The organism is Phyllobacterium sp. LjRoot231 (genome assembly GCF_964253365.1).
Taxonomy (GTDB): Bacteria; Pseudomonadota; Alphaproteobacteria; order Rhizobiales; family Rhizobiaceae; genus Phyllobacterium.
In genome coordinates this window covers 513,459-569,928 of record NZ_CAXUQT020000001.1, presented here as the reverse complement: position 1 = coordinate 569,928, position 56,470 = coordinate 513,459, and the positions used below count along the sequence as shown (strand labels likewise).

Genomic DNA, 56,470 nt, shown 5'->3' with positions numbered 1-56,470 from the left:
GGTCTCGATCTGGCGCGTGATTTCTTCCGTACCGGTCTCATGCACAAGGATCTTGATGCGCGCCTTGTATTTATTGTCGCGGCGTCCATTGAGATTGTAAACGCGGACGATCGCGGTCGTGTAGGTCAGCAGATCTTCGACGGGCAGGAAATCGCGGATTTTCTTGGCAACCATCGGCGTGCGCCCCTGGCCACCGCCGACATAGACGCCAAAGCCGAGTTCACCCGCTTCGTTTTTCTTCAGGTGCAGGCCGATATCGTGAACCTGGATAGCTGCGCGATCGCGGTCAGCGCCGGTCACGGCAATCTTGAACTTGCGCGGCAGATAAGAGAATTCCGGATGCATCGACGACCACTGGCGCAGGATTTCCGCATAGGGGCGCGGATCGGCAACCTCGTCGGCAGCAGCGCCGGCGAAATGATCTGCGGTCACGTTGCGAATGCAATTGCCCGAGGTTTGCAGCGCATGCATCTCCACCGATGCAAGCTCATCGAGAACCGCAGGCATATCCTTGAGCGCAGGCCAATTGTACTGGATGTTCTGGCGCGTGGTGAAGTGGCCATAGCCACGGTCATAGCGGCGGGCGATATGGGCAAGTTTGTGCATCTGCCGGCTGGACAGGGTACCGTAGGGAATGGCCACACGCAGCATATAGGCATGCAATTGCAGATAGACGCCGTTCATCAGCCGCAACGGACGGAACTGGTCTTCCGTCAGTTCGCCGGCAAGACGGCGCTCGACCTGATCCTTGAACTGTTCAACACGAGCGGAGACGAACGCGTGATCAAACTCATCGTAACGATACATTCTGCGGTCTTTCGATTTTCAGTCAGGCGGCTTTAGGCTTTTCAGCCTGTTTGCCGAGATCAAGACGAATGGTGGGGCCAAGCTGACGGATGCGCTCGCGCAAGCGAACCGGATAAAGATTTGTGCCGCGCTCTTCAACGTCAATTACGTTCACATCGATGACGAGATTGGACTTGATGGCGTATTTGCCGGCTTCCTCAAGTGCGCTGACAGCTTCCGCATGACGCGCGATCAGCGCCCCATCGATGTGTTCCAGCCACTCGCCATTGGCGCCGAGCCATACGACCTCGCCATCGGTCAGGCGGTTTGCAGTCAACACTTTAACGCTCATGATCATCATCCCTTCGCAGTTACGCAACATTGGGTTCAAGGTGGTGCTGCCCCACGGAATTCTTTGCATTGGCGGAAAGCGGCTCGGCCTTGTCGATGGCAGCACCTGCAACCGCGTCGCCAATGATAACCATGACCGGACCGTCAAGATCGTCGCGCTGCTCCAGTGCCGGCAAATCGTTGAGCGTGCCATGAAACATGCGCCGTTCGGCACGTCCGGCATTTTCAATGACGGCAACGCCGGTATCGGCATGAAGCCCCGCCTGCATCAGCCGCTCGGCGACGGAAGCGGCAACGCTGCGGCCCATATAGACGGCGATCGTTGCGCCGGAGATGGCGAGGCGCGCCCAGTCAGGCAACACTTCGCCTGCCATGTCATGACCCGTGGTGAACACCAGGGAGGATGCGACACCGCGCAGGGTCAGAGGCAGTTGCATATCCGCGGCAGCGGCAAAAGCGGAGGTGATGCCGGGCACGATCTCGAAGGCAATACCAGCATCGCGCAGGGCGGCCATTTCTTCACCGGCGCGGCCATAGACCAGTGGATCACCCGACTTCAGGCGAACGACGCGCTTGCCCTCATGGCCGAGCGAAACGAGCAAAGCATTGATCTCGCTCTGGCTCTTGGTGTGGCAACCCTTGCGCTTGCCGACGGAAAGCCGGGTCGCATCGCGGCGGCCCATGGCGACCACGGCTTCCGGTACCAGCGCATCATAGACGATGACGTCGGCTTCCATGAGGACGCGGTGCGCGCGCAATGTCAAAAGGTCTTCCGCACCGGGACCAGCACCAACCAGCCAGACATAGCCCTTTGGTGCCTTCTGATCATCGAGGAGACCGGCAGCAGCCTGGTGCGCGCCAGTCAGATCATTGTTGTAGATTTTGCTGGCGACATCGCCGGAAAAGAACGAGCGCCAGAACAGGCGGCGCGGCAGACCTTTTTTAACCAGCTTCTCGACGACCGGACGATAGGCGTTGGCGAGACGCGCCAGATCGCCCAGCCGCGGTGAAAAGGCAGCATCGATCCGGGCGCGGATCATCTGTGTCAACACAGGGCCAGTGCCTTCGGAGCCAATGGCAATGGCGAGCGGCGCGCGATTGACGATCGCGGGCGTGAAGAAATCGCAAAGGTCGGGTCGATCGACGACGTTGACTGGAATGTGCTGGTGGCGCGCTTCCTCCGCGATTGCATGGTCCTGGTCTTCGTCGCCCGTGGCGACGAAGACCAGTTTTGCGCCGGTCAGGTGCTTGGGAGTAAATTTTTCTGCGATGTGTTCGTAGTCGCCATCACGAAGGAACGCCGCGAGTTCCGGTTCGGGTTCTGCGGCGATGACGCGAATGGTTGCATTGGTCTGCGCCAGAAGCCGGGCCTTGTTGAGGGCTTCCTCGCCATTGCCAACGACCACAAGCACTTCATTCCGCACGCGGAAGAAGGCTGGAAAGACAGAAAGCTGGCTCGAACGGATGGACATAGTCAAGGGTATCCCGATGGTTCCGGGGATTATCCATGATCCGTCCCAGTTTTATAAGGAACAGAAGTGCGCCGATTGTCGCGGGTGAGCATGGAATTTCTTAAAATGCCGGAACAAGCGGATTTGCATTCTACGTGTACAATGAGACGCACGCCCTGCCATCGCCTCTTGAAGGCAAAGCAAGACATGCTCGATCATCCGCGTCTGGCCGAACAAGCCAGTCCAATACACGACTAGGTTTATCGTGTTAACGAACAAATGCAAGTTATTTTTTCGTGTTACTAATGTCGGATCGCGGAACCCTCGCTCGTCCTCTATAGGAAACCCGTTAAATGAAGAGGAGATTATTTCATGCGCATGATTTTTGTGAATCTGCCAGTCAAGAAGATAGAGGCTACGAGGGCCTTCTTTGCCGCTCTAGGGTTCAGTTTCAATCCGGATCTTTCCGACGACAAGACCGCTTGCATGATCATTGAGGAGAACATCTTCGCGATGCTGATGGAGGAGGATCGCTTCCGGGATTTCATCAATAACGATATCAGCGACGCCACCAAGGCACAGGAAGTGCTGATCGCACTTTCCGCCGGAAGCCGCGAGGAAGTGGACGACATTCTGGCCAAGGCTCTTGCTGCCGGCGGCAAGGCGTGGAAGCCAATTCAGGACCTCGGTTTCATGTATGGCTGCAGCTTCCAAGACATTGATGGCCATGTCTGGGAAGTCGTGCACATGGACCAGCCCGCACAGTAAAATTTTGGAATCAATTGGTCGTCCTCATGCAACTGCGAGGGCGGCCGATTCCATTTTACCAGATACCGGGAATGAGGTGCGACTTCACCTTCTGGCAATAGGCATCGTATCCGGGAAGATTCGTTTTCAAATAACGCTCCTCATCAAGCAGGCGTATGCCAATGACGATGCACAGGGCGATTGCAGCCGGCACCGCCCACAGCGAGCCAAGCGCCAAAGGCGTTGCGAGAAAGAGCACGACAGCGCCCGAATACATCGGATGCCGGACCCAGGCGTAAGGGCCGGTGGAAATAACGTTCTGGCCGGATTTGACCTCGATGATACTCGACGCGTGGCCGTTTTCGCGGAAGGCCAGAAACATCCAGAAGCCGACGAGAGCAAGGATATCGGCCAATATGACGAGCCACAGTGGTAAGGGCAGTCCGGTGAAATGCCGCTCTATTCCCGGCACGACGAACATCAAACAGACCACCACACCGGCGATCGCCTGAATCCACTTCTGCGACTTCTCGCGTTCGGCAGCTGGTCCGGCCTTGAGCCGACTTGCAATAAGTGCGGGATCATATTTGAGGAAGTAGAGGGTCATCACGAGCGCGCAGATCCCGAAGATCACCAGATAGAGCCAGCCCTGCCAAAAATACAGCGTCCACGCAGGAACGTGAATCAGCAGACCAAGTATCAGCAGCGTTTTCGCATTTCCCTCGATCGCTGTTTTCCGTAATTTTTCGATGTCGATTTCTTGCGCACTCACAGTTGGTCCTCCTCAGGCTGTAAATACCGCCGGCACATGCACAGGCCAGCGCCACGGCAGGATAGCAACAAGATCGAAACGAAGGGAGAGGCGGGAATGGTCGGGCTGGCGCGCGAGCCATAGATCGGCCGCCGCCTCGATACGGCGCATGGTCAGGACATTGACCGAATCCATCGCCTGCTCGAGTGTTGCCCGCGCCTTGACCTCGACGATAAGCACGACATCTCTACGCCTTGCGATCAGGTCGATCTCGCCAAGTTTTGTGCGGTAGCGTCGGCCAACAATGCGATAGCCTTTCAGCATCAGTGCCAGGGCAGCAAGACGTTCGGCGGAATGGCCGCGACGGTAGGCCTTATGGCGCTTGCCGGGTTCAGTCATTTCATGGCCAGTAGCCGCTGATAAAGCTCGCCCTTGGGCCGTCCGGTCATACGCGAGGCTTCGCCAGCGGCCCTGGAAGGAGACATTTCAAGGCTAAGTGCGCGCAACAGCGCATCGATATCGTCATCGCTGCGTGGCACGTGCTCGTCTTCCTGCGGAGGGCTGATCACCAGCACCACTTCGCCCCGGATCCGATCTTCGCCGTCAAATTCCTCCGCCAGTTTTTTGAGCGGAAGCGTAGTCACGGTCTCATAGGTCTTGGTCAGTTCGCGGCAGAGCGAAGCCTGCCGTTCGGGTCCGAACACTTCGACCATATCTGCCAGCGTTGTTGCCGCACGATTGGGGGATTCAAAGAAAACGAGCGCGGCGTCCAGAGACTTTAGCGATTCGAGTTTCGCGCGTCGCTGACCCTGTTTCGATGATAGAAAGCCGGCAAAGTAAAATGCATCCTTGAACAGGCCCGACGCCGTAAGCGCGGCCAGAACCGACGATGCGCCGGGGATCGGCACGACCCTTATGCCTGCAGCCTTGGCTTCCGGAACCAGACGTCCGCCTGGATCGGAGACCAGCGGCGTACCCGCATCTGAGATCAGCGCAACGCTTTTGCCCGCCAGCAGCGCTTCAATCAGCTTTGGACCGGCCATATCGGCATTGTGCTCGTGATAGGCATAGGGACGCCGCGAGATGCCGTAGCGCTCGAGCAAGACGCGGCTGACCCGTGTATCCTCGCAGGCGATAATATCCACCGCTGCAAGCGTCTCGATGCCGCGGATGGTCATGTCGCCGAGATTGCCGATCGGTGTCGCCACGATATAAAGCGCAGGCTCCAGCGGACGGGCGCGATATGAAGCGCTGCCAATCTGGTAGTTCCGCTCCCTAACATCGCCGTCAGACATCGTAATCCCTCATGCTGCGAGATCGGCGATGACCGCGTTGAGCACAATTGCGCCCTCTGGCGTTGTGCGAATACGGCTATTGCCGATATATTCGATAAGGCCCTGTTCGGCCAAGGAAACGACACGGCTCTCCTTGACGCTGTGTCCGGTCAGCCGTTCGTAACGTGCCAGATCGATACCTTCAACCAACCGCAAACCCATAAGCAGGAATTCATCGCCTTCCTGCTCGCCGGTCAGGAACTCTTCCTCAACCACGCCGTGACCAGCAGTCTCGACCCTTTCCACCCAGGTTTCTGGATGACGCTCGGTGATCGTCACGGCGCGCGTGCCGTTTTCGATGAAGCGGCCATGCGCTCCCGGGCCGACGCCGACATATTCGCCGTAGCGCCAATAGACGAGGTTATGCTGCGACTCCGCGCCCGGCGCGGCGTGATTGGAAATCTCATAGGCAGGCAAGCCATGCTGTGCCGTAACCTCTTGCGTCTCCTGATAAAGCGCCGCCGCATGATCGCCATCGGGCGTCACCAGCTTGCCGGCTTTCCAGAGATTGTAGAAAGGCGTGCCTTCCTCGATCGTCAGCTGGTACAGCGACAGATGATCGGCGGCATAGGAGATGGCTTTGGCAAGTTCGTCGCGCCATGCCGCAATCGTCTGGTCGGGGCGCGCGTAGATCAGGTCGAAGGAGAGCCGCGGAAAGATCTCACGCGCCAGTTTTATCGCGGACAGCGCTTCATCGACATTATGCATGCGGCCAAGCCGGCGCAGATCGGAATCGTTAAGTGCCTGCACGCCAAGCGAAACGCGGTTCACACCGGCAGCACGGTAGCCACGGAACCGATCCGCTTCGACGCTGGTCGGGTTGGCTTCCAGCGTGATCTCGATGTTATCCGGCACCTGCCAGTTGCGGGCAATTTCATTGAGAACAGACGCCACCGTTTCCGGCTGCATCAGCGATGGCGTGCCGCCGCCAAGAAAGATGCTTGATACAGTCCGCGCGCCGGTGCGTTCGCGCATCGTTGCCATTTCGCGCGCAAAAGCAGCGGCAAAGCGCGGCTGGTCCACAGCTTGATGCCGGACGTGGGAATTGAAGTCGCAATAGGGGCATTTGGCCATGCAGAACGGCCAATGGACATAGACACCGAAACCGGACTCGGCTTTGTCCAGGCCATGGTCGGGGTGATTCATCCGGCGTCCAGACAATCTTTGGCAAAATGTTGGAAGGCGCGGGCGCGATGCGACAGCGCCGTAGCATTGCCAGGCTTCCAGCCATGCTTTTGTTCTGCTGTCATTTCGCCAAAGGTCGCGTCGTAACCTAGCGGCTTGAAAACCGGATCGAAGCCGAAACCGGCGGTGCCGCGCGGCGGCCACACAAGTTCGCCTTCCACCTCGCCACGATAATAATTGGCTTCGCCATCCGGCCATGCAAGGCAAATGACCGAAACGAAACGGCCGCTGCGATCATGCGGAGCGCTCGCGCCCTTTTCCTGTAGCGCGGTCTCGACCTTTTGCATGCCATGGGCAAAGTCGCGCTTGCCATCGGGCAGTTCCGCCCAGTTGGCCGTGTAGACACCCGGTTTGCCGCCCAGCGCGTCGACGCAAAGGCCGGAATCATCGGAAAGTGCCACAAGACCGGTCGCCTTGGCTGCGGCAAACGCCTTGATATACGCATTTTCCTCGAAGGTCGCGCCCGTTTCGTCCGGTTCGGGCAGGCCCAGATCGCCGGCCGATACCACCTCAAAGCCGAATGGCCCAAGCAGGTCGATCATTTCCTTGATCTTGCCCTGGTTGTGACTGGCGACGAGCAGCTTGCCTTTTTCGAGTGTTCTCATTTCAGATTCCATAATTGCGGCTCCGCAAATTCAATCGAGTTTCCTGATGGATCGCGGAAATACAGCGAATGCGCGCCATTCGGCCAGTCAAATTCGCTTTCGATGGCAATGCCATGCGCCTCAAGATGGGATTTCCATCCGGCGATTTCATCCCGGGTTGCGCGAAAACACACATGACCCGGACCGGTGGCACCATGCGAGGGTATCGGCAAACCACCTTTCGGGCGTTCTTTCAACTTTTCCGCGTCAAACAGGATCAGCACGCCGGCACCGCAGCGGAAGAACACGGATTCGTCGCCCGCGCGCAGGATGCATTCAAGCCCGAGCACATCGCCGTAGAATCGTGCAGCCGCCTCGACATCGGACACATAAAGCGCTGTTTCCAGAATACCCGATGGCTGCATGGTTCTTGATCTCTAGCTGACGGCCATTTTCTGCAAGGAAACCAACCGGGTGATGCCGTTGCGGGCAAGGCCCATCAGCGACAGCAGTTCCTCTTCGGAGAAGGGTTCGCCTTCGGCGGTTCCCTGCACTTCGACGATACCACCCTTGCCGGTCATGACGAAATTGGCATCGGTCTGTGCGGTGGAGTCCTCGAGATAATCGAGATCGATCACAGGCGTGCCGTTGGAAATGCCGCAGGAAATGGCGGCGACATGATCCTTGAGGACTTTCTCAACCTTCAGCATCTGGCGCGTTTCCATCCAGCGCAGGCATTCATGCAAGGCGACCCAGCCGCCGGTAATCGCTGCGGTGCGCGTTCCGCCGTCCGCCTGGATGACATCGCAATCGACTGTGATCTGGACTTCGCCCAGCGCCTGCAGGTCGACAACCGCACGCAGCGAACGTGCGATCAGCCGCTGGATTTCCAGTGTGCGTCCGCCCTGCTTGCCGGAAGAGGCTTCGCGGCGCATGCGGTCGCCGGTCGAGCGTGGCAGCATGCCGTACTCCGCCGTCACCCAGCCCTTGCCGGTATTGCGCATCCAGCCCGGCACTTTTTCTTCAAGGCTGGCTGTACACAGCACATGGGTATCGCCGAATTTGACCAGGCACGAGCCCTCGGCATGTTTGGAAACGCCGCGCTCAAAGGAAATGGCGCGCATTTCGTCAGGGGCTCGCTTGGAGTGACGCATTGGTAGACCTCTTGTTGATGTGTTCTGGGCCTTTTAACTGTGATGCGGTGATGAAGCAAAGGCTTTGATGATTGCGTAGAGAATGCTTATATCGGGGATGTAGCAAACAAAAGCACGAGGCAGAATGAACAAGACTGTGGTTCCGGAAACATTGCAATCGCTTGACCAGCGATCGCGCGATATTTTCCGGCGGATTGTCGAAAGCTATCTTGGCGATGGCGAGCCGGTAGGTTCGCGCAATCTGTCGCGAATCCTGCCCGTGTCGCTATCGCCTGCAACAATCCGTAATGTGATGAGCGATCTCGAACATCTCGGCCTCGTCTATGCGCCGCATATTTCCGCCGGCCGCCTGCCGACACAGCTCGGCCTCCGCTTCTTCGTCGATGCCTTCATGGAAGTCGGTGACCTTTCCAAGTCCGAGCGTAATTCCATCGAGGCGCAGGTCAGGGCTGGCGAAACGCAATCGGCTGAAAACGTGCTGACGCAGGCGAGCCAGATCCTTTCCGGCATGTCACGCGGGGCAGGGCTCGTGCTCGCGGCCAAGGCGGAGGGCGCGCTCAAGCACATCGAGTTCGTCCGGCTCGAACCGACGAGAGCCCTCGCGGTGCTGGTCACCCAGAGCGGTGATGTCGAGAACCGCGTCATCGATCTGCCGGTCGGCGTCACGCCGTCGCAATTGATCGAAGCCTCGAATTTCCTCAACGCGCATATTCAAGGCCGTACCATCACCGAGGCGCGGCAGGAAATCGCCCGGCTGAAGGAAGAAACCCAGCAGGCGCTCGACGCCCTGTCGCAACATCTGGTCGAGCAGGGGCTTGCCATCTGGGGCGGCGATGGTGGCGGTCAGCCAGCGCGGCTGATCGTACGCGGGCGTGGCAATCTGCTCGAATCGGTGAGCGCGGAGGCGGATCTTGATCGTTTGCGCCATCTCTTCGATGATCTCGAGACCAAAGAGGGCACGCTGCAGCTGCTTGATCTGGCGGAAGCCGGGCCGGGCGTGCGCATTTTCATCGGCTCGGAGAACAAGCTGTTTTCGCTTTCCGGCTCATCGCTGGTCATTGCTCCCTACCGTGATTCCGAACAGCGGATCATCGGCGCGCTCGGCGTCATCGGTCCGACCCGGCTCAATTATGCGCGCATCGTGCCGATGGTGGATTACACGGCACAACTTGTATCGCGTCTGCTGCGTTAGTCATTTGCACTTGATTTTTATGGCCTAAACCTCGATATCCAGCGCAACTTACGATAATGAATGGACAGGATACATGGCTGAAGACAAGAAAAATCACGATGCACCCGATCTCGACCAGCGCGACCTGAAGAACCCGCGCGATCGCGATGCGCTGAAACGCGCTGCCGATGATTTTCTGAAATCACGCAAGGCCGAGGAATATGCCCTCGCCCAGGACGAGGAAGTCGAGGCAAATGCCAACAACTGGGCCGAACTCGATAGACTGCGCGCTGAGAACGGTGACCTGAAGGACCAGCTGCTGCGGCTAGCTGCTGATATGGAAAACCTGCGCAAGCGCACCGCCCGCGACGTACACGATGCGCGTGCCTATTCGGTGGCGAATTTTGCTCGCGACGTTCTTTCGGTTTCCGACAATCTGAAGCGTGCGCTGGAAGCAATTCCCGCCGATGCGCTGGCCAAAGGCGATGCAGGCTTCAAGACCCTCGCTGAAGGCGTCGAGATAACCGAGCGTTCGCTGATGTCGGCAATGGAACGCCACGGCGTCAAAAAGCTGGACCCGCTGGGCCAGAAATTCGATCCCAATTTTCACCAGGCGATGTTCGAAATTCCGAATGCCGATGTGCCGCACAACACGGTGCTGCAGGTCGCGCAGAGCGGTTTTGTCATTGGCGACCGCATGCTGCGGCCGGCGCTTGTCGGTGTGTCCAAGGGTGGTCCCAAGCAGACCGGCGCCGAAGGTCAGCCTGAACCTGGCCCGATCAATCCACAGGCGGAAAAAGACGCCTGATCCGATCCTTGGATCGATTTGAAGAGCCGCATTTCCTTCCCGGAATGTGGCTCTTTTCATTTTGCCTGGCCATGTTCTATCGTGAAATAAAATTGCGGCGCAGGGGGAATAGCCTATGACCATGATCCAGCTCTTCAACTATGCCGGAATATTCGTCTTTGCCGCGACAGGCGCTTTGGCGGCATCGCGGCGCCAGCTCGATATCATCGCCTTCATCTTCCTTGCGGCTGTCACCGGCATTGGCGGCGGTACCTTGCGCGATCTGATCCTTGGCGTGCCGGTATTCTGGGTCAAGGATCCGGGCAATCTTCTGGTCTGCGCCGCCGCCGCCATTCTCGTCTACTTCTCCGCCAATCTGCTTGAATCGCGCTACCGCGTGCTGCTTTGGCTCGATGCGCTCGGCCTTGCCGCTTATAGTGTTATCGGCGCGGCCAAAAGCCTGGCACTGGGTTTCGATTCGACGATTGCCGTTGTCACCGGCATCATGACCGCAACTTTCGGCGGCATCCTGCGCGATATTATTTCTGGAGAACCATCCGTACTCATGCGGCGCGAGATTTATGTGACCGCCGCTCTCGCTGGATCGGTTGTCTACATATTGCTGCACGGTCTCGCGGTCGGACCAGAGATTTCGGCCCTCGTCGCAGCGCTCACCGCCTTTATCGTAAGGGGCGGGGCGCTTTATTTCGGCTGGGCACTGCCGACCTACCACAAGCCCGGCCGGACACCCGAGGAGCTCAAGCGCGAGGGTTACATCAAATCAAAGTAGACCAGCTTGCTCGGCTGCGGCTTTCAGGTTCTGCTGGGGGCGCGGACCGATCTGCTGAATAACCAGACCTGCGGTCAGCGAACCGAGCTTGGCGCAATCCGTTAACGAGCGGCCGCTGGTATAGCCAAACAGGAAGCCGGCCGCATAAAGGTCACCTGCGCCGGTCGTGTCGACCAGTTCGGCAATCTCGATCGCCGGCACGGCAACCGTTTCATCCTTCGATACCACAACCGAGCCCTTTTCCGAGCGGGTAACCGCCGCAAGCTTGCAATCCTTGCGGATGAGTTCCAGGCCTTTCTCGAAATCATGGGTCTGGTAGAGCGATTTCAGTTCCGCTTCATTGGCAAAGACGATATCGACGGTGCCAGAGCGCATCAGTTCAAGGAACTCTTCCCGATATCGGTCGACGCAGAAAGGGTCCGACAGTGTCATCGACACTTCGCGCCTGTGTTCATGCGCAATCTTGGCGGAAAGGCGGATTGCTTCCTTGGCCCGTGGTGGATCCCAGAGATAGCCTTCGAAATAAATCACCTTGGCTTCGGAAACCTTGGAACTTTCCACATCTTCCGGTCCAAGCTCGACACAGGCGCCGAGATAGGTGTTCATAGAACGTTCGCCATCCGGGGTGACGAAGATCATCGAACGTGCAGTGGGTGGAGGCGAAGCAAGAACGCGCGTGTCGAAGGCAACACCCTGCGAACGAATGTCATGGGTGAAAACATGGCCAAGCTGATCGTCGGCTACCTTGCCGAAATAAGCGGCCCGACCGCCAAGGCTGGCGACGCCCGCCGCGGTATTGCCGGCACTTCCGCCAGAGGCTTCGATCGCTGGACCCATGCGCTCATAGAGAAACTCCGCACGATCGGCATCGATCAGGTTCATGGCGTTCTTGATGATGCCGTTCTTGATGATGAAATCGTCATCGGTGCGGGCAATGATATCGACAATGGCGTTGCCGATGCAAAGCACGTCAAAGCTGGACATGAAAACTCCGAGATTGGACTGTTCGGTACCTGTTGGCGGTTGTTTTGGCGCCTGTCCTAGCGCGTCGGCAGCCGGTTGACTACCCCTTCTTTGGTGTGTTGCCTTGTCTCACTGGTGAACTGCCCCTATGTCCGCACCCCGGAAACCTTGGAAAGCGACCCTAAATGATCGTTGAAAGCGCCCGCGCTGCGGCCAATCATCTGTTTCGCCCGGAGTTTCGTGTCGTCCTGTGGAAATCGCTCGGACTGACGGTTTTGATGCTCATTGGCATATGGTTCGGCCTGCGGGAACTTTTCGAGGCGCTAGCCTGGCCCTTTTTCGACCAGATGCTACCGGCCCTGCCCGCATGGGCTGGCTGGCTCGGCTTCATTGCCGGCCTTTTTGCCAGTATCGGCCTTGCTCTTGGACTGGCACTTCTCATAGCGCCCGTCACGGCGATCGTTGCAGGACTGTTCCTCGATGATGTGGCGGACGTGGTGGAAAGGGAGGACTATCCACTCGATCCGAAGGGACGGCCATTGCCCGCTGTCCGATCGCTGGTTCTGTCCGTGAAATTCCTTGGCGTTGTCATTCTCGGCAATATCGTCGCACTGCTGATGCTGCTGATCCCCGGTATCAACATCATCGCCTTCTTCGTCGTGAACGGCTATCTGCTCGGGCGCGAGTTCTTCGAATTCGCCGCCATGCGCTTTCGTCCGGAAATGGAGGCCAAGGCACTGCGTTCCAAACACGCGACGACAGTGTTCCTCGCCGGGCTGGTCATCGCCGCCTTCATGGCAATCCCTATCCTCAACCTTTTGACCCCGCTCTTTGCCGCCGCGATGATGGTGCACCTGCACAAGGCGGTCGCGCAATCCGAGCCGCCAGCCGCGGTGATCAGATAATTTGTGGCGGTAACGGCACCAGCGGCGCCGGTATTTCCGAGGTCTTTTCCGCTGCCTTGCAAATATCCGCGATGACGCAGGAAGGACATTCCGGTTTGCGCGCCTTGCAAATATAGCGGCCGTGCAGGATCAGCCAGTGGTGCGCGTGGTAGAGATATTCAGCCGGGATGACCTTCATCAGCCGCGCTTCTACCTCCCCGGGGGTTTTGCCCGGTGCAAGGCCGAGCCGGTTGCCAATACGGAAGATGTGGGTGTCCACTGCCATGGTCGATTGGCCGAACGCCATGTTAAGCACGACATTTGCCGTCTTGCGGCCAACGCCCGGCAGTTTGATCAGCTCGTCGCGGTTATCCGGAACCACGCTGCCATATTGCTTGATCAGCGCCTCGGACAAGGCGATGACATTCTTCGCCTTGTTGCGCCAGAGCCCGATGATGCGGATATAGTCGCCGATCCTGGCTTCACCCAGAGCCAGCATCTTTTCCGGCGTATCCGCCACTTTGAACAGAGCTCGCGTCGCCTTGTTGACACCAGCGTCGGTCGCCTGAGCCGAAAGCACCACGGCGACCAGCAGGGTGAAGGGATTGATATGTTCAAGCTCGCCCCTGGGCTCAGGGCGCTGGATCGAAAACCGCCGGAAGATTTCATGGATTTCCGCGGCCGTATAACGCGTGCCGGCAATTTTTCGCGTTTTTGCGGGCTTACCTTCGCTCATGCTTTGGTTTTCCGCAATTCCGGACGGAAAACCAGCTCCCACTTTTCCTGGAATTGCTTTGATCTGATCAATTTTACGCTTGGGATTTTCCATGCTCCCTCTATACTTAAAGCCCATGAGCCAAACAATGAACCCATTTGACGCTGCGGGGCCAAACGAGGAAGAAATTTTTCGCGCGCTTCTGGTGCCGCATCGTTCGCTGGGTCAAACGGGTTTTCTCATTCTGATGGGCACAATGGGCGTCAGCAGCTTCCTGACCGGCCTGTTCTTCCTGTCGCTCGGTGCCTGGCCGGTTTTCGGCTTTTTCGGTCTCGATGTTCTGCTCGTCTACATCGCTTTCAGGATGAATTATACCTCGGCAAAAGCGCATGAAGAGGTGAGCGTATCGCGCATTGCCTTGCAAATCCGCCAGGTTGCCCCCTCTGGCCGAGCCAAGCTGCATGAATTCAACCCGTTCTGGACGCGGTTCAGTGTCGCCCGTCATGCGGAAATCGGCATCACGTCGATGCTGGTCGAAGGACAGGGCAAGGCGGTGGCGATCGGCTCTTTTCTCAATCCCGACGATCGTGAAAGCTTCGCTTCGGCATTCCAGATGGCACTTGCTACGGCCAAGGCACGGTAATTGTCATTGCTGCAAGAATCGGGTGGCGACGAAGGGGGGAGAGTGGTCATATACCCTCAATAGAGAGGTAAAGCTCATGAAACCACATGCCATACTTCAGAAAGACGTCACCCCGACAGGCGACGATTACGCGATCGTCAGCCATATCATTGAACGTATCAGCAAGGACTATCGCGATCAGCCATCGCTTGAGACGCTCGCCCGCGATACCGGACTGTCGCCAACTGCGCTGCAAAAGCTCTTCACCCGCTGGGCCGGCCTCTCTCCCAAAGGCTTCCTGCAGGCGGTGACCATAGACCACGCACGGCGTCTGCTGGACGAGGGAATGCCGTTGCTCGAAACTGCTTATGAGACCGGCCTTTCAGGTCCAAGCCGGTTGCATGACTTGTTTGTCACGCACGAAGGCATGTCCCCAGGCGATTACAAGACCCGCGGCGCAGGCCTTACCATCCGCTACAGCTTTCTGATTTCGCCGTTCGGACAGGCGCTGGTGATGGTGACGGACCGCGGGCTGGCGGGCCTTGCCTTCGCCGATCCCGGCAAGGAGAGGGAAGCGCTGGCCGACATGTCGTCGCGCTGGCCCAATGCCACCTATGTCGAAGATCTTGCCGCAACCGCTCCCTATGCGGCCCGAATCTTCAATCCGGCAGAATGGCGCGCGGACAAGCCGCTCAAGGTCGTTACGATTGGTACGGATTTCCAGCTTCGTGTCTGGGAGGCCTTGCTGAAGATCCCGATGGGCAAATGCGTTGCCTACTCGGACATAGCGGCGGATATCGGCTCACCCAAAGCCTCGCGCGCCGTCGGTGCCGCCATCGGCGCCAATCCGGTCAGTTTCGTTGTGCCGTGCCATCGCGCGGTTGGCAAGTCTGGAGCGTTGACCGGCTACCACTGGGGCCTGACCCGCAAACGCGCCATCCTCGGCTGGGAAGCTGGTCAACTCGCCGCTGATGCGGGAGTCAGCAAGGCAGGCTGATCGGTTCAGCATCCATTCCAAAGCCCGGCAGCCTGCCGGGTTTTTTGCATTTGCAAGATGTTTAGGGCAAGCTCTTGACCTTCCAGTTACTGGAAAGATTATGTTTGGTGCACTATCTGGTTCATAACCGAAAGTTCGCATCATGAAACATGACCATCACGCCGCCCACCATAACCATGATCATTCCTGTTGCAGCGGGGAGAAGTCCGCAGAAGCCGTGGTCGTGCGCGATCCGGTATGCGGGATGACGGTGGACCCGGAGGCGGGCAAGCCGACGGCCGAACATGGCGGGCGGCTGTTTCATTTCTGCTCGTCTGGCTGTCAGAGCAAATTCACCAATGACCCCGTAGCCTATCTCGAGGCGATCGATCCTGTCTGCGGCATGAAAGTAGACCGGGCGAGCGCCAGACATTTCCTGCGCCATGAGGGCGAGAAGTACTATTTCTGCTCGGCAGGCTGCCTGGCCAAGTTTGAGAACGCGCCGCAGGATTATCTCGGCGACCGCCCTGCGCCCAAACCCATGCCCGCCGGGACGCAATATACCTGTCCGATGCATCCGGAAATCGTCAGGGACGGTCCCGGCTCCTGCCCGATCTGCGGCATGGCGCTGGAGCCGATGGGCATTCCGACCGGTGATGAAGGACCGAACCCCGAGCTTGTCGATTTCACCCGCCGTTTTTGGATCAGCGCTGTGTGTTCGGTTCCTCTGCTGCTGATTACCATGGGTCCGATGCTCGGCTTGCTGTTGCGTGCCTGGATTGGCGAGAGCTTGGCTACGTGGCTGGAATTCGTGCTGGCAACGCCAGTCGTCGTCTGGGCGGCCATTCCCTTCTTCGAGCGGGCTTGGGCGTCCTTCGTCAATCGAAGCCCCAACATGTGGACGCTGATCGCCATCGGCGTCGGCGCCGCCTACGCTTTCAGTGTGGTCGCAACGTTCCTGCCTGATATTTTCCCGCATTCCTTCCGCATGCATGGTGGCTCGGTGCCAGTTTATTTCGAAGCAGCGGCGGTGATCGTAACGCTTGTCTTCCTTGGCCAGATATTGGAGCTCAAGGCGCGTGAACGCACCGGCTCCGCCATCCGCGCCCTTTTGGATCTTGCGCCCAAGACAGCCCGCCGTGTTGCCGCAGACGGTACCGAAACGGATGTGCCGCTCGATGAGGTGGTTACCGGAGACCGGCTGCGTGTGCGCCCCGGGGAAAGCGTGCCAGTGGACGGTATCGTGCTTGAGGGCCATTCCTCCATCGACGAATCCATGCTTACCGGGGAGGCGCTGCCGGTCGAAAAGACCGAAAATGACATCGTGACCGGCGGCACACTCAACCGCAACGGCACGCTGTTGATGAAAGCGGAAAAGGTCGGCGCTGATACGGTGCTGTCGCAGATCGTCGGCATGGTCGCCTCGGCCCAGCGTTCGCGCGCGCCGATCCAGGGCCTGGCTGATCGCGTCGCCGCCTGGTTCGTTCCGACCGTGGTGCTGGTTGCGATCGTCGCCTTCATCGTCTGGTCGCTGATCGGACCAGAACCAAGCATGATCTATGGCCTCGTCGCGGCCGTTTCCGTGCTGATCATCGCCTGTCCCTGTGCACTCGGCCTTGCAACGCCGATGTCGATCATGACGGCCACGGGGCGCGGAGCGCAAGCGGGCGTCCTGATCAAGGATGCGGAAGCTCTTGAACGTTTTGCTGCCGTCGATACGTTGATCGTCGACAAGACCGGGACGCTGACAGAAGGTAAGCCAAAACTTACTGATCTTGTGGCGCAACCGGGCTTCGCTGAAGACGAATTGCTGACGCTCGCTGCAAGCCTTGAGAAGGGCTCCGAACACCCGCTGGCCGAAGCGATTGTCGAGGGGGCAAAGGCGCGCAATCTCACCTTGCCGGATGCAACCGGTTTCGGAGCAGTTACCGGCAAGGGCGTATCAGGAACGGTCAGGGATAAGTCTGTGGCACTCGGCAACAAAGCGATGATGCAGGATATCGGTGCTGACGTTTCACAATTGGTCGAGCAAGCCGACCAATTGCGTGCACTGGGCAAGAGCGCGCTCTTCATCGCAGTGGATGGCAGGGCGGCAGGGATCGTAGCGGTTGCCGACCCTGTCAAGGCGACGACTGTCGAGGCGATCCGCTTGCTGCACAAGGCGGGGCTGAAGATCATCATGGCAACCGGCGACAATGCCGTGACGGCGTACGCGGTTGCGCGCACGCTCGGTATCGATGAGGTGCGCGCCGACTTGGCTCCTGAGGGCAAGAAGCAGCTCATCGATGAGCTGCGGGCCAAAGGCGCGAAGGTCGCCATGGCCGGTGACGGCGTCAATGATGCGCCTGCACTCGCCGCAGCCGATGTAGGCATCGCTATGGGTACCGGCGCCGACGTGGCTATGCAGAGCGCCGGGATAACGCTGGTCAAGGGTGATCTCAACGGCATCGTCCGTGCCCGCCATCTTGCCGACGCCACGATCCGCAATATCAAACAGAACCTGTTCTTCGCCTTCGTCTATAATGTGCTCGGTGTGCCGGTGGCGGCAGGCGTGCTGTATCCGATATTCGGTCTATTGCTTTCGCCAATGCTGGCTGCGGCGGCCATGAGCCTTTCGTCCGTGTCGGTCATCGCCAATGCACTCAGACTGCGAACGGTCAAATTGTGAGGTTCCGATGAATATCGGTAACGCGTCCGACAAATCAGGATTGCCTGCCAAGACGATCCGCTATTATGAGGATATCGGGCTCTTGAAGCCCGATCGGGCGGAAAATGGCTATCGCGATTATTCCATGCCGGACGTGCATAAGCTGCGCTTCCTGCAGCGCTCGCGCGGGCTGGGTTTCTCGGTGGAGGAATGCCGCCAGCTGCTGGCGCTTTATGAGGACAAGGAGCGGGCGAGTGCCGACGTCAAGTCTATCGCACAGTCAAAGCTTCAGGAAATCGCGCGTAAGATCATCGAACTGCGCGAATTGCAACACACGCTGAAACATCTGGTTGCCCATTGCCATGGCGACCAGCGGCCAGACTGCCCGATCCTCGAAACCATCTCGGGCGAGAACTAGCTGAGCGTCGACACCACATCGGCGGAAATGCGCAGTTCGCGCAACGGCCGAACGACGGCTGTCGTTTCGTCATAAATCGGGTGCGCTTTATAAGCGGCCAGTGCCGCGGCATCCTTGAATTCGCCATAGACGACCACGTCGATCTCGCCGGAAATCGGATCGGTCTTGGTATTCTGTATCACTTCGAAAACGGTCGAGTGAGGAATTTCGCCAAGGCGTTTCAGGCCTTTGACGATTGTCTCGACGTCTTCCTTGTTACGGGCGCTGAAGAATACAATATGGCGGATCACGTTCTTGCTTCCTGCTGCATTTGACTGCGCCGGACTTTTCATATTCCGCCCCCATCAGTCAATAGATGCGCTGTCGCAGCCTCGCTTCCTGAAGGTAGCGGGGCACAACACTTACCCAGACAGATAAAATCACTCAGCCGCCACCTTTGCCATGGGATTGTTTGGATGCGTGGTCCAGTTGGCATAGTCCGGCTGAATCGGCATTTTAGTGCGCGGATCGACGCCTGAGACCATCGGCACCATGCTGATGCAATTGTCGACGGGGCAGACACTGACGCAGAGGTTGCAGCCGACGCATTCCTCATCGATGACCTCGAAATGGCGCGCTCCATCGACCATCGATGTAATCGCCTGATGGGATGTGTCCTCGCAGACGATGTGGCACCGGCCGCATTTGATGCAAAGCTCCTGATCGATCTCAGCCTTGGTGATGTAGTTCAGGTTGAGGTATTGCCAGTCGGTGACATTCGGTACGGCGAGACCCTGGAAATCGTCGATTGTGCGGAACCCGCGCGAATCCATCCAGTCGGAAAGGCCAGAGATCATTTCCTGGACGATCTTGAAACCATAGGTCATCGCTGCGGTGCAGACCTGCACATTACCGCAACCGAGTGCGATGAATTCCGCTGCGTCGCGCCATGTGGTAATACCGCCGATGCCTGAGATCGGCAGGCCGCGCGTCTCGGCATCGCGGGCGATTTCCGCTACCATGTTCAGCGCGATCGGCTTTACGGCCGGGCCGCAATAACCGCCATGCGAGCCGCGTCCGTCAATCGTCGGATTCGGTGCGAAATTATCGAGATCAACTGAAACAATAGAGTTGATGGTGTTGATGAGCGAGACGGCATCGGTCCCGCCGGATTTCGCCGCCCGTGCGGGCTTGCGGATATCCGTGATGTTCGGGGTCAACTTGGTGATGACAGGCATGCGGGTATATTGCTTGCACCAGCGCACCACCATTTCGATATATTCCGGCACCTGGCCGACGGCAGCGCCCATACCGCGCTCGGACATGCCGTGCGGGCAGCCGAAATTCAACTCGATACCATCAGAACCGGTGGCCTCGACCAGCGGCAGGATGGCCTTCCAGGCTTCCTCCTCGCAGGGCACCATGATCGAAGCGATCAGGGCACGATCCGGCCATTTCTTCTTCACCTCGGTCATTTCCCGCAGGTTCACTTCGAGCGGACGGTCGGTGATGAGCTCGATATTATTGAAGCCGAGCAGGCGCCGATCGGGCCCGTGGATAGCACCGTAGCGCGGTCCGTTGACATTGACGACGGGCGGGCCTTCTTCGCCAAGGGTTTTCCAGACAACGCCGCCCCAGCCTGCCTTGAAGGCGCGCTCGACATTATAGGCCTTGTCCGTCGGTGGCGCCGAGGCCAGCCAAAAAGGGTTGGGAGATTTGATGCCGAGGAAATTCGTTGAAAGATCAGCCATGGCAGTTTCCTTTAGCCGACTAAATGGCTCGGATGATTGGATTTCTGTTCCGGAACCGATGGACCGTCTGAGCTTGTCGTCATCACGGCCTCGACAAAGCCGCTGACCTTTTCCGGTTGTTGCATCAGCGTGCGGTGGATCGATTCGGCGGCAATCTTGCCATCCTGCACCGCTGCAACTGTCAGGTCCTCGCCACCTGCGATACAATCGCCACCGGCCCAGATGCCCGGAATCGAGGTTCGGCCTTCATCGTCAACGCTGATGCGGCCCCTGGAGAGTGCGATACCTGCTTCGGTCAGCACGGCTTCGGCCGGTGTCTGGCCGATCGCCTTGAACACCTGGTCGCTGGCGAGCGTGATGCTCTCGCCCGAAACGCCAAGACGCCCATCGGTCATGACCGTGTAGTCCAGCGTGATACCGCAAACCTCGCCATGCTCGTTGCGGGTCAGGGCACGCGGCTGGAGCCAATGCCGGATGATCACGCCGTTTTTCAGCGCCAATTCCTGTTCGAAATCGCTGGCATTCATGTTTTCCGGGCCACGGCGATAGGCAATAATGACATTTTCAGCGCCGAGCAGTTTCGTCTGCACAGCGACATCGATCGCGGTCATACCGCCGCCAATGACGACGACATCGCGGCCGACGGCAATCTCCGAAAGATCATCGCTCTGGCGAAGGACCGAGATAAAATCGACCGCATCAATGCAACCGGCAGCGTCTTCGCCCTCGAGGCCGAGTTCATTGACGCCCGGCAGACCCATGCCGAGGAAAACCGCATCGAAACCTGCCTTCAGTGCGTCGAGGCTGATATCGCGGCCGAGCGCCTTGTCGTTCTGAACAGTGATGCCGCCGATCTCGAGAATGAAATCGAGTTCCTTCTGGGCGAAATCGTCGACGCTCTTATAGGCGGCGATGCCATATTCGTTAAGGCCGCCAGCTTTTGGACGCGCCTCGAAAACCGTCACATCATGGCCATGCATGGCCAGGCGATGCGCGGAAGACAGACCAGCTGGACCGGCGCCGACGACGGCAATCGACTTGCCCGTAGGCTCGGCGCGTTTGAAGGGATGCTGGCCATTCGCCATCAGATGGTCGGTGGCATAACGCTGCAAAAGGCCGATCTTGACCGGCTTGCCTTCAGCGACCTCGCGCACACAAGCCTGCTCGCAAAGAGTTTCAGTCGGGCAGACGCGCGCGCACATGCCGCCAAGAATGTTCTCGGAAAGGATGGTCTTGGCCGAACCGGTGGGATTGTCCGCGTTGATCTCACGAATGAACAGCGGAATGTCGATACCCGTCGGGCAGGCATTCATGCACGGCGCGTCGTAGCAGAAATAACACCGGTCCGATTCGACAAAGGCTTCGTGCCGGGTAAGCGGCGGGTGAAGATCAGCAAACACTTCCGCGTAGGCGCCCGACGCAAGCCGGCCAGCCTTGACGTCACGGATTCCAGAATCCATCGATCCCATGAAATCTCATCTCCTCGTTTTGACAGCGTCCGGTTCCCTTGGTTCGCAGTCTTGTCGATGGCCGGTTCGACCGGCGTCTTTCACGGAAGAATGGCAGATTTTCACGGAAGGTCAAATTTTTTATCAAACGGTCAAGAAAAAATGGCCCGGAGATATCGGGCCCATATTTTCATTTGTTTGGTAGAGCGGGCGTGATCGTATCGGACTGGCGTCTCAACGTGATGCCGCTGATGTTTGCACGGTTGAGGATTTCCTTCCCGCCATCGCCATTGAGGTCCGCATTGGTGGAGAGATAGGACATATTATAGTAATCACTGATCTTCAGTTTGTATTTCGTGCCTCCAGTTAGGCCTACATGAATTGGGGTGGATTCGCCCCAATCGTTCCAATTGGTCCGTTGCGGCATTACTAGCACGCTTGTTGCGATCAACGACGTCCCGGTGGCCACATCGACCTTCTTGACAGCGGCTGTTACGCCCGTTTCAATGCTATTTCCACCGCCGGTGTTGCCGCCAAAGCCATTACCGTACCTCAACAAAATATCGTAATCGCCGGTTGCCGGCGCATCAATCTCGAACGTCAGTTCGTCGCCGGGCACACCCCAATCCGACCACGAATCGCGGCCATGGTCGAATCTACGTTGCGTTTGGGAACCTTCACCGCGTTTTTCCAAGTTCCCCTTGTCAGCGGGCACCAATTTGAGCCTGTCACCAAACGTATCGTTGTCTTTGTCCTCACCCCAATAACATGCCGGACTCGTACGCTGCGACACGTTCTTCAATCCCTCTGTATATTGCCGTTCCAGCGAATAGCACAATGCCTGATCGGAAGTGGTATTGCTGTCTGTCCATTTGTTATCTGCGCCGTTGACGCCCGTCTTAACACTCTTGCCATTGCGATAAACGTTTATGGTGGTTTTGTCCGGATTGTCATCTTTCCAAGCCATGCTGACCTCACCCTTATCCATTCTTAAGGACCAGGTGGGCGGCAGATCGAGATCGACCGGCGGCGGACCGTACAAATCGTTCTCGGCACTAGCCACTTGGGCTAATCCGACTTCAGCAACGTTATTGATGAGGCCGATCTCAAAGACATTGGTGGTCCCGCCGCTCTTCAGTTCCGATGCGGGCGTGTACTTTTTCAGATCGATCTGGGCGCCGTTGAGCGATGCGGTATTCGCCGTATAGTATCCATTCTTATTCAGACCCTCATCGGGCAAATTCACTTTGGCCGAGGTCAACTGCATAGGCGGTATCGCGGGTCCACACATAGGTCCAGGAATCTCCGGTCTGGAAACAGCCCACAGTGCCGCCACAAGGTATGGCAGCGCCCTGCTTATACTTGCCATCACTGATCGATGTCTTGGTCAGATCCCTCGATTCCTGGACCGCCATGGCAAAAAGCCCATCAAACATTTGACTGCCGGTGCGGATTGTTGGTGCGTCGGCCAGTTCTTTGATTTCCAGCTGTTTGCTTTTGCCGGACTTCCGCTGTTCCTGAGTGGTCGTTAGTTGGTAGTTGCGCAGAACAGACACTGAATCGGCAGTCGTGATCTTCGCTTCATTACCGTTCCAGGTGAGGCTTTTCATGCCGTCATCCCGATTGACACGATCAGTAGCGGGGGGAACCCTGATGTCGATGCATTCGCCGTCAACGAGAATGCCCCTCTCGCACTTGATGACTACAGCGCGGGTTGCGACGCATTGGCTGCCATCTAGGGTGCTGCCGGTCGGGCATTCCCCGGGAACCACATTCCGCGTCACCACGCATTCGCCGCCAACGAGGAGGCTGCCGGCAGGGCATTCCTTGGTAGTGACAGTTGGCGTGATGACGCATTTGCCATCGACGAGAGTGCCTGTCTGGCACTCAGCAAATGTTCCTGATGTATCGCCAGTATCCGCTGTGTTGTCTGATCCGTTACAGCCGGCCAGCAGGAGACAGCCCAGTAATGCGGCCAACAGCGTTCGATACGAAGCCATGAAATTCCTCCCAAGTATAAATAAAAAATGCTGTTCTCTAAAAAGTCGTTCGCGTGCATCAATCATCGACCGATGACTCACCTGATTATTCTGGCGATATCACGCGATTGTACAAAATGTGGCGGGGTTCCTCCCAAGGCAACCTCAGGATTTTGGCTAACAGGTCCGACGGAACGTCGTCAATAATACGAAAGTCTACGAGACCTGGGAATCAAGAGGATTGAGTCAATCTATTGCAACCTGATAGCCGAAAAATCCCGGATGGTTGCTATTCAGCCGCCAGCGGCGGCTGGGAAACAACTTCGAGCAACTCGCGATTGAGCCGTGCTTCTTCCTCGGCCTTCGGCTTGGAGAAGCCCGCCAGCAACAGATAGGCGACGGGCGTCAGGAAGAGGGTCGAGGCGGTTGCCATACCGAGACCGCCGACGATGACCCAGCCAAGCGCGATACGCGCCTCGGCACCCGCGCCGCTGGCAAGCACGAGGGGAACACCGCCAAGGATGGCGCATAGCATGGTCATCACGACCGGGCGCAGACGGATATTCGATGCTTCTTCGATGGCCTGGCGTACACTCCTGCCCTGATCACGCAGATGGTTGGCAAACTCGACGATGAGAATGCCGTTCTTCGCCATGATGCCGACAAGCAGCACCAGCCCGATCTGGCTGTAGACGTTCATGCTGGTGCCTGTCATGAGCATGGCAAATACCGCGCAGGCAAGGCCAAGAGGGACCGTGGCCATGACGATGATCGCGCTGATGAAGCTTTCAAATTGGGCTGCCAGAACCAGCAGGATAATCAGGATGGCGAAGCCAAATGTGGTGACCATGCTGGATGAGTTTTCGCCCAGTGTCGCGGCTTCGGCCAGCGGAATGATGCGATAGCCGGTGGGCAGCAGCGGCGCGGCGACCTCCTGTACATCCTTGTAGGCGTCACCGAGCGCAAAATCCGGCCTGAGACCCGAAGTGATGGCGACCGAACGCATCTGCTGTTCGCGCGTCAGCGCGGGTGGAACGGCAACCTCTGTGAGTCTGGCGATAGTCGACATCGGCACGAACCGGCCGTCGCCAGTGCGCAGGAAAACGTTCTCCAGATCAGTCGGATCATTGATCGGAGTTGTGGTCGATACGAGTTTCACATCGAAGGAACGATCTTCGATATAGACCGAACCGACCTTGTAGCCGTCGAGCACCGATTGCAGCGCTTCGGCGAGACCGGTGATGTTGATATTGAGATCCGAAGCGCGCTCGCGGTCGATCGACACGGCCAGTTGCGGCTGGGTCGGCTCATTGGTCAGACGCGGGCGGTCGAAGCGGCTGTCTTTTTCAAGCTCGGCCACGATCTTGGCAGCGGTCGTGCCAAGCTCGGCATAGCTGGTGCCAACGACGGCGAATTGCAGGCCATTACCCGCGCCGCGGATGCCCAGAGAATTCGGCTGCGCGGCAAAAACCTGGATGCCGGGAATGTTGCGGACGCGTTTTGAGATGTCGGCGAGAATCGCCTGCTGGCTCCTTGTCCGTTCCTTCCATTTGGCGAGACTGAGCACCATGAAGCCACGGTTGGTATTGCCATTCTGACCGGCGATCGAAAACGTATTCTGGATTTCGCCGGCATCACGCAAAGGCTGGATCAAGGTTTCGATCTGGCGCATCTCGTCACTGAGATATTCGAGGCTCACGCCCTGCGGTGCGGTAATACGCAGGAAAGCTGAAGCGCGATCCTCAGACGGTGTCAGCTCCTGCTTGAGCAGGGAAAAGGCGCCAAACGCCGTGCCGGCAAACAGCAACGAGATCAGAACCACGATCCACGGGCCGGCAAGGCAGGCGTGCAGCAGACGTTTGTAGAGCCCGCCGAACCAGCTGCCGACACGAGCCACCCGTCCCGGTGTGTGGGTAACATCCTGATGCCTGGCTTCGCTCGCACTGAGCAGACGCGATGCCAGCATCGGACACAGCGTCAGCGCCACCACTGCGGACAGAAGCACGCAAATTGCCAGAACGAAACCAAACTCGCGGAAGAGTCCCCCGGTCTGGCCGGGCAGGAAGGAGAGTGGCACGAAGACGGCGGCAAGCGTCACCGTCGTCGCAATGACCGCGAAGAACACCTCCTGCGTGCCGAGAACCGCTGCAGCGCGCGGGCCCATGCCCTGATTGCGGCGGCGCACGATGTTTTCCAGCACCACGATCGCGTCGTCGACGACCAGACCGGTCGCCAGCACCAGAGCGAGCAACGTCAGTATGTTGATGGAGAAACCGGCAAGATAAATGGCGGAGAGGGTGCCGATCAGGGCGACCGGCAGGCTGACAGCCGGAATAAGGGTTGCGCGAATGTCCCAGAGAAAGAGATAGATGATCAGAATGATGATGATGATAGACACGCCGAGTGCTACTTCGACCTCATGCACGGCACCGGTGACGAAGTCGGCATCGTCGCTGGTCACGCGGATATCGACGCCTTCGGGCAGGGTTTTCTGCAATTGCGCGACCGCCGCGCGAACGCCTGTCGAAATATCGAGTGTATTGGACTGTGCCTGCCTGATGATGCCAAGGCCGATGCCGGTCTTGCCATTAGCACGCAAGATCGATGTGCCGATATCGGGGCCCATCGTCACGGTGGCCACATCGCGGATCTTGGTCTGGCCCTTGATAATGATGTTCTCAAAATCTTCCGGCGTCGCCACCGGAGCCGTGGCACGGACGATGATGCTTTGATCATTGCTGTTGAGCTGGCCGGCAGGCGTATCGAAGGCCATCGTCGTCAGCGCGTTGCGAATGTCCGCGATGTTCATACCGAGGCTGGCGACCTTGCCCTGATTGATGTCGATACGGAATATTTTGCTGCGGTTGCCATTAATCTGCACATCGGCGACACCCGGAACCGAGGCGAGCACGTCCTCGATCTGGTCCTCTACGAGCACTGTCATATCCTCGACCGCCATCGTGTCCGAGGTGACGGCGAGGCGCATGACCGCATCGGAATTGGCATCGGCCTTGACGATCTGCGGCGGATCCGCATCGTCCGGCAGAGTGTTGGTAATGCGGCTGATGGCATCGCGCATGTCGGCGGCGGCAACGTTCAGATCGACGCCATCATTGAATTCGACGGTGACGCGGCTGTTACCGAACGAAGAACTGGAAGATATGGATTTGACGCCCGAAACGCGGGACACAGCGCCTTCGATGGCGGAGGTCAACTCACGGTCCACCGTCTCCGCAGCAGCCGATTCAAAAACAGTCGAGACCGTAACCACCGGGCGATCGACATCAGGCAACTCGCGGACATCAACGCCGTACCAGGCGGCAAGCCCCGCGACGACGATCAGGGCATTGAGCACCAACGCCATGACAGGACGGCGAATGAAGAGCGCGGTAAAACTGGAATCGTTCTGTCCGGTTGACGTGCTCACCGCTTGATCTCAGCCCTGTTCGCCGACGGAGGCAGTTGGCCTCGCGCCGGTATTGACCTGGGGAGCCGGCTGGCCTTGAATCTGGACAAGACCATCCTGACGGACCGACTGCACACCTTCGGCGACAATTTGATCGCCGGGCTTTATGTCGGCATCGACCAGTACATAGGTAGTGTTGCGCTGGACAACGCGCACTGGAACACGTGTCGCCTTGTTATCGGTAATCTTCCAGACATAGGCGCCATCCGTGCCCCACTGAACCGCGAGGGGATCGACAGTCGGGTAGGTGTCGCCAGGAAAGCCGACCGACATCTGGAACGCCATGCCTTCGCGCAAGGCATCGTTTGGATTGGTGATTTTCGCCTGAACATGCAACGTACGGCTCGTCGGATCGACACGGTTATCGATGGCGCTGATTGCGCCCTTGAATGTTTCCCCCGGACGGGCGATCGATGTCGCTGTTACCGGCAGATCGATGGCGATAGATGGTGCAAAACGTTCCGGCACCCAGAAATCGACCAGCAGGTCGGAGCGGTCATCGATCATTGCGACCGTGGTCGATATCGTGATGTAATTACCCGCATTGATTGGCAGGATGCCGACAATGCCACTGATCGGCGCCTTGATGGCACGGCGGTCCAGTGCGAGTTCCGCCTCACGAACATTAAGAGCGGCATTATCGACTGCCAGTTCAGCTTCGGAAAGCTGAACAGCGGATACCGTGTTGCTCGAGCGCAGGCTTTCCGCGCGCTTGAGCTTGGTCTGCGCGTCCCTCAGTGCTATCCGCGCTTTGTCGACGAGGATGCTTTCGGCTTCTGAATCAAGACGGGCAATCACATCGCCGCCTTTTACTTTGGTCCCTGATGTGACGAGAATCTCGGTCAGGCGCCCGGCTGTAAACGGGGTGACAGCAACGGAACTTTTGGCTTTGCCGGTGCCGATTGCCGACAATTTGTCGTTGATCTTCGCTTCAGCCGCAGTACGGACGACGACAAGCGGCAAAGCCTGTCCACCGCGACGCTGTCCCTGACCACCCGCGGGCTCGGTCGCCGCCGTCGAGTTGCGATCAATGCCAGCCTTCGAGCCTGGAAAGAAATACAGCCAGCCAGCCCCAGCAACAGCCAGAATCAGCACGGCAAAAATCAGTTGCTTCCAAAGCCGCATATATCACTCCAAAAGGCCGGTCCCGCATAAAGCAGAGCCAGCACCAAAACGATCATATCCCAACGCACTGGTCAGCGCGAACGGTTGTTTGTCATGCAGAATAAGGGGGTTTTACCTAACCGTTAATGACAATTCCGTTATGTTACAAATATTTAATGGAGAAAGGCCGGCCAGCCGGTCGCTGAAATTGGCCGGATTTGCTCGTCTCTCCTTGAAGGCCCGGTTCTGGCGTGCAACATGACGGGCGGGAAATTCGCAAGGAAAGCAGTCAATGGCGACGAAGACCGATATTGCAAGGCGCGTGTTCAACCACACGTTCAAGCTCGATCCGATCGTACGCAGCCTGCTTGACACGGATTTCTACAAGCTGCTGATGCTGCAGATGATCTGGGGAGTGTATCCGGAAGTGGATGCGACATTCACCTTGATCAACCGCACCACCAGGGTACGGCTAGCCGAGGAGATCGACGAACAGGAACTGCGGGAGCAGCTTGATCATGCGCGGACGATACGCTTTTCCAAGAAGGAAATGATCTGGCTCGGCGGTAACACCTTCTATGGCAAGCGGCAGATTTTCGAACCGGATTTTCTCGAGTGGCTGTCGAATTTCCAGCTGCCGGAGTATGAGCTGACGACGCGGGACGGACAGTACGAACTGAACTTCTACGGACCCTGGATGTACACGACGATGTGGGAGATCCCGGCGCTGACCATCATCAACGAGCTGCGTTCGCGTGCTGCCATGAAGAAGTTGGGACGTTTCGAGCTCGACGTTCTTTATGCCCGCGCCAAGGCCAAGATGTGGTCAAAGGTGGAGCGGCTGCGCGCGCTCCCCGACATTAAAATTTCCGATTTTGGCACGCGCCGCCGACATTCCTTCCTTTGGCAACGCTGGTGCGTCGAAGCCTTGAAAGAAGGTATCGGCGAAGCCTTTACCGGCACGAGCAACGTGCTGATGGCGATGGACAATGATCTGGAAGCGCTTGGCACCAACGCACACGAACTGCCTATGGTACTGGCTGCGCTGAGTACCACCGAAACGGAGCTGCTGAAATCTCCCTATAAAGTCCTGCAGGACTGGAACCGCTACTATGGCGGCAACCTGCTGATTGTCTTGCCGGATGCGTTCGGGACTGCCGCTTTCCTGCGCGATGCTCCGGGCTGGGTAGCCGACTGGACGGGATTCCGCCCGGACAGTGCGCCGCCGATTGAGGGCGGTGAGAAAATCCTCGCCTGGTGGCGGTCGAAGGGGAAGGACCCACGCGAAAAGCTGCTGGTGTTTTCCGACGGACTTGATGTCGATACGATTGAGGATACTTACCGTCACTTCGACGGCAGGGTGCGTATGAGTTTTGGTTGGGGAACCAATCTCACCAATGATTTCGAGGACTGCGCGCCGCGCTTTAACGACCAGTTGAACGCAATTTCACTGGTCTGCAAAGTCAGCGATGCCAATGGCCGTCCCGCGGTCAAGCTTTCGGATAACCCGAAGAAGGCAACTGGCGATCCGGCGGAAATCAAACGTTATCTGGAAGTGTTCGGCGCAGAAGACCGCGTGGAACAAGCCGTGAAAGTCTAACGCACGCGCAGTCCACGGTGGCCGCCCAGTATCAGGCCGACATACGCAACATGATTTCGGCGTTCAAAAGGATACGCTGGTCGGCGGGAATCTCGATCTTCGATTCATCGTTTTCGCCGAGCTTGTCGAACAACAACTTAATCGCCAATCTTCCGATCTCGTTGTAGTTCTGCGCGACCGTCGTCAGTGGCGGGCACATATAACGCGACAATGGCTGGTCGTCATGACCGGCGACGCGCAGGTCACAATCCTCGCCGCGGCCGACCTTTAGGCCTGCCTGGTAGGCGGCAGCCACTACGCCAAAAGCGATACGGTCGGTGGCGCAGAGCACGGTCTTCGTCGGGAAACCGCCTTCCCTGAGGATGCGAACCGTCGCATCGAAGGCAAATTTTTCGAACTCCCAGGTCAAACTCGGATCGATCTTGACGAAACGGGGTTCGAGATTCAGGTTCTTCATCGCCTCGCTATAGGCGTCGCGCCGCTCATATGCGTTGCTGTTGACCGGAGACATGCCGAAATAGCACGGCTGATCACCGGAACGGGTCAGATAGTCTACAATCAGTTTGAAACTTTGCCGGTTGTCGGTGCCGACGAAAGGCGACGTCGCATCGAGCGGTGAATCGACATAGATCAGCGGTATGGATTCGCCGAGCTTGGCCAGCTTGTCGTGATGCGACTTTACCCCGAGCGGCCCGATGATGGCGCCCGCGACGTTCATGGACTTGAACGTCTCGATGGCACGTTCTTCAAGCTCCGGCTTGCCGTCGGAACTCAGGACGAAAGCCAGATAACCAGTCTGTTCGGCGATGCCTTCGATGCGCCGCGTCAGCGCCATGTAGAACGGATCGGTCGAATTCGGAACAATGATACCAAGGATATTGGTGCGGCGGCGATTGAGATTGACGGCGAATATGTTCGGCCGGAAGCCGGACTGCTTGATGGCCGCTTCGATGATTTCCCGGGTCTTCTTGCGCACCGAATTGGGATCGTTGAAATATTTGGACACTGTGGGGCGCGACAGTCCTACAAATGCGGAGAAGTCTTCCATTGTCTTGATCGGCTGATTCACCGCATGCATTCCTTTTTACGATCCTCGGGCATTTCATAAAGCCGTGTGCCGGCGAAGAAATTGCGAAGGACATCTGCAATCATTGCTGAAAATTACGCCGACGCAATACATCTCATGATTGATGCGGGCCACTCTTAATGGTTGAAAATTTACAGAATGAATGACATGCGTCAAGATTTTATTTAATCCGCATCAATTAGATAGAGCTATTTTGACAGAATTGGCGTGTGCAAGGTTGTCGCACCCATAAGTTGACTTATTCATGGATTTAAATTTTACGTGCGGAAACTTGTGCCAAGCTGACTTTGACAGAAGCGACGAATTTGCATTGCGTTCATACTCAAGTAGCATGTGGCCTCTGATAGCAACCATCGAGCAGCAGTAATGGGGGTGCAATGGAGGGCGGCGGTATTCCGAATCCGGAGATATTCACCCATGTCCGCGTGATTATCGGCATCGTCCTCGGTCTCAGCGTCTCGCGGCTCTTGACCGGCATTGCCCGTATTATCCAGCATCCGCAGCGCAAGAACATCTATGCGGTGCACCTTGGCTGGGTGTTGTTCGCCTTCCTCACTGTCGTGCATTTCTGGTGGTTCGAGTTCTATCTGCATGCGCTGGTCTTGTGGAAATTCGAGGCCTATCTCTTCGTCATTTTCTTTGCCAGCCTGCACTTTCTCGCATGCAGCATGCTTTTCCCCGACAGTATGGAGGGCTATTCCGGCTATGAGGATTATTTCATGTCTCGCAGGGCCTGGTTCTTTGGAATACTGGTATCGATATTCGTCTTCGATTTTCTCGATACGGCCATGAAGGGCATGGCTCATTTTCGAGCACTCGGAGTGGAATACCCCTTCCGCAACCTCTTCCTGATCGCGCTTTTCGGATTTGGAATTTATGTTCGCCGGCAAAAAATCCAGCTTGTCGTGCTGGCTTTAGCGCTTGTTACGCAGGTCGCCTTTATTCTGGTCCAGTTCGACACAATTTGAGTTGAACAAGAAAACCCGCCGGTTCGCACCGGCGGGTTTCATTTGTTCGAAGGTCAGGAAAAAGAACCTAGTTCTTTTCGCGGCTCTTCAGAGCGGCACCGAGGATGTCGCCAAGCGAAGCGCCGGAGTCTGTCGAACCGTACTGGGCAACAGCTTCCTTCTCTTCGGCGATTTCCAGCGCCTTGATCGAGACCTGCAACTTGCGGGTCTTCTTGTCGAAGGCGATGACGCGGGCGTCAACCTTCTGACCGACCGTGAAGCGTTCCGGACGCTGTTCGTCGCGATCGCGGGACAGATCAGCGCGGCGGATGAACGAGTCGAGGTCATGATCGACCAGACGCACTTCAAGACCACCATCGGTGATGCCCGTGACTTCAACGGTAACAACGGCGTTCTTGCGCAGTTCACCTGAAGTAGCGGCTTCGCCGACCTTGTCGCCGGTCAGCTGCTTGATGCCGAGAGAGATGCGTTCCTTCTCGACGTCAACATCGAGAACCTGCGCCTTGACCACGTCACCCTTGTTGTATTCCTCGATGACCTGCTCGCCTGGACGGTTCCAGTCGAGGTCGGACAGGTGAACCATGCCGTCCACATCGCCGTCGAGACCAATGAACAGGCCGAATTCGGTCTTGTTCTTGACTTCGCCTTCGACGATCGTGCCGACAGGGAACTTGTCTGCAAAGGTCGTCCATGGGTTGTCGAGGGTCTGCTTGAGACCGAGGGAGATGCGGCGTTTGACCGGATCCACTTCGAGAACAACGACTTCGACTTCCTGTGTGGTGGAGAGCAGCTTGCCCGGATGCACGTTCTTCTTTGTCCAGGACATCTCGGAAACGTGGATAAGGCCTTCGATGCCTGGCTCGATTTCGACGAATGCACCGTAATCGGTGATGTTCGTAACCGTACCGGTGATCTTTTTGCCGATCGGGTACTTCGCACCGATACCATCCCAAGGATCGCTTTCGAGCTGCTTCATGCCGAGCGAAATACGATGTGTTTCCTGGTTGATACGGATGATCTGAACCTTGACCGTCTGGCCGATGGAGAGGATCTCCGACGGATGGTTGACACGGCGCCATGCCATGTCAGTCACATGCAGAAGGCCGTCGATACCGCCGAGGTCAACGAACGCACCGTAATCGGTGATGTTCTTGACGACGCCTTCAACCACCTGACCCTCTTCGAGGTTCTGGACGATTTCAGAGCGCTGCTCAGCACGGCTCTCCTCAAGAACGGTACGGCGCGAGACAACGATGTTGCCGCGACGCTTGTCCATCTTGAGGATTTCGAAAGGCTGCGGGTTGTGCATCAGCGGGGTTACGTCGCGGATCGGACGAATGTCGACCTGCGAGCGTGGCAGGAAGGCTACGGCGCCATCGAGATCGACGGTGAAACCACCTTTGACCTGATTGAAGATCACACCATCGACGCGTTCGCCGCGGTTGAACTTCTCTTCGAGACGGACCCAGCTTTCTTCGCGGCGCGCTTTTTCACGCGACAGAACTGCTTCGCCGAGGGCGTTTTCGATGCGCTCGACATAAACTTCAACGATATCGCCCGGCTTGAGCGAACCGTCCTTGGCTTTCGCGCCGAATTCCTTCAGCGGAATGCGGCCTTCAACTTTGAGGCCGGCGTCGATGATCGCCATGTCTTTTTCAATGGCGACGATACGGCCCTTGACGACGTAACCTTCAGCAAGGTCATTGGTGGCAAAGGACTCGGCGAGAAGAGCTTCGAAATCTTCGCGCGTTGGATTGGCTTCAGACATACATACTCCTGAAAGTGCCGAGATATCACATTGGAAAATCATCGGACACGGCACCGGTGGTTCGTGTTGCGGTTCACCTGCATGCCAACCCGCCCATTGAAGGGCAATCCGGTGCGTGGATCAGCTGCAGATGGTCTAATGCGTGTTCTTTGCGAGAGCCTGATCAATCAGGGTTTTGGCGCTAAGAAACGCGGTCTCTATATCCATTTCCGTCGTATCTAGCAAGTGCGCGTCGGCAGCGGGCTTCAAAGGCGAATCGGTGCGCCCCATATCGCGGGCGTCGCGGCGGGTGAGATCCTCCAGAATCTCCTCATATTTGGCACAGCCGCCGCCCGATTTGATTTCATTATAGCGGCGCTGGGCCCGCGCTTCCGGCGACGCGGTGATGTAGAGCTTCACCGGCGCGTCGGGGCAGACGACCGTTCCGATATCGCGCCCGTCAAGTACGGCGCCCGGGGCGCGCTCGGCGAAGCTGTGCTGCATGGCAACGAGCGCCCGGCGCACTGCCGGCATGATCGCGACCTTCGATGCCGCCTCGCCGACATCGTGGGCGGAAAGTACCGCGCGGTCGAGCTTCGACAGATCGATGGCGCGCGCAGCCTTCTCGGCGAGAAATTCGTCATCCAGCGGCATGTTCTGATCCATCAAAGCCTTGGCGACGGCCCGATAGGTCAGGCCCGTGTCCAGATGATGAAAACCGTAGGCCTCGGCAATCCTTCGGGCGAGCGTTCCCTTGCCCGAAGCGGCGGGGCCATCGATGGCGACGGTAAAGTGAGTCTGCGGTGTAGGCTGATCCTTTTCATCCTTGTCGAACAGCCATTGTCCAAGCGCAAAGAGCAGATAGGCAGCAGCCAATACAAGCGTAATGATAGGCGTAATCCCGATGCTGACGAAGGCAAACCCGCCGAGCGTCGTCAACATCGATTCAAGCCAGTCTGGCATGGCCGCTACAAAATTCTGCAGCAGCGCATCGATGCTGAAGATCAGCACGAACTGGAAGACGAACAGCCAGAACAGTAGCGCAAACAGGCCAAAGCGAACCCGCAGGCCGAACCGTTCGATCACATAGGGAATGGCAACAACGGTAAATGACGTCAGCAGGAAAAACATCAGATGATCCTTCTCTTGCCCATGAAATAACCTATGCCGTATCCGGCGATCGATCCAAGTGCTGGCGGCAACAGCAGAAACTGGAATGGCATCCACTCGCTTGCATCCGCTGCGCCCGGCCTTGAACTGACCGAAGCATTCCACGCATAGAGGAAGATGAGCGTCAAAGGAAGAAGGACACGAGATATCGTGCTGGTTATACCCGGCCATGGCCGGGGCGCCTTGCTCGCAACCGTGCCGCTATAGGCGCTTCGTCCTGCCCAGACAATGAAGGGCACGCTGGACATCGTATACAGGAAATACACGGTAAGACGCGATATGAGCTCGGTCATCGCTGACTTTCTGGCTCGTTTTCAGGTTGGCGTGTCGAGTTCGGAAATCTCCGCGCCCATTCCCGTCATCATGGCCATGAATTCCGGGAAGCTGGTAGCGATCATGGTCGAATCGTCGATGGTGACGGGCCTTTCCGCGGCGAGGCCAAGGATGAGAAAGCTCATTGCGATGCGATGGTCGAGATGCGTCTCTACCGTGCCGCCACCAAGGCCCTTGCCATCCGGACGGCCGCGTACGCTCAAAGTATCATGCCCTTCCGTGCAATCGGCACCATTGGCCTTGAGGCCGTTGGCAACAGCCGAAAGCCGGTCGGATTCCTTGACGCGCAGCTCCTCGATCCCGTTCATCACCGTTTCGCCAGTGGCAAAGCAAGCCGCGACCGCAAGCACGGGATATTCATCGATCATCGACGGCGCGCGATCTGCAGGCACATTGACGCCCTTGAGCTCGGAGGCGCGAACGCGCAGATCGGCCACATCTTCGCCGCCGGCAAGGCGCGCATTGAGTATCTCTATGTTAGCGCCCATTTCCTGCAGCGTCAGGATCAGCCCGGTGCGTGTCGGGTTCATCAGCACATTGCGAATGGTGATATCGGAGCCCGGCACAATGATGGCCGCAACCAGCGGAAAGGCGGTGGACGAAGGGTCGCCCGGCACATCGATCGTCTGGCCGGTGAGCTTGCCCTGACCCTCGATACGGATATGGCGCACATTATCCTTGTTTGTCTCGACGGAAAGACTGGCGCCGAAGCCGACCAGCATCTTTTCCGTATGATCGCGCGTCATCACCGGCTCGACGACCGTGGTAATGCCGGGCGTATTAAGCCCGGCGAGCAGTACGGCGGATTTCACCTGCGCTGAGGCCATAGGCACGCGGTAGGTGATCGGCGCTGCGACTTTCGGACCGCGCAGCGTCAGCGGCATGCGGTCACCTGTCGCGGCGGAAACCTGTACGCCCATTTCGCGCAAAGGATCCAGCACGCGGCCCATCGGACGCTTCGACAACGAAGCATCGCCGACGAAGGTGGTCTCCATGGCATAGGTGCCGACGAGACCCATGGTCAAGCGCGCGCCGGTGCCCGCATTACCGAAATCGAGCGGTGCTTCCGGGGCAAGCAGGCAGCCATTGCCGGTTCCCTGGATGATCCAGACATCGCCTTCCTTGGCGATCTTCGCGCCCATCGCCTGCATTGCGCGGCCCGTATTGATCACATCCTCACCCTCGAGCAGGCCGGTGATGCGTGTTTCGCCAGAAGCGAGCCCGCCAAACATGAAGGAACGATGCGAAATGGATTTATCACCGGGAATACGGATATCGCCGGAGAGAGCCTTTGAACGACGGGCGCTGGCGGGTTTGGGCAATGCGGAATGGGACATGGACTGGGTCAATCGCAGAGAAAGTTGCTGTTTTGAGTGGGGCTGGCAAGTGCTGGCGTTCCTAACACAGCTTGCCTGCGCGGTCATCTCGCAAATTCAATGATTGACACAGGCTTTTTTCGCTTTGACAAATGCGATGAATTGCGTTTATGGGACCGCAAATTCATTTTGATGAGTGTCGGCATAAACGGTTGGACCCATAGGGACCTGATATTAGCCGATTGCAGGCGAGCGCAGCAAGACGAGGCAAAACGTGGCGAATCCAAAACTTGGCACCAAGCGAGTTGACCCGGAAACCGGTCAAAAATTTTACGATCTGAACCGCGATCCGATCGTTTCGCCCTATACGGGCAAGAGCTATCCACTCAGCTATTTCGATTCCACCGCCGCGTCTGCGCGCGAAGAAGAGGAAGAGGTCGAGACGGAAGAGCTCGATGTAGCTTTGGAGAAGCCGGAATTCGTTGCGCTTGAAGAGGCTGACGCTGACGGCGACGATGTCCCGGATATCGGCGATGATGATGTCGAGGTCGAGGACACTGACGATGACGACACCTTCCTCGCAACGGACGAAGAAGACGAAGATGACGATGTCACCGACATTCTTGGCGGCGGCATCGGCGACGACGACGAGAATTGATTTCGAATAGTCCTGTTCGCCGAAAATATCCGGCGAACAGGACTTGATCTTCCGGGCGGCGGGCGATAAGTACCCGCCATCTTTGCGAAAGCAGAGGCAAGGTTCCAGACCTTGCCGGACAGTTTGCCGGTTTACCCGGCGCGGCCCTCACGGCCGTTTGGAATGGGGCCATAGCTCAGCTGGGAGAGCGCTTGCATGGCATGCAAGAGGTCAGCGGTTCGATCCCGCTTGGCTCCACCACTACTTTATCAATAACTTACAGGATCGCGTATACCTTTGACCCTCCAACCCGATTTAAGGGGAGGGCGGCTGGGGAAACACAGGGGAAACGTCGGCAGACCTGAGGGCCTACCTGTGCCCCTCCATCGTGCGTTCCCATCGCTCTAAATCACGTTCCCTCCAAAATGGATGCACGCTAAGGTACGCTGCCAGAGGGAAGTTTTTGGCTTTGTCGCGTCGCCAGCGACTGAGCGTCATCCTGGAGATATTCCCGTAACGCGCTCTTACTGGCTCTGTTGCAACGGCTGAGTTGGGTTAACGAAGGCTGATACCATAACAACTATGCGGCGAGGATCGCGAACTGCTCAGCCAGGGATGGATTCGGATTGAAGGCGTACCTTGCCTGTCGCTTGCGCATCATTTCGATGCCAGACAAGATGATGCGGGCAGTTGCCGTCGATTTGAATCCGAGCATCGGTCGCACGCGGCGCTTGATGCGCCGGTGATCCTGCTCGATCTGATTATTCAAGTATCGACTTTTCCTGACGGTGATCGGTTTCAGCTGACGCCTTGAGCAATCCTGCAAGCGATTTGTCGTGTCGCAGGAAACGATTGCCTCCCGGTTGGTCTGGCTGCCGTCGATGACGACGCGATCCGGTCGGCCATGGCGCTCCAGCGCCTTGTTAAAGAAGCGCTTTGCCGCAGTGAGATCGCGATGCTGGCCAAAGAGGAACTCGACCGTATCGCCAACGCTATCGATAGCGCGATAGAGATACATCCACTGGCCTCGAACCTTGATGTAGGTTTCGTCCACATGCCATTTACCGGTGACGCAGCGCTTGCGCCTGTTGAACTCGATCAACATTGGTGAAAAACGAATTGTCCAGCGATGGATGGTCGTATGATCAACCGCAATGCCGCGCTCGGCCATCATCTCCTCAAGATCGCGCAGGCTCAGATTGTAGGCAAGATACCAGCGTACACATAACAGTATCACTGATCGGTCGAACTGGCGGCCCTTGAACATCGAAACTCTCCGAAAATATTCGAAGGGTTCCTTGCCATGCTGCCGGTAACCAAAACGTTGCAACAGATCCCGCTATACTGCCTCAATCAAGGACAAACGTCGGACGGATCAAGTTCTGATCTCCAGCACCGTCCTCGCTAACGAAGGGGACTAACTGTTATTTGGTTGAGGAGCAGCTGATTGAGGAAATCTTGAGCTCGCTTCGTGCCTTCTGCCCGCGTCTGTGCCGAGGGCTTTCCGGAAACCCTCGCGAAAGCGAAGGTGATCTTATCGTTGTTCACTCTGGATAACGTCCCTAGGTTACCGGGCCCTTCGAAATGCTTGAGCGTCCAGGTTGGTCCTACGGCGTTCACGTTGCGGGTTACAACAAAATTCACCGACCCGCCGAACTCGCCGTCCTTTGACGCGGGGTCTCGAAAAGGAGCTGTGAGCGCCAAGGACACGGTGTTCTTGATGCCGAGGTCGCCTGCTAGGTTTGTATTGGCCGTCGGACAGCGCCCAAATTGTTTGTTAGTTTTCCACCGATCGTGAAGATCCTGCATCGAGAACAGTAGATTTTGGGTGAAATTCTGGTCCCTAGACCTGCTGAGCTTAAGCCCTGCGTTGAAGGCAAACGTATCCGTGGACGGAAAATTCAAATTTGGGCTTAGCTCGCCCGAGTCTGTGACATCAAGAGAGAGCTGCACGGTAACCTGATAGTCCCCTGTTAGGACCGTTGTCCTATTTTCATACCCACCGTCATCTCGAACCATATCCACGAGTTCACAAGTCACACGCTGCACGATGGTGGTGACCGTTGGAGCGCCTTGCTGGATGGGAATATCGAAGCTTGGTATTCCGCATCCGGCTACAAAACCTGCGATGCTGACGGCAAGCGCCCTGCAGGCAATTGATACGGCTGCCATGACATTACCCCATTGGATTTGACGACGAACGAACCCGAGTTTCCGCAACCATTTTGCAAATGCCCTCGGCTACGGTTTCTATTTTCAGCTAGACACAGGCCTTGCCTGGGAAAAAGTCGGCGTGCCCGGCAATGTTTGCTTGCAGTTGCGTGTCAACCCAACGGCATTCTGCTTCTGTTAAAACCTTACAGACATCTTTCGTCCCTCTCCCTGGCCGAACGATAATGCATGCCCCGTTGACAGATGGTCCGCCTTTACTGGCGCTTTCCAAGTCGGCATTGCTGTCTTTTCCAACAGCATCTTTCAATAATTGTCTTGCTTGTTTTGCGGTATATTTGACCGACATGATCCTCCCCATGATGTGCCAATAAAAAAATCACGCATCAATTTACATTTTAAAATTCATCATTATCGCAGTTTCTTGATTTAGCAAGATACATCTCGTTTCTTGCGACGCGCCATCTAGAAAAAGACCAACGAAGTACACAAGCCAATTCCTTCGCCAATAATTTAGAACTGTACTGCGCTCAGCATTGTTTGAAGGCGACAGCCCACAACGAGAAGCACTATGACCAGTGTCGCTCTGTCTGTAGTTGGGCCACTTTATTGAGGTCTTCCTCAGGTTATGTGATGTTAGTCTTGATCAACTAACAGTCAGTTTTTTGCTCTTGTGCAGCGTACTGTTGTGTCCGCTGACCGAACGGCTGCACGTGAGGAGGTGCTATTGGCTAGAGGTTTGAGTCGGTTTCGTTATTATCATGTCCCACTTTGCGCCATTATCGTGAAAACGAGCTGTTGCTCCAATAGCAATCATAATCGTGCCCACGAACGCAGGAATGGTGTTTATTAGCGCCAGGGCGTCGAGATAAAAACCCGCGAAACGCCATTCTCTGCGCATCTGGCAGTTTTCTCGCATTTTCGAGCTCAGCTTGTTTCTTCATGATGTTGTTACCATCGCGCCCGCGAAGGTAAGCTTTTTGTGGCAGCGAGGGGCATTGGTGCATCGATCCTTTGTCAACGGTTTGGCGATAGGCAGGCAAGATCGAAATCAGCTTGATCCGGGTGGCCATGCCGTACAAACACAACGCAGATCGTCGTCATCACATCGGAAAGATGAAATTCAGGGTGACGAACTGGGCGGTTTATGAGGCTGGTCTGCGCCGGCGTGGTAGCCTGACACTATGGGTAACGCCGGAGGCCCTGGCCGGGTGGCGCGCTCCACGGCGAAAAACGCGAGGCGGTCAACTCCGGTATTCCGATCTTGCCATCGAAACGGCGCTGACGCTGGGTTGCGTCTTCGGAATGCGGCTGCGCCAGACCGAGGGATTGCTACACTCGCTGTTGGATCTCATGGGGCTGAAAGTCCCTGTTCCGGATCATACGACGCTGAGCCGTCGGGCGCAGAACTGGGAGCCATCAACCCGTCGAAACCGGCCTCTGCCGGACGGCCCGCTGCATGTGCTTGTCGATAGCACGGGATTGAAAGTGTACGGCGCCGGGCAATGGCTTATATGAGGAGAAGTCAAGTCGGAACGGGGGTGTCAGGGCAACATTTTCACTTCCTCGCTTTGGTTGTTGCGCAATCCATGAGCCCCTGATTGCGTGACGCGGCTCGTTTATCCGAGCCAGATCCAACTTATATACGGTCGCTGCTCAAAACAGCGGCACCAACATCCCGCTTGCGGCGGACACGGGCTCAGGCGGACGGGACCATTCTGGAGGAGGGGCATTTCAAGCCAAGCCATTGCTCGGTTCGTCCACCTGGATCGATCCGCCAGGACGGATCAGGTCCTGGAAGGATTGCACATTCAGATCAGCGAAGCATCAGATGGCGGTCTTCATGATCGCCCCCTCGATGACGACGCCGGCGTTGACGTATTTCCACAGCGCGACGAGCAGCTTGCGGGCAAGCGCCACAATCATCGTCTTCTTGAAGCGCCCGCCGTTCTGCTTCACCCGGTCCTTGAACCACAAGGAGAGCGCCGATTGCGGTTGATGGCGCACCCACAGCCAGGCGAGCTGGATCAGCGTCGTTCGCAGCCTTGGATTGCCGGATTTCGAAACCCCCTGGTCGTGAGAAACCGAGCCGCTTTGCCAGGGTGTCGGCGCGAGGCCCGCATAGGCGGCGACCTGGCGCCGGTTGTCGTAGTGCCGCGACAGGCCTTCCGACCACAGCACAGCGGCAAACTCCGGCCCGATGCCTCTCAGGCCGAGCAGCGTGGCCGGTGCTGGCGAGGCAAGCTGCTCGGCTGGCGTCGCGCTCGGCCTCGACCGCCTTGATCTGTTCGATCAGTAGCTCAAGCCTATCGAGTTCGCGGCTAATCTGCAGCCTCAGATGGATAGGCAGAGGACGCCCATCGCCGGTCTTCAGCTCCTCGAGGCAAGTGCGCCGATCGCGCCGCAGCGGTTCGTAGCCGGACACGCCCTGACCGAACAGCAGCCCCTTGATGCGGTTGACGTGGCTGACGCGCTCGTTCGTCAATGCCTTGCGTTCGCGCGAGATGCGGCGGCGATCCTCCTCCTCGGGCGTCGGCACCCGCACCATCGCGCATACCCGTGGCTCGCCCCGCTTGTAAGCCAGCAACGCCCGGAGCAGCGCCTCGCCGTCGATCTTGTCGGTCTTTGCCCGGCGCCGCCGGCGTGAGGTTGCAATCGACGCCGGATCGACGACATGGCTTTCAATCCCCTCAGCCTGCAGCACGCGATGGATCCAGAAGCCGTCGAGGCCGGCCTCCTGGATCATGATGATCGGAAAGCTTTTCCCGGTCCGGGCCTGCGCCTTCCTGTTGAGCTCGGCAAGCCGCTCCAGCATGCCCGCAACATCGCCGGCCACCACTGAATGTTTCGACATCTTCTCGCCACCACCCGGCGACAGCGAGGTGATCAGCCATTTCGAGCGACTCAATTCCAATGAGACGAAAATTGCGCCAAGATTAGTATGGATAGCGGTCGGCGTTTTGGATCGTTCAGGTGCAACGGACATGCTCGGCCTTTCCAAGTAAGGTGTTAATCAAGCAACCCCATCTTGCCACAGCGCAGGTCGCTATCCATCTCCTCATAGGATCTGGAGGTGAAACATGGCGCCAGATCACGCCGCGACTGGCGCAAGCTCCATCTGGCAGTGGATGCCAATAGTGGCGAGATCATCGCCCATAGGCTGACAGACCAGAACACGGATGATCCTTCACAGGTGGCGCCCTTGCTCAGCCAGATCGACGGTAAGATTGATCGGTTCACAGCCGACGGAGCCTATGATGGCAAGCCGGCCTATCGGACGATCCTGCAGCATAGCAGCACCGCGATCGTCGTTATTCCACCCCGTTCGACCGCAGTGGAAAGGGGTGACACTGGACCACCCGGTCAACGGGACAAGCACATCGCGGCGATCGCAAAATATGGTCGGCTGAAATGGCAGGCGGCCACCGGTTATGGCAAGCGTGCTCTGATCGAAACCGCCATCGGACGTTACAAGGGACTGATCGGATCGCGCTGCGGGCTCGTTCGTTCGCCGCGCAGCAGACCGAGGTTGCCATCGGTTGCATCGTTCTCAACCGCAAGCTGGCGTGTGGACGCCCGGAGTCTGTCCGGCATCAAGTCAGGCAGGCATAACCAACAACATCAAAGGCCGAAACGCGTTCGATTTCATATCCGCGCACCAACGCCGCAGCGAGGGAAAAAGTTTTCTAATGCTCCATCTGACGACGGGTAAGACAAGGCGGTCACATTCGCGAGCCGTTGGGCATTGGTACTATTGATATCACAGATGCGACGAATATCTCCCGATAGGGTTGGGCGACTATCGCTTGGCGAACTCGGACCGGTACATGGTTTTGATGAGGTCGATGTCGCATGGGGCAAGGCCGTCTCTCTGGCCTATTCTGGCGTTCCGGTCATTGGGAACAATGGTCGGTTTGTTGTTTTTGGTGAATGCGTCTTTGGGGTAATGCATAATTGAGCCATAGCAATAGTTGCCGAAATTGGCGTATTTCGAAGGGATAGGTTTAAAATTATCTTCCGTGTCCGGTTTGGCGTTTTCCAGGTGGAGTGTAATGTATCGCCTCTGATCAGACCGCATATGTTCGTGGGCAGCTCCCAACACATGCCCGATCTCGTGAACGACGTTGCCGTAAGCACAACCATCACCCAAAATCACCGGTGTTGCGCCCGTGTGATATCCAACTTCCGACGAACAGCTGTACCTGTCTGAAGATCGCGTAAACACCACAAAATTCCTTTCGGCGGAGCCCGCCCGGGAAAACCGAATGGGGGTCTTCCGCTCCCAGTGCGCTATCGCTCTTAACACCCGGTTCTGATCGGGCAAGCTACTGGAGATTTTGTACTTTACAATGCCAAGCGGCCAAAGACGCGGATTAAGCAAAAACAGTCCAAACGTGCCAACTGTGGACTGCAATTGGGCATCTCTTCCGATAATTACGTCTCCCTGGATGATGCCGTAACCGTCCGCGGTTACGATATAAGGAACTGCGAAAGTTTCCTTGCCGAAAGTGGCACTTATGACCTGGGTTTTGTTGAATGTCCCAGTGGCTTCTTCCGGCTTTCCAAAAACCTGGTCCTGGGTAATGCGGGTAGAATTAGCAGAGTTTGCACATCCAGTGGCCAATGCTGCAATACCTGACGCCAAGAACAGACCTGCTGCACATTTCAAAACACTCTCAGTTAGTGACATCTCATACCCCCAGAGTCAGCATCGAATTGAGCATCGGGGGCGGAAATCTTGGTAAAACGACAAATGATATTATGTGAAAGAAGTTTTCAAAGACACAAACAGTTTAATGAAGCAAACGCTGCCGATGAATGCCGCGTTGGTAGTCCCCCGGGCCGTGTGGTATGTTATGCCACAAAGACGGATATTTGTCCAAGCGCGACCGAATGATGGGCTTTTTTCCGGTGGGGGACAGATAGCAACGGGCGACTAGAATGTTTGGGGACTGATCAATGCAGCGGGGATCGAACATTACTGACAGAGTGATCCCGTCGCATAACGGTGCAGAGCTTCCGTCAGGTGTAGTGTCGTTTCTGCTTACCGATGTCGAAGGATCCACTTATCGGTGGGAAATGTATCCAGACGCAATGCGTGAAGCGCTTGAGCGACACGACGCAATCCTTCGTGAAGCAGTCCTTGCTAACAAGGGCCATATATTCAAGACCGCCGGGGATTCTTTTCACGCTGCATTCTCATCTCCCGGAGCTGCAGTCACTGCGGCGCTACAAGCTCAGCAGGGGTGTCATTTGGAAGCCTTCCCCGGTACGGATGGATTCAAGGTGCGCATGGCTGTCCACGCAGGGCCTGTGGAAACGAGAGGTGGAGATTATTACGGTCAGGGAATAAACCGGGCAGCGAGGCTCCTCTTTGTGGCCTACGGCGGACAAATCCTAATATCGGGAACAATTGCTGACATGCTGCAAGGCAAACTACCGCCGCTGTCCAGTCTCTTTGATCTTGGACGGCACCGGTTTCGTGATCTGTCGGAACCGGAACAGGTTTATCAGCTTGTCGCGCCAGACATCCCCGCGGCATTCCCGCCGCTACGGTCACTCGGGGTAAGATCATACCACCTTCCTCATCCGCTCACGCAGTTGATCGGCCGAGCAAAGGATCTCGAGGAAGTACGCAAGCGGCTTGGCCGTTACCGTCTTTTAACTCTCACAGGCTCCGGCGGATCGGGCAAAACTCGTCTCGCCATTGAAGCGGGATATCATCTTATCGATGAGTTTCCCGATGGTGTCTGGTTTGTCGAACTCGGCCCCCTGGATGATCCCCAACTGGTCGCAGAACAAATTTGCGGGATCATTGGCGTTGCTGTGCATGGAAACCGCTCAGCGGTTGACTGCGCGGTAGGTTTCCTCAGGGAAAAGCGGGCGTTGCTCATACTCGACAATTGCGAACATCTGATTGGTGCGGTTGCAAGCATTGCGGAGGCGATTTCCACCGAATGCGCTTCAATGGCTCTTCTGGCCACCAGCAGGGAGCCGCTCGGCGTGCCGGGCGAGAGTATATTCCGTGTGCCGCGGCTTGCTGTGCCTGCAGCCGATGACATCAGTACCGTCACGGCCCTCGACTATCCCGCAATACAATTATTCGTCGAACGAGCCACAGCGGTGACAGAGGACTTTGAACTCACGGAAGCTAATCTTGAAGCAGTGGTGAGTATATGCCGGCAGGTGGATGGAATCCCGCTGGCGATCGAGCTTGCGGTGCCAAGGTTGAGGATGATGCGTCCAGAATGGATTGCAGCAAGATTGCGGGACCGTTTCCGCCTGCTGGGATCAGGCTCGAGAACGGTCGCACCACGTCACCGCACACTCCAGACATTATTCGATTGGAGCTATAATCTCCTTGACGAACGGGAGCAGACCCTCCTCAGAAGGCTCGCAGTCTTTGCCGGCGGGTGGAATGTGGATTCCGCCGCCGCTGTGGTGTCGGGCGACCCGGTTGACTCGGATGACATTCTCGATCTGATTACAGCACTGGCAGATAAATCTCTTGTGGTCGCGGATCTTACCGCGGAGGAAACGCGGTATCGATTGCTTGAAACAACCCGCCAATACAGTTTGGAGAAACTTCGCGAGACTGGAGAACGCGGTCGGAGGAGGCTGCTGGCTGAGTATTTAATCAAGTTTTTTGCCGAAGCCACCTCGTCATGGCCGACACTATCAACGGCTGAATGGATGTCGTCTTACGAGCCGGAAATCGAAAACCTGCGCGCTGCGTTGGAATGGGCGTTCGGCCCTAATGGAGACATAACGCTTGGAATGGAGCTGACGAGCTATTCGCTCCGTATTTGGGATGAATTGGCACTTTTGCCCGAGCGCGAACGGTGGTTTCAAGCAGCCATTCTAGCCGTTGACGATGACACACCAACTGCGTTGAGGGCGCGCCTGTGGCTGGGCTGTACGTCAATCAGTGAGCATGGGGACCGCTCAGCATTTGATGCCGCCCTGAAAGCGACGGAACTCTTTCGAATTCTTGATGATCAACTGGGATTGAGCGAGGCTCTCACGAAAGCCGGGGCTTCGGTTCTTACTCCTGAGCGGAGAGAGGAGGCTGCCCCGTATCTCGATGAAGCGCTGGCCATCCTCAGATTGCTGGGCCACACAAAACAGCTTGCCAGCTGCCTTCGGTCAGCGGCTGTATCCGCATACTTTGCCGGAGATTTCGAAACCGCCCGATCGATGATTAAAGAATGTGTCTCTGTTACAAAAATCGTAGGAGACGAACACGGCCTGGTCAATGCTATGATCGCCCTGGCGGAACTGGAGTTTGCCGCCGGAGATATAGGGTCTGCTATCAGTATTGTGCGCCGGACTATCGACGAAGGACATTGCAATCGCCGCCAGTTGACGCTCTGTGTTGGCAATCTCACCTCATACCTGCTTTCAGCAGACCGTTTGGTTGAAGCCAAGCTGACGGCCTTCAATGGTTTGCACAAGGCTAGGGCGCTTGGCTGGCCTGCAGCAATAGTCCGAATAATCGAAAATATGGCCTTGATAGCTGGGCTTGGCGGCGATTTGGAGCGAGCCGCCAGACTGCTCGGCTACACGGAAGGATTTTATGCATTGGAGACGGCCAGTAGGGAAATTACGGAGAAGGCCAGTTACGAGCGGCTCCTGAGTATCCTGGCGAACGGCCTCGCGCCCGAAATGTTGGCGAAGTACAGGTTGGAGGGTGCAAGATCGCGCGAAGCGCAAATTGTACAGATGGCAATGGAAGTATAAATTAACTGAGGCCAAGGCTCGTTGGGGGGGTGCGATGATCACACGACGTGGGGTAGTGGTTGGCAGTTTGGTGAGCGCAGCGCTCCTTTCGAGATGCGCTTCCGGATCGGGTTTCTCATCAAGAGATGCCAAGGGAACGATAAAAACAAGCGAGTCCGGGTTCGTTGTCCTGGGACCAGACTACGTGAGTGACGTCGTTCCCACGTTTGACAGCTTGAGTACCTTACGAAAAGGCGAACGACAAAAAGCGAAGGCAATACTAAACGGCGCTCCGACGTCCTCTCCTGCCGCTGTGATGGGATATTTCCGCGACCTTCGCGCCAAAAATGACTTGGGCGAAGCGTATAATGCCGGGTGGTATGGTCGCTGGAATCCCGTGCTTCTGGCCTTTTTCGATGCCACTGACACGAAACCCACGCAGGACAATACACCTTGGTGCGCTGCTTTCCTCAACTGGTCGCTGGCCCGATGCCGTTACAAAGGCGGTACACGATCGAGCAGCAGCGGCACGTTTCGCAATGTCGGAGGAGTGACAACGAGGCCCTCGCGGGGAGATGTCGTCGTTTTCAAGCAACCAGGGACAAGTTGTCAGGGCCACGTAGGTCTTTACGTCCGCATAACCAGCTCAGAAATTTTGGTGCTCGGCGGCAATCAGGAGTTTGAGGGACATCACTCAGTCAACGAAAAGGTTGTGCCCGCTCCAGGATCGCCACTTAGGTTCCACTCCTACCATCGAATATCGGCTCTCAAGGATCCGGTTTCGCCGCTGCCGACTTGTTAATATAGCGATAGAGTAGGCGCTCTTTCAATTTTGTGTTTAGGCATGCAAATTTCAACGCCGATTGACAGGTACTTTGGCATTCAGTCGTTTTGCAGGTGGCTTGAGCAAAGGATTTTCGCAACTGACCCTTTGCTCCGCGTTCCGTGTTTCCCGCTTCGTAAGCGCGTGCCCGCCGGTAGCAAACGGTGGCTGTCACGATTGTTATGAGAATTAATGCGAATGCTTCTTCCCCGTTGACAAGACGATCGACGCTCCATCAACAAAGAGAATAGGCGTTGGTGGGTTCTGTCGGCGTTGGTGCGCGGATATGGGAGGAGGCGCAATTCGATCTTTGATGCCGTCTGTTATGGCTGTTTTTGCGGCGGACGGAATCCGGGCGTGCGGTTGCCAGCATGCGGTTGAGAACGGCGCAGCCGATGGCAACTTCAGTCTGTTGAGCCGTAAAACACCGTGCACGCAGACGCGGTCCGATCAGCGCCTTGTAGCGCCCATGGTGGTCTCGATTAGGGCGCGTTTGCCGTAGCCGGTGGCGGCCTGCCAGTTCAGCCGTCCCCGTTCTGCGATCGCCGTGATGTGGCTGTCCCGCTGGCCGGGTGGTCCCGTATCGCTGCTTTGTACCGCCTTTGAGCGTGGTGGGATGACAACCTGCGCGGCATCGCTATGGCGCAGGACGGTCCGATATGTCGGCGCGCCATCATAGGCCCCGTCTGCGGTGAACTGACCAATCTCACCATCGATCTGATCGAGCAGCGGTGCCACCTGCGAAGGATCGTCAGCGTCCTGATCCGTGAGTGTATGGGCAACGATCCGGCCACTGTCGGCATCCACCGCCACGTGCAGTTTGCGCCAGTTGCGGCGCGACTTCGCGCCATGCTTCTCCTGTAACCACTGCCCGGCGCCGTATACTTTCAATCCCGTGCTGTCTGCCAGCACATGCAGCGGACCATCCGGCAAGGAGGATCGTATTCTGGTCGGTTGCTTCTGTGCCCGGCGGCTAAGGGTTGTGTGATCGGGAACAGGCAAATCCAGTCCCATCAGGTCGATCACAGAATTCACGAGCCCTTCGGTCTGGCGCAGACGCAGCATTCCAAAAGCACAGCCCAGCATCAGCGTCGTCTCGATCGCGAGATCGGAATAGCGCGGCTGCCCACCTGGAGTTCGGCGCCGGGGAGCACGCCATATTGCCAACGCTTCTGGCGTGATCCATAACGTCAGGCTTCTTCGCCAAGCTGACACGCCGGCGTTTGAAGCACGGCGTCTTTCACTCCGTCGTCGACCTTCAGGCGGCCATTAACCGGTTTATCAAAGAGCACAATCAAGAACCCCGGCCATTCGTCTGGAGGGCGGACCCAGATGAGATCATTGCAGCCGTCAAACGTGGGCACCAAGCGTTGGAATCAATCGACTAGGGAAGATCATCATCACTACTAAACCAACGTATATGCAAACTGGTTGCCTTGTTTATATTACCGAAGCTCGATCTAAATACAGTTGCGCCATTGCAGTATGTTCAACGCCAGATACATTAGATCGAGTAGCTGTCAAATAATCAAAGAAATACCCAAATATCACTGGCGTCTCTTGGAGCAGCAGGCGCTGGATCTCGCCCGCCGTTTGCTTCTGGGCTTCGAGATCAAGCGCTGCAATATAGCTCGAGGCCAGCTGGTCATAATGCTCACTCTTGAAGTGCGCCGCATTCCAGGTGCCCTCACTCTTCAGGGGCGCCGACAGGTAGACGTTTGGCACGCCGCGATGACCATAGTCGGTAATACCCATGACCGAGTCGAGCCAGTTCGATTTGCCGAAGACGGCATCGCCGTAATAGGCGCCCTGGTCGAGAATGTTGAGCTCCAGATTGATGCCGATTTCCTTGACCGCATTCTGGATCAGCACGGCGTATTCCGGAATCTCAAGGAAACGCTCCGTTGTCAGCGTGACCTTGAACCCTTTGCCGACCCCAGCCGCTTCCATCAGTTCCTTAGCCTGTTTCAGGTCCTGCTGCCGCTGGGGAACGCTTGTATCCGTCGAAGGGTAGACCGCAGCGAACGGACTGTCGTTACCCAATGAGGCTCGGCCACGCATCAACCCCTTCTGTAGCTTGTTTCGGTCGAGGCTGAGGGCGATTGCGCGGCGCACGCGCGGATCCTTGAATGGATCCATGTCGGTCCGCATGTGTACCTGCTGGTGTGATACGGACTTAAGGCTGAGAATTGTAACGCTTGGATCGCTCAGTAGGCCCACACCAGCCAGAACCGGAAGCTGGTTGATGACGTCGACCTGCCTGCCCTGAAGCGCCAGGATCATCGGCTGGATATCGGCAAAGAATGCGAACTCGGTGCGGGCAGGCAGTGCTTTCTCGCCCCAGTAATCATCGTTCCTGACAAATGATGCGCCAACCTTGGGCGTGTATTTCTCGAGCTTGAATGGTCCCGTCCCATCGAACGTCTTTTCGAAGTCGCCCTTGTAGTCCGCCGGAATGATGATCGCGTTATAATTGTCGGACGAGACCATATACGGGAAGTTGCCGTTCGGCGCGTCGAGATGGAACTCGACGGTATAGTCATCGACCTTCTTTGTCGCACCCTTCTGCAGAAAACCGGTGAACACAGACAAGGCATTGGAAGAGTTTTTCGGATCGGCGAGGCGATCGATACTTGCCACGACGTCATCAGCCTTCATCTGGCCGCCGCTGTGGAACTTGACGCCCTTGCGAAGCTTGAACGTCCAGACATCGCCCTTGTCGTTAGGTTTCCAGCTTTCAGCAAGCATTGGCCTCAGAACCAGGTCGGGACCGTCGAGGCAAAGAAATTCACCAACTTGCTGCAGCATCAACAGGCCGCCGGTGTCGGCAACGCTGACTGGCTCGATCGCCGCTGCGGGCACTGAGCTGGCGACGCGAATGGTCGCGCCAGGGGTGCCCTGCGCGCGGGCAAGGCTCGGCATGCCGCCAACACCGGCCGCAAATCCGACGCTTCCGAGGAAAGGCAGCGACAGGCCCAGCAGGCTGCCGTGTTGAATGAACTCGCGGCGGCTTACCCTGCCATCGACACGCCCGTCGATCAGGTGGTTTTCGAGGTCAGTCCGGCCGCGCCGGAGCATATCGAGAATCTTGTAGTTCTTCATGGCTTCTGGTCTTTCCCCTGGATTATGGTTCTTGCCGGACGGTCAGTTTCAGCGGCGCTCCTGGTCGCCGAGTTGCCGGATCGTCCGTATCCGGCAAACAATTGAATGCCATTTCCTCCGAGCATCTGTTGCCGGTCTTGGTGTCGGCTTTCCGACGCAGTTTCAAAACGATGACAGGTTTCGTATTTGGGGTCAGCACCCAGCCCATCAATTTCGATAAACAACAGGGAACCAATCCTCGCGCAGTTTTTGCCCTGGTCTCATGTTATGTCCCGGATAATGTGGTGATGTACGACCAGGCCGCTCCACGTAATATGCATCGTCGCCGACCCAACGCAGCGACAGTACTCTGCGCCGACTGGGAGCCATGTTGCCGCGTGCGCCATGGGCAGTTCTGAAATCAAACAACACGGCATCACCCGGTTCCATTTGCCATTCCAAAACGCTCATATGTGGATCGTTGTCCGGATCGGGGACGGCGCGGTAGTCTTGTTTAGAACTGTAGAAACTGCTTTCATCTAGCCAGCGTACAGGCATGATGAGTTTGTCCCATCTATGCGAAGCAGCGACCAAGCGCAGCGTCGATTCTTTTACTGGATCGATTGGGATCCAAAAACTGACCGTTTGCCGACCGTCTACGAAATAGTAAGGGATATCCTGATGCCAAGGCGTAGCCTTTTGGGTTCCAGGTTCTTTCACCAACACGTGGTCGTGAAAAAATTGTGCAGTACGAGAGCCCATAACGGCGGCCGCAATTGAGGCAGCGGGCGAATGCCGGACCACTCTCTCAAATTCGGGAATACGCTCCCAATTGCAATAGTCATCAAAGAAACTACCCTTACCATCCTGAACAATATCGGACCCGGCGGCGCTTTTATCCCGCATATTTCGTTCAATTCCGGCGGCGATTGTCTCAACCCAATCCTTGAAAGCGCCGCGAATGCAGACTGCGCCATCGCGCTGAAAATCCGAGATTGTCTTAGCATCTACTTGATAGGGCTCTGAAGTCATCGCGTCCTCCTTTCAGAAGCGCCTCAACTATTGCAGCCGAAACATATTTGGTAAAATAATAACTTCCGAAGTGACTTATAGGGGTAGACTATGAATTTCACACTGACACAGTTGCGCTATCTGGTGGCCGTAGCCCGTCAGGGGAGTATTACCGCAGCCTCCACAGCACTGAATGTATCTCAACCGTCGATTTCGGTGGCGATTGATCACGTCGAAAAGAGATTCGGGCAGAAACTTTTTGTTCGACAACGCGGAAGTCGCGTGGCCCTGACATCATTTGGCAGGATCGTGACAACAAAGGCAAAACAAGTTCTAGTGCAAGCAGACGAATTTGCTACTTTGGGGAGCGGCCAAGCTGTTGTCGGCGGCGACTTGGTTCTGGGGTGCTTTGAGGATCTCGCGCCACATTTTGTTCCTAGTTTAATCCGATCGTTCTCGATGTTATATCCCGATGTTCACGTCATAGTACGCGAGGAAACATTTGAAACCCTGGGACAGCGCATAAACGACTCGGCTATTGATCTTGGCCTTACTTACGACCTTGGACTATCAACGAACATTGAGCGAATAGTGTTGCATGAACTTCGGCCACACGCACTTCTATCTGCCGCACATGCGCTTGCTGATCGTGGGGCAGTAAGCTTGGCAGATTTGGCGGACTATCCGCTTATTGTTACCGACCAGCCTTCCAGTTGGCAACATACACTCGACATTTTCCGAAGTCGTGGCTTGTCGCCGGCAATTAGCACAAAGACGACTTCGTTCGAACTCCAACGAAGCATGGTAGCCAACGGTTTCGGCGTCGCCGTTTGCTATACGCGCCCACACGGCGATCGTAGTTATGATGGTCTGCCGCTCGTATGCAAACCATTAACCGATCCGCTTCCAAGGCAACGCATCGTCCTCGCACACGACACACGACAACGCCTGCCCAATGCTGCATTGGCATTTATTAGCGAGGCCAAGCTGTGGTTTTCAACAAATGATACCTTTGCTTCCAACGCTAGTTTGTGAGCAGGTAGCGCCCAGTTCGGCTCGGTGCACCAACGCCCTACATCCTTTCACCAGAATCTAGCCGGAAGTTCACGTCCAAATGCTTTCCGGAGTCAGGATGTCAAACGGGACGATTCTCTGTTCGATTGATGCGGCATCCCTACGCTCAATTAAGCGCAGCATGACATCAATCAGTTCCTGCGGCATCTTATCAATAGGGTGGCAAAGCGATGCGGTGATCAAGCCTTCGCTCAGTCCTTTGCGGGTTTCGGGTCCGATGTCAGAACAAACGACCCGGATCATGCGCTGCTCGTCCAGCGGCAACTCACGCAAAGCGCGTAAGACGCCAGAAATCCCGCCACCGTTTACGAAAATACCCCTAAGGTCCGGCTCTTCTTCGATCAGTCGGCGGACGATTGCATAGGCATTTTCGGGCACCTCGTGAGTGAGCTGTGTTTCGCTAATACTAAAAGCGGAAGCATGCTCGCGCATATAGGAGCGAAAACTGGCATCCGCGATATCCTGACACTGGTAGCGATTGCTGCCGACGAGGGGAAAGACCTTGCCCGGACCATCCGCCGTTTGGCTGATAAACCATGCCGCCGTGCGTCCCCTCTTCCAGTTGTCCGTCCCGACGAAGCCTGCCCGGCTAGCGGCCGATAAATCGGTCACGTACGCCACAACCGGAATGCCCCTGCCGCGCAATTCATCGATTGCCTGACTGACAAGCGGATGGTCGGCCGTCACAACGGCAATGGCGTCCGAGGTCTGTCCCATCCTCAGCAGATTGGCTGACACCGCTTCGGGGGAAAGATCATCTTCGAAGACAACACTAGGCTCGATGACCGCATCGGTTCGTCGCATCGAGGCCGACATCAATGCTTCTGCCCACATCTGATAGAGCGGTCGGTGAGACTGCTGCATCAGGAATCCCAGGTTTCGATGCGGGAGGTTCTCGCGTTTACGCTGCCGCAGGGCTCCCAAGCCATAGAAACCAATCTCATCGGCGGCATCCAGAATGCGGTCTACCGTTTCCGGTCGAACCGTTCCCGTCCCGTGCAGAAGCCTGTTTACCGTCGAGAGGCTGACATCTGCAGTCTTCGCCAGATCAGAGATGGTTGGCCTGTTCATTCAGATGTTCCGTTTGTGTCATTTGTGAATGGCATGATTTGGAATGAAATGCTCCTCAGCCAGCCAAGAGGGTTCCATTCTGGCATTCCAAACGCTACAGATCAATACGCAATTACTGCAGCCATCGAGGGATGGAATTGGGAGGAGAGTTTGATGAAACATATGAAGCACTTTTGTGCAGCATTGCTTGCGACCACTATTGTGTCTTTCGCCGCTCCGACGGCATTTGCGGCAAACATCGCCGTCGTCGGGGGGAAGACGGACGACGAGTTTTGGAACCGTATCAAGAAGGGCGTTGATGACGCCCGCCTCGTCGTTGAGAAGAACGGCGGCCAGGTCAGCTATCTTCAGCTCCAGACCTATGACAATCTTGGTCCGGATGCCGCACAGCTCGTGCGCACCGCCATCAGCCAAGGCGTGGAGGGTATCGTCGTTCCGAACTGGGTCCCAGAGGCGGAAGACGAGGCGATCAAGGCCGCAATCGACGCCGGGATCAAGGTTATTCTGATGAATGCGGGTAGTATTGAAAAAGCCCGTGAACTCGGCGCCATTAATTATGTTGGCTCAGACGAATTCGTCGCCGGCAAGGCAGGCGGCGAATACCTTGGCTCGAAAGGCGCGAAGAACGTTATTTGTGTCAACACCGTTCCAGGCGCGGCCAATCAGGAGGCTCGGTGCAAGGGCGTCATCGACGGCATTACCGCTAAGGGTGGTAAGGGAAAGCAGCTGCCGCTGCCAGCGACCAGCTTCGGCGACCAGACGGCAATTGCTGAAGCAGTGAAGGCCACGCTGTTGCAGGATGATACCATCGATGGCGTGATTAATGTCAGCGCGACTGATGCAGATGCGGCCGCAAGCGGCATCAACCAGGCGGGCAAGGTTGGGAAGGTTGTCCATGGCACTTTCGACCTGAATGCCTCAGGGCTGGCGCGTATCAAGGATGGATCCCAGACCTTTGCAATCGACCAGCAGCCCTACCTTCAATCGTTGCTTGGCGTGACCCTCCTTGCCTCCAACATCGACTACGGTACGGCTCTCCCGACCGCTCCGGTTTTAACCGGTCCCGGCATTGTTGATGCGTCAAACATCGATGCCACCTTGGCCGGCGTAGAAAAGGGCGCTCGCTAAGCAAATCCTCCGGTTCGGTCCGTAGCGCGGCTATGGACCGGCTCCTATCAGGTGTCCGGCCACACGCGTTCAACCGCGTAAAGAGTCGAGCCAAAAAATGGGATCTCTCCTATGAACAACTTTTCCTTCGGAAACCTTTTCCGCCGACCCGAGGCGGGAGCGTTTCTCGGACTGATCGGTGTCCTTGTCTTTTTTGTCGTGTTCGGGAGTACGAAGTTTCTTGAACCCGCCGGTGCTGCAAGCTGGCTGAACGTTGCAGCCAACCTCGGCATCGTCGCGCTTCCCATCGGACTTTTGATGATCGCCGGTGAGCTCGACATTTCGATTGGCGCGATGATCCCCGCGGGCTCCATGATGGTCGCCGTGCTTTCGGGACATTACGATTTTCCAATCTGGATCGGAATGCTGGGCTCCATCTTGCTCGGTCTCGTCGTCGGCCTGATCAATGGTATCCTGGTCGTTCGCACAGCTGTCCCGTCGCTGATCGTCACGCTCGGCACACTGTTTGCCGTCCAGGGCCTCACCTTAGGATTTTCGGTCCTTGTAACCGGCACCACAAGTGTTGCATTGACTGCTGACCCTTGGGCCAAGTTTGTCTTCGGTCAGTTCCTTGGGGGATCGTTTCAAGTCATCATCCCGTGGTGGTTTGCCATAACGGCCCTATTCATCTTCTTCATCCACTATTCCCCATATGGAAACTGGATCTTTGCAATGGGCGGCGACAAGATCAGCGCCCGCAATGCTGGCATTCCGACAAGCCGATTGACCATCGCCCTGTTCGTGCTCTCAGCTGTCAGTGCCTCATTCGTTGGGATGTGCCAGGCGATCCTGTTCAACTCCGCCCAGGTCTCCGGTGGCATGACCTTCATCTTCAACTCGATCATCTCGGTTGTCGTCGGCGGCGTTCTACTTACGGGCGGCTTCGGCTCAGTAATCGGAATATTCCTCGGCACAATAACGTTCGCCATCGTCAATCAGGGCATCTATTTCACGACGTTCGATCGCAACTGGTCGAGCCTGATCATCGGCATCATGCTGCTGCTGGCTGTCCTGATGAACAACACCTTCCGCAACATGGCGCTGGCCTACAGGCCGAAGAAGAAGTGAGGGATATGCGATGACCACTCCAATTTTGGAATTACGCCACGTCGACAAGTCATTCGGCCCGATCGATGTGCTTCACGATATCTCGCTCAAGGTGCATGCAGGTGAAGTGCTCTGCCTTCTCGGTGATAACGGCGCAGGCAAATCAACGCTGATCAAGACCATGGCTGGCGTCTTCAAGCCCAGTTCTGGCGAGCTGCTGATGGATGGCAAACCCGTCGAGTTTCGCGGCCCGCGGGATGCCCAGGAGGCCGGGATTTCGACTGTGCATCAGTTCGGCGGCACCTTCCCGCTTATGTCGATCGGCCGATCCTTTTTCATCGGTGTCGAGCCGACTAAAGGGTTCGGCCCGTTCAAGGTTTACGACCGGAAAAAGGCCAACGAGATTG

49 protein-coding genes, 1 tRNA gene and 6 pseudogenes (2 of these 56 only partly in view) are annotated in these 56,470 nt (G+C 56.9%); 23 read left to right on the top strand and 33 right to left on the bottom strand.

Annotated elements, in window-relative coordinates; all coding sequences use genetic code 11:
* The 3 genes in view from ACSQ3H_RS02700 to cysG are tightly spaced (at most 22 nt apart) and all read right to left on the bottom strand, a layout consistent with a single transcriptional unit that may run on beyond the window.
* On the bottom strand, nt 1-807 hold the 5' portion of the coding sequence (locus ACSQ3H_RS02700; protein WP_436115614.1) for a nitrite/sulfite reductase. It extends 864 nt beyond the left edge of the window; only the first 807 of its 1,671 coding nucleotides appear in the window; its start codon is at nt 805-807; its stop codon lies beyond the left edge, outside the window.
* A 22-nt stretch (nt 808-829) separates the two neighbouring features.
* Nucleotides 830-1,138, bottom strand: a complete 309-nt coding sequence (locus tag ACSQ3H_RS02695; RefSeq protein WP_436115613.1) for a DUF2849 domain-containing protein — start codon at nt 1,136-1,138, stop codon at nt 830-832.
* 19 nt (nt 1,139-1,157) lie between these two features.
* Nucleotides 1,158-2,609 (bottom strand): siroheme synthase CysG, encoded by a 1,452-nt coding sequence (cysG, locus tag ACSQ3H_RS02690; RefSeq protein WP_436115612.1) that lies wholly within the window; start codon nt 2,607-2,609, stop codon nt 1,158-1,160.
* Between the two features lie 351 nt (nt 2,610-2,960).
* Here cysG and ACSQ3H_RS02685 point away from each other — a divergent pair, with 351 nt between their 5' ends.
* Entirely contained in the window at nt 2,961-3,356 is a 396-nt protein-coding gene (locus tag ACSQ3H_RS02685) for a VOC family protein (RefSeq protein WP_436115611.1), read from the top strand.
* A 55-nt stretch (nt 3,357-3,411) separates the two neighbouring features.
* Here the strand turns inward: ACSQ3H_RS02685 and ACSQ3H_RS02680 are convergent, their stop codons facing one another.
* Genes ACSQ3H_RS02680 through rph form a run of 7 tightly spaced genes read right to left on the bottom strand, consistent with a single transcriptional unit; the run spans nt 3,412 to nt 8,343 of the window.
* A complete protein-coding gene (locus tag ACSQ3H_RS02680; RefSeq protein WP_436115610.1) occupies nt 3,412-4,107 on the bottom strand; it encodes a methyltransferase family protein in 696 nt (231 codons plus the stop codon).
* 12 nt (nt 4,108-4,119) lie between these two features.
* Nucleotides 4,120-4,485 (bottom strand): YraN family protein, encoded by a 366-nt coding sequence (locus tag ACSQ3H_RS02675; protein ID WP_436115609.1) that lies wholly within the window; start codon nt 4,483-4,485, stop codon nt 4,120-4,122.
* Nucleotides 4,482-5,381 carry a 16S rRNA (cytidine(1402)-2'-O)-methyltransferase gene (rsmI, locus tag ACSQ3H_RS02670; protein WP_436115608.1) on the bottom strand — a complete coding sequence of 300 codons (900 nt, stop codon included), beginning with the start codon at nt 5,379-5,381 and terminating at the stop codon, nt 4,482-4,484. The genes ACSQ3H_RS02675 and rsmI overlap by 4 nt, the downstream gene beginning before the upstream one ends.
* A gap of 9 nt (nt 5,382-5,390) precedes the next feature.
* On the bottom strand, nt 5,391-6,566 hold the full coding sequence (gene hemW, locus ACSQ3H_RS02665; protein ID WP_436115607.1) for a radical SAM family heme chaperone HemW: 1,176 nt from the start codon (nt 6,564-6,566) through the stop codon (nt 5,391-5,393).
* Nucleotides 6,563-7,210, bottom strand: a complete 648-nt coding sequence (locus ACSQ3H_RS02660; protein ID WP_436115606.1) for a non-canonical purine NTP pyrophosphatase — start codon at nt 7,208-7,210, stop codon at nt 6,563-6,565. The genes hemW and ACSQ3H_RS02660 overlap by 4 nt, the downstream gene beginning before the upstream one ends.
* Nucleotides 7,207-7,614 (bottom strand): VOC family protein, encoded by a 408-nt coding sequence (locus ACSQ3H_RS02655; protein ID WP_436115605.1) that lies wholly within the window; start codon nt 7,612-7,614, stop codon nt 7,207-7,209. Before ACSQ3H_RS02655 ends, ACSQ3H_RS02660 begins: the two co-directional genes overlap by 4 nt.
* A 12-nt stretch (nt 7,615-7,626) precedes the next feature.
* Nucleotides 7,627-8,343, bottom strand: a complete 717-nt coding sequence (gene rph, locus ACSQ3H_RS02650; RefSeq protein WP_224511452.1) for a ribonuclease PH — start codon at nt 8,341-8,343, stop codon at nt 7,627-7,629.
* Nucleotides 8,344-8,467: 124 nt separating this feature from the next.
* On the opposite strand from rph, the gene hrcA reads away from it, so the two are divergent.
* The 3 genes from hrcA (at nt 8,468) to ACSQ3H_RS02635 (ending at nt 11,091) form a co-directional block, all read left to right on the top strand.
* On the top strand, nt 8,468-9,535 hold the full coding sequence (hrcA, locus tag ACSQ3H_RS02645; RefSeq protein ID WP_436115604.1) for a heat-inducible transcriptional repressor HrcA: 1,068 nt from the start codon (nt 8,468-8,470) through the stop codon (nt 9,533-9,535).
* Between the two features lie 73 nt (nt 9,536-9,608).
* Nucleotides 9,609-10,322: a nucleotide exchange factor GrpE gene (gene grpE / locus ACSQ3H_RS02640; RefSeq protein WP_436115603.1), complete on the top strand. Its 714-nt coding sequence runs from the start codon at nt 9,609-9,611 to the stop codon at nt 10,320-10,322.
* A gap of 115 nt (nt 10,323-10,437) precedes the next feature.
* Nucleotides 10,438-11,091: a trimeric intracellular cation channel family protein gene (locus ACSQ3H_RS02635; protein ID WP_436115602.1), complete on the top strand. Its 654-nt coding sequence runs from the start codon at nt 10,438-10,440 to the stop codon at nt 11,089-11,091.
* Here the strand turns inward: ACSQ3H_RS02635 and ACSQ3H_RS02630 are convergent.
* Nucleotides 11,083-12,075 (bottom strand): adenosine kinase, encoded by a 993-nt coding sequence (locus ACSQ3H_RS02630; RefSeq protein ID WP_436115601.1) that lies wholly within the window; start codon nt 12,073-12,075, stop codon nt 11,083-11,085. The genes ACSQ3H_RS02635 and ACSQ3H_RS02630 overlap by 9 nt on opposite strands.
* 164 nt (nt 12,076-12,239) lie before the next feature.
* On the opposite strand from ACSQ3H_RS02630, the gene ACSQ3H_RS02625 reads away from it, so the two are divergent.
* Nucleotides 12,240-12,959 (top strand): sulfate transporter family protein, encoded by a 720-nt coding sequence (locus tag ACSQ3H_RS02625; protein WP_436115600.1) that lies wholly within the window; start codon nt 12,240-12,242, stop codon nt 12,957-12,959.
* On the opposite strand, the gene nth is transcribed toward ACSQ3H_RS02625, so the two are convergent.
* A complete protein-coding gene (gene nth / locus ACSQ3H_RS02620) occupies nt 12,952-13,674 on the bottom strand; it encodes an endonuclease III (RefSeq protein WP_436115599.1) in 723 nt (240 codons plus the stop codon). The two genes, ACSQ3H_RS02625 and nth, sit on opposite strands and share 8 nt — an antisense overlap.
* Before the next feature lie 127 nt (nt 13,675-13,801).
* Here nth and ACSQ3H_RS02615 point away from each other — a divergent pair, with 127 nt between their 5' ends.
* The 4 genes from ACSQ3H_RS02615 (at nt 13,802) to cueR (ending at nt 18,316) form a co-directional block, all read left to right on the top strand.
* Nucleotides 13,802-14,296: a DUF2244 domain-containing protein gene (locus ACSQ3H_RS02615; RefSeq protein ID WP_436115598.1), complete on the top strand. Its 495-nt coding sequence runs from the start codon at nt 13,802-13,804 to the stop codon at nt 14,294-14,296.
* Between the two features lie 76 nt (nt 14,297-14,372).
* Nucleotides 14,373-15,272, top strand: a complete 900-nt coding sequence (locus ACSQ3H_RS02610) for a methylated-DNA--[protein]-cysteine S-methyltransferase (RefSeq protein ID WP_436115597.1) — start codon at nt 14,373-14,375, stop codon at nt 15,270-15,272.
* A gap of 142 nt (nt 15,273-15,414) precedes the next feature.
* A complete protein-coding gene (locus tag ACSQ3H_RS02605; RefSeq protein ID WP_436115596.1) occupies nt 15,415-17,919 on the top strand; it encodes a heavy metal translocating P-type ATPase in 2,505 nt (834 codons plus the stop codon).
* 7 nt (nt 17,920-17,926) lie between these two features.
* The gene (gene cueR, locus ACSQ3H_RS02600; protein WP_436115595.1) at nt 17,927-18,316 is read left to right on the top strand and encodes a Cu(I)-responsive transcriptional regulator; all 390 of its coding nucleotides are present in this window, start codon (nt 17,927-17,929) and stop codon (nt 18,314-18,316) included.
* On the opposite strand, the gene ACSQ3H_RS02595 is transcribed toward cueR, so the two are convergent.
* The 7 genes from ACSQ3H_RS02595 to ACSQ3H_RS02565 form a co-directional block, all read right to left on the bottom strand.
* The gene (locus tag ACSQ3H_RS02595) at nt 18,313-18,606 is read right to left on the bottom strand and encodes a Dabb family protein (protein WP_436119328.1); all 294 of its coding nucleotides are present in this window, start codon (nt 18,604-18,606) and stop codon (nt 18,313-18,315) included. The two genes, cueR and ACSQ3H_RS02595, sit on opposite strands and share 4 nt — an antisense overlap.
* A 129-nt stretch (nt 18,607-18,735) precedes the next feature.
* Nucleotides 18,736-20,046 (bottom strand): NAD-dependent dihydropyrimidine dehydrogenase subunit PreA, encoded by a 1,311-nt coding sequence (preA, locus tag ACSQ3H_RS02590; RefSeq protein WP_436115594.1) that lies wholly within the window; start codon nt 20,044-20,046, stop codon nt 18,736-18,738.
* An 11-nt stretch (nt 20,047-20,057) separates the two neighbouring features.
* A complete protein-coding gene (locus tag ACSQ3H_RS02585) occupies nt 20,058-21,515 on the bottom strand; it encodes an NAD(P)-dependent oxidoreductase (RefSeq protein WP_436115593.1) in 1,458 nt (485 codons plus the stop codon).
* Nucleotides 21,516-21,684: 169 nt separating this feature from the next.
* Nucleotides 21,685-22,761 (bottom strand): hypothetical protein, encoded by a 1,077-nt coding sequence (locus tag ACSQ3H_RS02580; RefSeq protein WP_436115592.1) that lies wholly within the window; start codon nt 22,759-22,761, stop codon nt 21,685-21,687.
* The gene (locus ACSQ3H_RS02575; protein ID WP_436115591.1) at nt 22,724-23,494 is read right to left on the bottom strand and encodes a hypothetical protein; all 771 of its coding nucleotides are present in this window, start codon (nt 23,492-23,494) and stop codon (nt 22,724-22,726) included. Before ACSQ3H_RS02575 ends, ACSQ3H_RS02580 begins: the two co-directional genes overlap by 38 nt.
* Nucleotides 23,495-23,762: 268 nt before the next feature.
* Nucleotides 23,763-26,837, bottom strand: a complete 3,075-nt coding sequence (locus ACSQ3H_RS02570) for an efflux RND transporter permease subunit (RefSeq protein WP_436119327.1) — start codon at nt 26,835-26,837, stop codon at nt 23,763-23,765.
* A gap of 72 nt (nt 26,838-26,909) precedes the next feature.
* A complete protein-coding gene (locus tag ACSQ3H_RS02565; RefSeq protein WP_436115590.1) occupies nt 26,910-28,064 on the bottom strand; it encodes an efflux RND transporter periplasmic adaptor subunit in 1,155 nt (384 codons plus the stop codon).
* A gap of 271 nt (nt 28,065-28,335) precedes the next feature.
* On the opposite strand from ACSQ3H_RS02565, the gene pncB reads away from it, so the two are divergent.
* Nucleotides 28,336-29,643 (top strand): nicotinate phosphoribosyltransferase, encoded by a 1,308-nt coding sequence (gene pncB / locus ACSQ3H_RS02560; RefSeq protein ID WP_436115589.1) that lies wholly within the window; start codon nt 28,336-28,338, stop codon nt 29,641-29,643.
* A gap of 31 nt (nt 29,644-29,674) precedes the next feature.
* Here pncB and ACSQ3H_RS02555 read toward each other — a convergent pair whose 3' ends face one another.
* Entirely contained in the window at nt 29,675-30,721 is a 1,047-nt protein-coding gene (locus tag ACSQ3H_RS02555; RefSeq protein ID WP_436115588.1) for a LacI family DNA-binding transcriptional regulator, read from the bottom strand.
* 386 nt (nt 30,722-31,107) lie between these two features.
* Between ACSQ3H_RS02555 and ACSQ3H_RS02550 the strand changes: the two genes are divergently transcribed.
* Nucleotides 31,108-31,698 carry a hypothetical protein gene (locus tag ACSQ3H_RS02550; RefSeq protein WP_436115587.1) on the top strand — a complete coding sequence of 197 codons (591 nt, stop codon included), beginning with the start codon at nt 31,108-31,110 and terminating at the stop codon, nt 31,696-31,698.
* Between the two features lie 67 nt (nt 31,699-31,765).
* On the opposite strand, the gene rpsA is transcribed toward ACSQ3H_RS02550, so the two are convergent.
* From rpsA to aroA, 4 genes are all read right to left on the bottom strand, one after another.
* Entirely contained in the window at nt 31,766-33,466 is a 1,701-nt protein-coding gene (gene rpsA, locus ACSQ3H_RS02545) for a 30S ribosomal protein S1 (RefSeq protein ID WP_436115586.1), read from the bottom strand.
* A 135-nt stretch (nt 33,467-33,601) separates the two neighbouring features.
* A complete protein-coding gene (cmk, locus tag ACSQ3H_RS02540) occupies nt 33,602-34,282 on the bottom strand; it encodes a (d)CMP kinase (protein ID WP_436119326.1) in 681 nt (226 codons plus the stop codon).
* Nucleotides 34,283-34,575: 293 nt separating this feature from the next.
* Nucleotides 34,576-34,908 (bottom strand): hypothetical protein, encoded by a 333-nt coding sequence (locus ACSQ3H_RS02535; protein WP_436115585.1) that lies wholly within the window; start codon nt 34,906-34,908, stop codon nt 34,576-34,578.
* 21 nt (nt 34,909-34,929) lie between these two features.
* On the bottom strand, nt 34,930-36,285 hold the full coding sequence (gene aroA / locus ACSQ3H_RS02530; RefSeq protein ID WP_436115584.1) for a 3-phosphoshikimate 1-carboxyvinyltransferase: 1,356 nt from the start codon (nt 36,283-36,285) through the stop codon (nt 34,930-34,932).
* 253 nt (nt 36,286-36,538) lie between these two features.
* Here aroA and ACSQ3H_RS02525 point away from each other — a divergent pair, with 253 nt between their 5' ends.
* Together ACSQ3H_RS02525 and ACSQ3H_RS02520 are read left to right on the top strand one after the other, a co-directional pair.
* Nucleotides 36,539-36,922 (top strand): TIGR02300 family protein, encoded by a 384-nt coding sequence (locus ACSQ3H_RS02525; protein WP_436115583.1) that lies wholly within the window; start codon nt 36,539-36,541, stop codon nt 36,920-36,922.
* Between the two features lie 164 nt (nt 36,923-37,086).
* Nucleotides 37,087-37,162, top strand: a tRNA-Ala gene (locus ACSQ3H_RS02520).
* A 319-nt stretch (nt 37,163-37,481) separates the two neighbouring features.
* On the opposite strand, the gene ACSQ3H_RS02515 is transcribed toward ACSQ3H_RS02520, so the two are convergent.
* From ACSQ3H_RS02515 to ACSQ3H_RS02505, 3 genes are all read right to left on the bottom strand, one after another.
* Nucleotides 37,482-38,168 carry an IS6 family transposase gene (locus ACSQ3H_RS02515; RefSeq protein ID WP_436115582.1) on the bottom strand — a complete coding sequence of 229 codons (687 nt, stop codon included), beginning with the start codon at nt 38,166-38,168 and terminating at the stop codon, nt 37,482-37,484.
* 137 nt (nt 38,169-38,305) lie between these two features.
* Nucleotides 38,306-39,073 carry a hypothetical protein gene (locus ACSQ3H_RS02510; RefSeq protein WP_436115581.1) on the bottom strand — a complete coding sequence of 256 codons (768 nt, stop codon included), beginning with the start codon at nt 39,071-39,073 and terminating at the stop codon, nt 38,306-38,308.
* 88 nt (nt 39,074-39,161) lie between these two features.
* Entirely contained in the window at nt 39,162-39,419 is a 258-nt protein-coding gene (locus tag ACSQ3H_RS02505) for a hypothetical protein (RefSeq protein WP_436115580.1), read from the bottom strand.
* A gap of 722 nt (nt 39,420-40,141) precedes the next feature.
* Between ACSQ3H_RS02505 and ACSQ3H_RS02500 the strand changes: the two are divergent.
* Nucleotides 40,142-40,582, top strand: a pseudogene (locus ACSQ3H_RS02500) (transposase); the annotation flags it as partial.
* A 315-nt stretch (nt 40,583-40,897) separates the two neighbouring features.
* Here the strand turns inward: ACSQ3H_RS02500 and ACSQ3H_RS02495 are convergent.
* Nucleotides 40,898-42,056: pseudogene (locus ACSQ3H_RS02495) on the bottom strand (IS110 family transposase).
* A gap of 81 nt (nt 42,057-42,137) precedes the next feature.
* On the opposite strand from ACSQ3H_RS02495, the pseudogene ACSQ3H_RS02490 reads away from it, so the two are divergent.
* A pseudogene (locus ACSQ3H_RS02490) lies at nt 42,138-42,682 on the top strand (IS5 family transposase); the annotation flags it as partial.
* 187 nt (nt 42,683-42,869) lie between these two features.
* Here the strand turns inward: ACSQ3H_RS02490 and ACSQ3H_RS02485 are convergent.
* Complete coding sequence (locus tag ACSQ3H_RS02485) at nt 42,870-43,760, bottom strand: M12 family metallopeptidase (protein WP_436115579.1); 891 nt, start codon at nt 43,758-43,760, stop codon at nt 42,870-42,872.
* Nucleotides 43,761-44,029: 269 nt separating this feature from the next.
* Between ACSQ3H_RS02485 and ACSQ3H_RS02480 the strand changes: the two are divergent.
* The 3 genes and pseudogenes from ACSQ3H_RS02480 to ACSQ3H_RS02470 all read left to right on the top strand — a co-directional run.
* A pseudogene (locus tag ACSQ3H_RS02480) lies at nt 44,030-44,488 on the top strand (adenylate/guanylate cyclase domain-containing protein); the annotation flags it as partial.
* 549 nt (nt 44,489-45,037) lie between these two features.
* A complete protein-coding gene (locus tag ACSQ3H_RS02475) occupies nt 45,038-46,810 on the top strand; it encodes an ATP-binding protein (protein ID WP_436119549.1) in 1,773 nt (590 codons plus the stop codon).
* A 34-nt stretch (nt 46,811-46,844) separates the two neighbouring features.
* On the top strand, nt 46,845-47,591 hold the full coding sequence (locus ACSQ3H_RS02470; protein WP_436115578.1) for a CHAP domain-containing protein: 747 nt from the start codon (nt 46,845-46,847) through the stop codon (nt 47,589-47,591).
* Nucleotides 47,592-47,949: 358 nt separating this feature from the next.
* On the opposite strand, the pseudogene ACSQ3H_RS02465 reads toward ACSQ3H_RS02470, so the two are convergent.
* Nucleotides 47,950-48,827 (bottom strand): annotated as a pseudogene (locus ACSQ3H_RS02465) (IS5 family transposase); the annotation flags it as partial.
* Between ACSQ3H_RS02465 and ACSQ3H_RS02460 the strand changes: the two are divergent.
* Nucleotides 48,806-49,000 (top strand): annotated as a pseudogene (locus ACSQ3H_RS02460) (IS630 family transposase); the annotation flags it as partial. The pseudogenes ACSQ3H_RS02465 and ACSQ3H_RS02460 overlap by 22 nt on opposite strands.
* A gap of 52 nt (nt 49,001-49,052) precedes the next feature.
* On the opposite strand, the gene ACSQ3H_RS02455 reads toward ACSQ3H_RS02460, so the two are convergent.
* Nucleotides 49,053-50,714, bottom strand: a complete 1,662-nt coding sequence (locus tag ACSQ3H_RS02455; RefSeq protein WP_436115577.1) for an ABC transporter substrate-binding protein — start codon at nt 50,712-50,714, stop codon at nt 49,053-49,055.
* A 207-nt stretch (nt 50,715-50,921) separates the two neighbouring features.
* Nucleotides 50,922-51,725: a phytanoyl-CoA dioxygenase family protein gene (locus ACSQ3H_RS02450; protein ID WP_436115576.1), complete on the bottom strand. Its 804-nt coding sequence runs from the start codon at nt 51,723-51,725 to the stop codon at nt 50,922-50,924.
* A 90-nt stretch (nt 51,726-51,815) separates the two neighbouring features.
* On the opposite strand from ACSQ3H_RS02450, the gene ACSQ3H_RS02445 reads away from it, so the two are divergent.
* The gene (locus ACSQ3H_RS02445; protein ID WP_436115575.1) at nt 51,816-52,739 is read left to right on the top strand and encodes a LysR family transcriptional regulator; all 924 of its coding nucleotides are present in this window, start codon (nt 51,816-51,818) and stop codon (nt 52,737-52,739) included.
* Between the two features lie 69 nt (nt 52,740-52,808).
* On the opposite strand, the gene ACSQ3H_RS02440 is transcribed toward ACSQ3H_RS02445, so the two are convergent.
* The gene (locus ACSQ3H_RS02440) at nt 52,809-53,849 is read right to left on the bottom strand and encodes a LacI family DNA-binding transcriptional regulator (RefSeq protein ID WP_436115574.1); all 1,041 of its coding nucleotides are present in this window, start codon (nt 53,847-53,849) and stop codon (nt 52,809-52,811) included.
* Nucleotides 53,850-54,002: 153 nt separating this feature from the next.
* Between ACSQ3H_RS02440 and ACSQ3H_RS02435 the strand changes: the two genes are divergently transcribed.
* The 3 genes from ACSQ3H_RS02435 to ACSQ3H_RS02425 form a co-directional block, all read left to right on the top strand.
* On the top strand, nt 54,003-54,977 hold the full coding sequence (locus tag ACSQ3H_RS02435) for a substrate-binding domain-containing protein (RefSeq protein ID WP_436115573.1): 975 nt from the start codon (nt 54,003-54,005) through the stop codon (nt 54,975-54,977).
* 111 nt (nt 54,978-55,088) lie between these two features.
* Entirely contained in the window at nt 55,089-56,084 is a 996-nt protein-coding gene (locus ACSQ3H_RS02430; protein ID WP_436115572.1) for an ABC transporter permease, read from the top strand.
* Between the two features lie 10 nt (nt 56,085-56,094).
* Nucleotides 56,095-56,470 carry the 5' portion of an ATP-binding cassette domain-containing protein gene (locus ACSQ3H_RS02425; protein ID WP_436115571.1) on the top strand. Its footprint extends 434 nt past the window's final position, so the window shows 376 of its 810 coding nt (coding positions 1-376); its start codon is at nt 56,095-56,097; its stop codon lies beyond the right edge, outside the window.

What these genes read in the sequence shown, in the direction of transcription:
- ACSQ3H_RS02565 (WP_436115590.1), bottom strand. Translation starts at nt 28,064, where the DNA reads ATGCGGCTTTGGAAGCAACTGATTTTTGCCGTGCTGATTCTGGCTGTT.
- ACSQ3H_RS02630 (WP_436115601.1), bottom strand. Translation starts at nt 12,075, where the DNA reads ATGTCCAGCTTTGACGTGCTTTGCATCGGCAACGCCATTGTCGATATC.
- ACSQ3H_RS02485 (WP_436115579.1), bottom strand. Translation starts at nt 43,760, where the DNA reads ATGTCACTAACTGAGAGTGTTTTGAAATGTGCAGCAGGTCTGTTCTTG.
- preA (WP_436115594.1), bottom strand. Translation starts at nt 20,046, where the DNA reads ATGGCTGATCTTTCAACGAATTTCCTCGGCATCAAATCTCCCAACCCT.
- ACSQ3H_RS02445 (WP_436115575.1), top strand. Translation starts at nt 51,816, where the DNA reads ATGAATTTCACACTGACACAGTTGCGCTATCTGGTGGCCGTAGCCCGT.
- ACSQ3H_RS02440 (WP_436115574.1), bottom strand. Translation starts at nt 53,849, where the DNA reads ATGAACAGGCCAACCATCTCTGATCTGGCGAAGACTGCAGATGTCAGC.
- rsmI (WP_436115608.1), bottom strand. Translation starts at nt 5,381, where the DNA reads ATGTCTGACGGCGATGTTAGGGAGCGGAACTACCAGATTGGCAGCGCT.
- ACSQ3H_RS02535 (WP_436115585.1), bottom strand. Translation starts at nt 34,908, where the DNA reads ATGACCGAGCTCATATCGCGTCTTACCGTGTATTTCCTGTATACGATG.
- hemW (WP_436115607.1), bottom strand. Translation starts at nt 6,566, where the DNA reads ATGAATCACCCCGACCATGGCCTGGACAAAGCCGAGTCCGGTTTCGGT.
- ACSQ3H_RS02655 (WP_436115605.1), bottom strand. Translation starts at nt 7,614, where the DNA reads ATGCAGCCATCGGGTATTCTGGAAACAGCGCTTTATGTGTCCGATGTC.
- ACSQ3H_RS02555 (WP_436115588.1), bottom strand. Translation starts at nt 30,721, where the DNA reads ATGCATGCGGTGAATCAGCCGATCAAGACAATGGAAGACTTCTCCGCA.
- ACSQ3H_RS02505 (WP_436115580.1), bottom strand. Translation starts at nt 39,419, where the DNA reads ATGTCGGTCAAATATACCGCAAAACAAGCAAGACAATTATTGAAAGAT.
- grpE (WP_436115603.1), top strand. Translation starts at nt 9,609, where the DNA reads ATGGCTGAAGACAAGAAAAATCACGATGCACCCGATCTCGACCAGCGC.
- ACSQ3H_RS02635 (WP_436115602.1), top strand. Translation starts at nt 10,438, where the DNA reads ATGACCATGATCCAGCTCTTCAACTATGCCGGAATATTCGTCTTTGCC.
- rpsA (WP_436115586.1), bottom strand. Translation starts at nt 33,466, where the DNA reads ATGTCTGAAGCCAATCCAACGCGCGAAGATTTCGAAGCTCTTCTCGCC.
- ACSQ3H_RS02575 (WP_436115591.1), bottom strand. Translation starts at nt 23,494, where the DNA reads ATGGCTTCGTATCGAACGCTGTTGGCCGCATTACTGGGCTGTCTCCTG.
- pncB (WP_436115589.1), top strand. Translation starts at nt 28,336, where the DNA reads ATGGCGACGAAGACCGATATTGCAAGGCGCGTGTTCAACCACACGTTC.
- ACSQ3H_RS02570 (WP_436119327.1), bottom strand. Translation starts at nt 26,837, where the DNA reads ATGGCGTTGGTGCTCAATGCCCTGATCGTCGTCGCGGGGCTTGCCGCC.
- ACSQ3H_RS02580 (WP_436115592.1), bottom strand. Translation starts at nt 22,761, where the DNA reads ATGCAGTTGACCTCGGCCAAAGTGAATTTGCCCGATGAGGGTCTGAAT.
- cueR (WP_436115595.1), top strand. Translation starts at nt 17,927, where the DNA reads ATGAATATCGGTAACGCGTCCGACAAATCAGGATTGCCTGCCAAGACG.
- ACSQ3H_RS02510 (WP_436115581.1), bottom strand. Translation starts at nt 39,073, where the DNA reads ATGGCAGCCGTATCAATTGCCTGCAGGGCGCTTGCCGTCAGCATCGCA.
- ACSQ3H_RS02615 (WP_436115598.1), top strand. Translation starts at nt 13,802, where the DNA reads ATGAACCCATTTGACGCTGCGGGGCCAAACGAGGAAGAAATTTTTCGC.
- ACSQ3H_RS02470 (WP_436115578.1), top strand. Translation starts at nt 46,845, where the DNA reads ATGATCACACGACGTGGGGTAGTGGTTGGCAGTTTGGTGAGCGCAGCG.
- ACSQ3H_RS02660 (WP_436115606.1), bottom strand. Translation starts at nt 7,210, where the DNA reads ATGAGAACACTCGAAAAAGGCAAGCTGCTCGTCGCCAGTCACAACCAG.
- ACSQ3H_RS02435 (WP_436115573.1), top strand. Translation starts at nt 54,003, where the DNA reads ATGAAACATATGAAGCACTTTTGTGCAGCATTGCTTGCGACCACTATT.
- ACSQ3H_RS02610 (WP_436115597.1), top strand. Translation starts at nt 14,373, where the DNA reads ATGAAACCACATGCCATACTTCAGAAAGACGTCACCCCGACAGGCGAC.
- ACSQ3H_RS02585 (WP_436115593.1), bottom strand. Translation starts at nt 21,515, where the DNA reads ATGGGATCGATGGATTCTGGAATCCGTGACGTCAAGGCTGGCCGGCTT.
- ACSQ3H_RS02685 (WP_436115611.1), top strand. Translation starts at nt 2,961, where the DNA reads ATGCGCATGATTTTTGTGAATCTGCCAGTCAAGAAGATAGAGGCTACG.
- ACSQ3H_RS02455 (WP_436115577.1), bottom strand. Translation starts at nt 50,714, where the DNA reads ATGAAGAACTACAAGATTCTCGATATGCTCCGGCGCGGCCGGACTGAC.
- ACSQ3H_RS02450 (WP_436115576.1), bottom strand. Translation starts at nt 51,725, where the DNA reads ATGACTTCAGAGCCCTATCAAGTAGATGCTAAGACAATCTCGGATTTT.
- cysG (WP_436115612.1), bottom strand. Translation starts at nt 2,609, where the DNA reads ATGTCCATCCGTTCGAGCCAGCTTTCTGTCTTTCCAGCCTTCTTCCGC.
- ACSQ3H_RS02550 (WP_436115587.1), top strand. Translation starts at nt 31,108, where the DNA reads ATGGAGGGCGGCGGTATTCCGAATCCGGAGATATTCACCCATGTCCGC.
- ACSQ3H_RS02430 (WP_436115572.1), top strand. Translation starts at nt 55,089, where the DNA reads ATGAACAACTTTTCCTTCGGAAACCTTTTCCGCCGACCCGAGGCGGGA.
- ACSQ3H_RS02675 (WP_436115609.1), bottom strand. Translation starts at nt 4,485, where the DNA reads ATGACTGAACCCGGCAAGCGCCATAAGGCCTACCGTCGCGGCCATTCC.
- nth (WP_436115599.1), bottom strand. Translation starts at nt 13,674, where the DNA reads ATGAGCGAAGGTAAGCCCGCAAAAACGCGAAAAATTGCCGGCACGCGT.
- aroA (WP_436115584.1), bottom strand. Translation starts at nt 36,285, where the DNA reads ATGTCCCATTCCGCATTGCCCAAACCCGCCAGCGCCCGTCGTTCAAAG.
- hrcA (WP_436115604.1), top strand. Translation starts at nt 8,468, where the DNA reads ATGAACAAGACTGTGGTTCCGGAAACATTGCAATCGCTTGACCAGCGA.
- ACSQ3H_RS02515 (WP_436115582.1), bottom strand. Translation starts at nt 38,168, where the DNA reads ATGTTCAAGGGCCGCCAGTTCGACCGATCAGTGATACTGTTATGTGTA.
- rph (WP_224511452.1), bottom strand. Translation starts at nt 8,343, where the DNA reads ATGCGTCACTCCAAGCGAGCCCCTGACGAAATGCGCGCCATTTCCTTT.
- ACSQ3H_RS02625 (WP_436115600.1), top strand. Translation starts at nt 12,240, where the DNA reads ATGATCGTTGAAAGCGCCCGCGCTGCGGCCAATCATCTGTTTCGCCCG.
- ACSQ3H_RS02605 (WP_436115596.1), top strand. Translation starts at nt 15,415, where the DNA reads ATGAAACATGACCATCACGCCGCCCACCATAACCATGATCATTCCTGT.
- ACSQ3H_RS02695 (WP_436115613.1), bottom strand. Translation starts at nt 1,138, where the DNA reads ATGAGCGTTAAAGTGTTGACTGCAAACCGCCTGACCGATGGCGAGGTC.
- ACSQ3H_RS02475 (WP_436119549.1), top strand. Translation starts at nt 45,038, where the DNA reads ATGGCTCTTCTGGCCACCAGCAGGGAGCCGCTCGGCGTGCCGGGCGAG.